The following is a 56778-nucleotide window of genomic DNA, read 5'->3' as shown; positions in this document are numbered from 1 at the left end:
TCTGTGAATTTCCGGATCGCGGCGCTGGCTTCGGTCGCGAACTGCTCGATCAGGCGCGGGTCGGCGTCGAACTCGATGACGTCACCCTTGGCATCGCGCTTCAGGCTCTGGTGAAAAGCGAGGTCCCAGCGGTTGCCGAGACGGACCACGTTGAGCACGCCATTGTCGGAGAGATCGCCGCAGATCTGCTGGGCGAGGCGGGTCCGCACGTGCTCCGCAACCTGCTCGGAGCGCCGCACATGGGGCGCGATCTCAGCGATCGCCTCGAGGATCAGGTGAAGATTGCGAATGGAGACTCGCTCGGCGAGCAGGATCTTCAGGATCGCCAGCAGGCCCGAATAGGAGATCTGCGACGGGCAGAGATCCTCGACCAGGCGCTTGTACTCGGGATCGAGCCGGTCGAGCAGGGCACGCATGTCCTTGTAGGACAGCAGCTGGGCGAGGTTCGCCCTGATCACTTCGCTCAAATGCGTGAGCAGCACCGACAGATTGTCGACCGGCTTACAGCCCTGCCGCTTGACTTCGTCGGTGAAGGCTTCCGTCACCCACAGCGCCTTCATGCCGAACGCAGGCTCGATCACCTCGTCGCCCGGCACGTCGGGCTTGCCGTCCTTGTCGACCAGCACCAGCACCTCGCCGAGCCTGAGCTCGCCATGGGCAACGCGCGTGTCGTGAATCCGGATCTGGTAGCTCTTGGGATCGATCGACAGATTGTCGGTGAGCTTGATCTCGGGAATGACGAAGCCGTACTGCTTGGCGAATTTCTTGCGGATCTTGGCCACGCGGTGGGCAAGCTCGGTGCGCGAGCCCAGGAGATGGACCGAAAGGTGGCCACCGAGCGCGAGTTCGATCTCGGCGGTCCTGAGCTGCTCCTTGACGGATTCCTTGGCCTCGGCCTGGGCGCGCTCATCGGCCCTGCGGGCATCCTCCTTCTGCTTCAGCGCGGCCTGGCGCTTCGGCAGCGAATAGCCGACGAAGGCCATGACGCCCCCGAGCAGCACGAACGGCGCCATCGGCAGCCCCGGCATCAAGGCGAGCACGAACATCATCAGCGCCGCCGCCGACACCGCGCGCGGATAGCCGCCGAGCTGCCGCAGCACCGCCTGCTCGGCCGAGCCCCTGGTGCCGCCCTTGGAGACCAGCAGGCCCGCCGACAGCGACACGATCAGCGCCGGCATCTGCGACACCAGACCATCGCCGACGGAGAGCTTGGTGTAGACGTCGGCGGCGCGGGACAGGGTCAATCCGTGATGGGTGACGCCGATGACGATGCCGCCGAAGATGTTGATCGCGGTAATGATGAGGCCGGCAATGGCGTCGCCGCGGACGAATTTCGAGGCGCCGTCCATGGCGCCGAAGAACGCGCTCTCCTCTTCGAGCTCGCGGCGGCGACGCTGGGCCTCCTTGTCGTCGATCAGGCCAGCGGACAGGTCCGCGTCGATCGCCATCTGCTTGCCGGGAATGGCGTCCAGGGTGAAGCGCGCGCCGACTTCGGCGATACGCGTCGCACCCTTGGTGATCACCACGAAATTCACCGTCACCAGGATCGCGAAGATGATGAGGCCGATGACGAAGTCGCCGCCCATGACGAACTTCGAGAAGCCGGCGACGACGTGGCCCGCCGCATGTTCGCCCTCCCCGCCCCGCGACAGGATCAGGCGCGTCGTCGCGATGTTCAGCGCCAGGCGCAGGATCGTCGCGATCAGCAGCACGGTCGGGAAGGCTGAGAAATCGAGCGGCCGCTGGATCCACAGCGCGACCATCAGGATCAGCGCCGACAGCGCGATCGAGAACGCAAGGCCGAGGTCGATCAGGATCGGAGGAATCGGCAGGAACAGGATCGTGAGCATGGTCACGATGCCGGCGGCGAAAAAGGCATCCGTTCCGAGGCGGCGTGGATTGGGCAGGCTGGCAGCTAACGTATCGGCCATGGGTCACCGGCAGAGGGGTCCGCCCGTAATCTGCCGCGCAAAGCTTACGCGGGGATGGTGCCGGGGCCGTCCGGATCAGAAGCCGCGCTCGATCCTGGAATAGACCATCTCGGTGAATGTCGACAGATGCGCGCCGATGAAGGAGCCGGAGACGGCAACGACCAGGAGAATGACGATGATCTTCGGAACGAAGGTCAGCGTCACCTCCTGGATCTGGGTCAGGGCCTGGATCAGCGCGATGACCGTACCGACCAGCATGGCTGCGCCGACGGCGGGCCCGGAGGCGACGATGATGGTCCAGATCGCCGCCTGGACGATATCGAGGGCGTCCCGCTCGTTCATGACTGGCTGATCGTGAGCCCGGGTCCGACCGCGACCTTCGTGCCGTCCTGAAGGGTCGCGATGGAGCCGTCGCTGTTGATGGAAACCGAGACGACCTTGCCGCTGAAGGTCGCGCCGGTCGAGTCGGTGAAGCTGACCGTCTTCCCGATCAACCCGTTGGCCTGCGACAAGGACTGCGAGGACAGCAGCGCGTCCAGCTTCGCATTCGTCTGCATCGCCTGCTCGACGGTCGAGAGCTGGGCGAACTGGCTCATATATTGCGAAGTATCCATCGGATTGGTCGGATCCTGATTCTTCATCTCGGCGATGAGGAGCTGGAGAAACGTGTTGTAGTCCACGCTGTTGCTCGACGTCGGCACATTGGTCTCGTTCGAGCTGGACGACTTGCCGGTCGTGTCGGTCGCGCTGTTGACGTTCATCTTGTCTCTCCGCTGTCAGGCAGCTTCGACTGGGGAAACGGCGGCGGCGCCGGCCAGGATGGCCTGCTCCACCGGAAACAGCGCTCGAATCCGCTTGAGCGCCTCGAAATAGCGGGTCGCCCCGACCAGTTCGTCGATCGCGCCGAGCCCATCGAGCATCTCCCGGTTCTCGCAAACGGCACACAGGGCCGCGTGATGCTGGGCGTAGAGCGCCGCAGCGTCGCGAACGTCGGTCGGGTTCATCAGCATGAGCTGGACGATGAAATAGAGCTGTCGCAGCGCCGTGGTGGCGTCCGACGCCTGCATGACCTGCCCTTCGAGCAGGAACATCACGTCGTTGACGAGCTCGACGGAGACCTTGCGGTCCACGCGGAGCACCGCGCCGTTGATGTAAATCCGTTCGCCCGCGCGCAAGGAGATCTTCATTAAAGCGCGTCTCGGATCAGGCGGTTGATTTCGATGAGCTGCATCACGTCGCTCGACCGTTGCTCGCGGAGGCGGTCGGCTTCCTTGACCACCCACAGCCCGATCGAGATGATGTCGGCGCGCAGCTTGTCCGGCAGCCCGTTCTCCGGGTGTGCGAGATCCTCGATGAAGATCGTCCACAGCCGCCGCACATAGAGCAGGCTCTCGACCTGATCCTCGAGGCTGAAACGTCCCTTCTGGATCCGCTCGAGCCGGTCGATGCCGAGGCTGAGTGCCTGCCGCTCCCGGCTGCGCGCCTCATAGCCACTTTCGTCAACGACCGCTTCATAGGCTTCAAACGTCATCAGGACCACTCTTCGCAGGAAACCGAACAACTGGACAAGGGTTACGAGCCTGACAGGGCAGCCTTGGCTCAGAGATAATTGATGAGGCTGATCTTCTGGAGCTGCGAGGTGAGCGCCAGCGCGGTCTGGATCTGTGTCTGCAGCGTGTTGACCCGGACCGAGGCTTCGGTCGGGTCGACCTTCTCCATGCCGACGATCTGATTGTTCAGGATGTCCTGCTGCGTCTTGAGCTTGGCGGTCGCGGTGGTGATCCGCTGCTGGACTGTGCCGACGCTGCCGCCCAGCGCAGCGAGGTCGTTGATGGCGTTGCCGACGAGCCCGATGGCCTTGTCCACGACGACCTGGAACGTTTCCTGGCTCAGGTTGACGTTCCCGAGATCGGCCATCATGGTGTAGGCCTCGGCGAGCTTGCGGAAACCGGCCTGGTTGGCGCTCACGGACGTGTCGGCGATCTCGGTGGTGGAGATCCGGCTTTGCATGGTCTGGTCGGTGGCCGAGGACCAGTTGGTGTTCCAGGCCGGGCTGGCAAACTCGGCATCGAAGGTGGTGTCCAGGAAGGTCTGCATCTGAGCCGGCGTGATAGTGGCCACGCTGGCTGAGGATTGCGAGAAGCCGAAGGTCGCGAGAAAATCCGCATCGACCTGGTTCTTGCTGGCCGAGCCCGCGGCGTAAGGGGTGATGGGCGCGTTCTGCGTGTTGATGCCCGAGAACAGATAGGAGCCGTTATAGGAGACGTTCAGCGCGCCGATCAGATCCTGGAGATTGGAGGCTGCAGGCGGCAGGATGACCCGGCCGCCGCCGTCGGTGCTGCGGGCCGCGATCAGGTCCTTGAGGAAGTCCGTCGCGGTCTTGCTGAGCTGGGTGATCCGGTTCTGCGTCACGTCGAGGCGCCCCGAGACCAGCCCGTTGGTATCGACGAGCTGATCGGCGAAGCTGAAGTCGGCCCGCAGCGTGAGGTCGCTTCCCGTCGTGGCACCGAGCTCGAGGCCGACGTCGTAGAAGCGCCCAGTGGTCGCCTCCGTCGAGGCCTTGCTCAGCGCCGCCTGATTGTTCGTGATCGAATGCCTCAACGACGAGGACAACATCAGGGTGGAAATGTAGTTTGCGCTCATCATGGCTTAGTTCCCCACGGCGGCCAGCAGGCTCTGCAGCATTTCATCGACGGTCGAGATGATCTTCGACGAGGCCGAATAGGTGCGCTCGACCTGGAGCATCAAGGCCATCTCGTCGTCCATGTTGACGCCGTTGACGTTTGACAACGCCGTGATGCTGCGGTTGAGCAACGTGCTCTGGTACTCGGAATTGTCGTTGGCGGCTTTGCGCTGGTTTTCGATCCAGCTCGCCGACGACGATGCGAAGTCGATCAGGCTGCCGCTCGGCTTGCCTTGCGTCGTTGCGTCGAACGGCTGCGAGGCATCCATGCCGCCGATGAGCTGCTGCAGCCGGGCCGAATAGCCGCCGTTGCCGGCGGTGTTGTATTGGTAGGCGGGACTACCGCTGATCGCGCCGTCGCGCAGCAGATTCGGGTTGCCGCCGAAGGCCGGATCGACCGATGCGGCGACCGAAATCGTGCCGGCGAGGCCCACTGAGACGGTCGCGCTCGCAGGCATGGCCGGCGCGCCCGGATAGGTGAAGAGACCGGGAACGTCGGGCAGCGCCGCGGCGGTCTGATCGCTTTCCCTGAACGTATTGATCAGGCCGCGTGCGATTTCATCGAGCTGGCTCTGATAGGTGACGGTGTCTTGGTCGCGCAGCTGGGCAAGCCCTGCGAGCTTGCCCGATTTCAGCGGCATCACCGAATTGGCGCCGGTCACCGGGACGCCGTCGATGTAGACGGCGTTGCCCGTGGTCGCGGCCGTGTAGGCATTCGTCGGCGCGAAGCTCACCGTCCGCGCCGTCTTGTCGAACAGCACGACGCCGCTGTCGGCGTAGAGCGCCGCGTCGCCATTGGGCCGGATCGACATGGTGACGCCGACCTCCTGCGACAGCTGCGAGACAATGCTGTCGCGCTGGTCGAGATAGTCGGTGATGTCGTCGCCCGAAATCGTGCCCTTCACGATCGCGGTGTTCACGGTCTCGAACTGGGAGAGCAGCTGGTTGATGTTCTGAACCGACGTCTTCATGTCGGCATCGGCGCTGTCGCGGACCGACTGCACGGTCCGGGTCGCCTGGTTGAGCGCGGTCGCCATATCCTTGGCGGAGGCAACGGCCGCCTGCGCCAGCGTGGTGTTATCAGGCGCGTTGGCATATTTCTGCAGCGCCTGCTTCAGCGCATTGAGCTGCGCCGTCGGCGACTGGTCGAGCTCCGGATCGTCCACCGTCGCGGTGGCGATCTTCTGCAGGCCGTCAAAGATCGCGGTTTGCTTGGCGGACGACGAGGTCGCGATCAGGACGTTGTTGTAGAGGCCCGAGCTGGCGGCGCGTTGGATCGCCGCGACATAGACGCCGGTGCCGGGCAGATTGTCGAGCATCGTGAGCTTGCGCGAATAGCCGGTGGCGCTGGCACCGGCGATGTTGCGCGAGATGACCGACGACTGGATGCTCGACGCCATGAGCGAGGAGCGAGCCGAGTTGAGAGCGGCGGTAAGCGACATGACGTGCTCTTGCCCGAAACGAGCGCCGAAGAATTCAGCGCTTCAGGTTGACGACGACGTCCAGCAGATCCGCGCCGGTCTGGAACGATTTCGAGTTCGCCGTGAAGCCGCGCTGGGCCTCGATCATCGAGGTCAGTTCGTCCGCGAGATCGACGTTGGAATCTTCCAGCGCGCCGGATTTGACGGTGCCGAGACCGCCCTGGCCGGCGAGGCCAACCTGCACGTTTCCGGACTCCAGGTTCGGCGAATAGACGTTGCCGACTTCGGGCGTCAGATGGTCCGGGCTCGGCACCGTGGCGAGTGCGATCTGGAAGCTCGGTAACGTGGTGCCATTCTTGAGGACGGCGGTGACGATGCCCTTGTCGTCGATGTTCACCTTCTCCACGGCGGACGGAGCGTTGCCATCGACCGTCGCCTTGAAGTCGAAGGCGGCAGCGACCTGGGTCATGGCCGACATATCGATATTGAAGGCGGCGGAACCGCCCGGGATCGCGACCGAGAGCGCCGTCGGGCTCGCCGCGGCCAATCTGCCCTTGCCGGTCGCGGTGACGTCGAAGGTGAACGTGGTTGCGGGACCCGGCGTCGTCAACGCAGTGGCGCCGTTGTAGACCTGGATATCCCAGGTATTGGCGCCCGTCTTGGCAGCGTAGACGTCGAGCGTGACGGCGTTGCCGATATTGTCGTAGGTCACCATCGAGGTCTTCGACGTGTAGTTGGCAGGCCCTGCCGGCGCTGCGATCGCGGTTGCGCTCGGATCGAGATTGGCGGCCACGGTCGCCCTGGTCGATGGCGCGGCCTGGAGCGCCATCTGGTTGACGTTGATGACCTGGAGACCGCCGAAACCGTTGGCGGCGACGTTGGGCACGGCGCCGTTCGCGATGTTGTAGCCCATCAGCTGGAAGCCGGCTGTGTTGACGAGGTTGCCGGTTTCGTCGGGCACGAACGCGCCCGCCCGGGTGAGGAAGTTGTTTCCGTTCGCGTCCTGCACGACGAAAAATCCGTTGCCCTGGACCGCAAGATCCGTCGTCGATGTCGTGAAGTGATAGTTGCCGGGATCGGAGATGGCATAACGGACGGTGGTCTCGACCGCGCCGGAATCGTAATTGCCGGAGCCGCTCTTCAGGATCAGCGATGAGAACTCCGTGGAAGCCCGCTTGTAGCCCGTCGTGTTGACGTTGGCGATGTTGTCCGAGACCGTCGACAGCTTGTTGGACTGCGCGTTCATGCCGGAAACGCCGGTGCGCATAACACCATACAGGCTCATGAATTGGGCTCCTTGGTCAGGTTGCAGCTACAATGCGGGGTCTTGCTTGCGCGGGGCTGATGATTGGGCGCGATGCACAACTTCATGTTGTCAGGTCGTTCTGGGCTGGCAGAAGGAGCGAGCCTTGTCGGTCCATGCGCCGAAGCCACTCGATACGAGGTGCGCGACAATGTGGCAGACGTAGCGCTTCTGGGCGGGGTGGTTGTTGGGACCTGCATTGTAGCGGGCGACGGCCATGGTCCAGCTGCCTTCGCGCTGCTTCAACTCCTTCAGGAAGCGCGCGGCGTAGTCGACATTCCCAGCGGGATCGAACATCGCCCGGACCGAAGCGAACTTGTCGCCATGATAATAATGGTTGATCTGCATGCAGCCGAGGTCGATCAGTTTGATTCCCTTGCTGCGCATGGTCTCGAAATTCGCGATTGCATCGTCCATGTCCTTGGCGAACACGGTCTGGCCGTCGGCCCCAAGGGCATAGGGATGGAGCGCGCCGCGCCGACCGGTCTCGGTGAGCCCGACGGCATAGAGAATGCCGAGCGGAATCCCGTGCTGCTGCGCCGCGCGCGCCATCGCGCGCTCGCAGGGGCGCGCAGTTTCGGCGGCGGCCTCGGCGGCGCTCGCACTAGAGATAAACAGGGCCGCGACGGTGATGCGGCGCCACGTCCTGCTCATGACGCGTCTCCTGGTTGAACTGACGCTCCTGGCGGGCCTGCTTCGCGCCGCCGTCGGATTGTCCCGACGACGTGCCGGCACCGCCGAACGCGCCTTGCGACTGCGGCGAGGACTGTTGCTGGCCCGAGAGCTGGGGCTGCGACTGGCCGGAGCCGCTCTGGAATCCGTCGAGCGAGCCGTGCTGGACCGGTGCGACGTCGGCGACGTAGCCCGCCGCCTGCATGAGATCGCGGATCTGGTCGCGCTGCTGGTCGAGCATCTGGCTCGTGTCCTTGCGCTCGGCCGCGAGCTGGACGGACACTTCGGTGCCGACGAGGCGCAGGCGCACGGTGACGTTGCCGAGCGCGGGCGGTTCGAGGTTGACGGTCAGGATCTTGAGCGGCTGATCCGGTGCGTTGGTCTGGGATGCTGCGAGATCTGGGGCCGCGGACGCCGCCGGTGCCGAGGACCCCTTCAGCTCGGCGACGACTGCATTGGCGACCTGCTGCGGGGCGTTGAACTGCGCCGGTGGCAGATGGGTTTCCTGCTGGACCACGGTGACCTTGGTCGTCTCGGGCAGTGCGGCGCGCGCCGAAGCCCTGGCAGCGCGCTCGACATCGGCCGTGACCGCCTCGAAGCCGGGTGATGCCGGCCTTGGGCTCGAGGCCTCCGTACCTTCCGTGAGTGCCGGCTGCGGCGCGACCATCGCTTGCGAAGCCGCAGCCTGCGAGCGTCCGCCGGCCGAGGCAGGACCGGATGGACCGGTATCGGCGGCCGCCGCCTTCACCGCGCCCGGAGCCTCGTGCTTCGCCGAGGGGGACCGCTCGTCGTGCGCGGGCGCGTCCTTGCCCGCCGGCGACAATTGCATCTGCGGCTTCAAGACAGGCGCGGCAACGATCTCCTGCCCGACCACGGCAGCAATGCCGGATGGGTCCTGGCGATCTGTCCCGGCGACATGATCGACCGGACGGTGTTTCTCCGTCGACTTGTCGGACTTCGTGTCGGAGGCCTCGTCCACAGACTTTGGATCTGCAGTGATCGCGACGCGTTCGCGCAGCGTCGCCTGCTTCGGCTTCTCCTGCTCGGCCGGGTGGATCAGGCGCGTGCGCAGCGTTCCACTCTTCGCGACCGTCTCGCTGTCATCTTCGCTCAGTGCTTGCTTGGCGAGGTTCGAGACGGTGTGGAGCAGGTCGTTGAAGGACGAATTGGCCTGCGGTTTGGTCCCGGCACCCTTTGCGGAGCGCGCCCCGCGCATGTTGAGACTCTCGGCGAGACCGTTGAAGAGCTGTCCGGAGGTACCACTGAGCTTGGTCATGGCCGGCGGTCCTTGGTCAGGAGTTCGAGCTCGCCGAGCTGCTTCTGCGCCCGTGCAAGCGTCGCGGTCGATGACGCCAGATCGAGTCGCGCCGGCGTTGCCGGGAGCTTGTCCGCTGCCGCGGCGGATCCGCCCGCGAACGGCTTGCGGACGTCGAGCGCGAGCTGCACGGTGGCATTCAGAAGGGGAACGTCGCGCTCGGGCAGCTTCGACCGGTCGAGCGCCTTCAGTTCGGCGAGACCGCCGTCATATTCGTCGGTGAGCACGCGCGAGGCGCCGCGGAAGAAATGGGCCCGCTCGCGTTCCGCCGATGCATCCGCGCTGAGGGTCAATGCCCGCTCGCCCGCAAGCCGGGTCACGGTCAGCCGTCCGCGCACCATCGCGGCGCGCGCAATCACGAGATATAGCTTGAGACGGCTGGCGCGATCGATCTGCTCCAGCAGGGCTGATATCCGCGCAAAGCGGCGCTCGTCGAGTGCCAGGCTCGATTGCGTCAGCCCCGCGGAGAAGCGCTGCCAGAAATCGCCGGCATAGATCGAGTTGCGGTAATGGCGGATATAGGCCAGCGTCAGGAACTCGAACTTGTCGAAATCCTCCGCCTGCCCCACCAGCAGGATCTCGCGCCGCAGCGCCGCTTCCTCGACCAGCGTGCCGGGCAACAGCAGGCGCGCATCGTCCAGACGCTCGATCGCGAGCGAGGCCTCTGCGCGCGCGAACAGCGCGCCCTGAACCAGCGCAACCTGTCCGCCCAGTCCTGAGGGAATTGTCCGCGGCTTGATCTCCTTGAGCAGCTCCCGCGCTTCCTCCTGACGACCCTCGACATAGGCGAGCGCACCGTTGAACAGGCGTTCGTCGATGTTCATCTTGTCGCGCGGCAGCTTGCGGACGATTTGCGGGGCACCGCCGCTGAGCAGGTAGATAACGACGGCCTGGCCGTTCCGCGGATTGCTCCACACCGCGGGATCGGCAGCGAGAAACTTCTCGCCGATCTGCCGGATCAACGAGATATGACTGCCATGTGCGGCGGTGTCGCCGTTGGCGATGCCGTCCTGCACCGCTTGCAACGCGCGGACGAGCTGATAGGGTTCGCTGCCCTGGGGCGCAGGCTGGGCAAGCGCATTTGCCGCCATGAACGGCAGCAGCCAGACGGCGCGGCGCAGCAGGCTGATCAAGGGCGCTTCTCCCGGATCAGGATTTCGATCCGGCGGTTCTGGGCGGCGGCCGGGTCGTTCGGGAGCTTCGGTCGCCGATCGGCGTAACCTTCGATATGCTCGATCCGCCGTGCATCGACGCCGGAGCGGACCAGCATGTAATAGGCCATCTGCGCACGTGCGGTCGACAGCCGCCAATTGTCGTAAGTTTCCGACCGATACGGCCGATTGTCGGTATGGCCACGGACGATGATCATGCCCTGGCGCTTCATCAGCAGCGGCCCGATCTTGTCGATCACGCGGATCAGCTCAGGCCGCGGCTCCGCCGAGCCGACTGCGAACATGCCGAAGCTCGCATCGTCGGTCAGGCTGACCAGGAGCCCTTCCTCGACCTGACGCACCTCGGCCGCCGGCCCCGCCCCTGCTTTGATGTCCGACAGCGCCTCCGCGACCGCGGACTGAAGTTGCTTGAGCGTGGGCTGCTGCGTTTGCGCCGTGTCGCGCGCTTCGGTTTCCTTCACCGTATCATTGAGACGAGCCTGCGGGGCGGCGCTCACCTGAGCGCCAGCTTGGGCGCTGCCCTCGCGCGCCGAGTGCGTCGGTGTGGCGCCCGGCGGCAGCAGCGGCGACAGGCTCGCGGACGAGCTCTCCGGGCTCGGAGCCACGCTGCCGCCGGCATCATCCGTCCTTGTCCGGCGCGTCAGCGGCTCGCCCGGATTTGTTCCGACTGCGCCGTCTCGCGCAGAGGCGTTCGGCTTCGGCTCGCTCTCGATGAAGCGATCGGCGTCCTTGGACGCCTGCGGCGCAAGCTTCCAGTAGCCGGGATCGAACGGATCGCGATAGGCATCGCCTCCCTTGAGGCCGTCCTCTTCAGCGGAGGTCAGAGCGCCGGCGCGCCGCTGGCCCGTGGACTGGTTCGCGCTGTTAGCGATCTCGGCGAGCGTCGCATAGGGATCGCGGAACAGGACCTTCTCCTCGAAAGAGGCCGGCTTCTCGGCCGTCGGAGAATCGCCGCGCCGTTCCTCGTTCGGCCCGGCCGGCTGACGCTTGCCGTCCTGGCCTTCGAACGACGACTGCTCCTTGTTGGAGAGATCCTTGAGACCCTTTGGAGCAGGTGCGTTCTCGGCGAGCTTGATCGGGTTGAAATAGCTCGCGACGACCTGCTTCTGGTCCTGGTTGAGCGCGTTGAGCAGCCACATGACCAGGAAGAACGCCATCATCGCGGTCATGAAGTCCGCATAGGCGATCTTCCAGACGCCGCCATGATGTGCCTCCTCGGCGAAGGCGCTGCGGCGGCGGACGATCACGATCTCATGCTTGACCTCCTCCATGGCGGACTACCGGCGCGCTTCCTTGAGCCGTTCACTCCAGGCGGAGAGCTGCGTCTCGATCACGGTCTGGTCGGCCACGACGCGCACCTCGAGCGTCTCGGCCGCCTCGTATGCGATGCCCGTTCGCGTGGATGCGTCAAGCTGGGTCTTCACGAGGTCCAGCAGCTCGCTCGGGCCGGTGATCTTGAAGGCCGGCACCGTCGAGCTGCCGGTCAGCGTCGCGATCTGCTCGACCAGCGATCCGATCGCCTTGTCGCGCACCGCATCGGTGAGGAACGGCAGCAGGATCCGCGCCACCGAGCTTGCAATGTTGCTCTCGATCTCGCGGCACGCCGCCTCGAAGCCGCTGACGATCGCGACCGCCTGCTGATCCGACCATTTGGCCCGCTCCTCGCCGAGCCGGATCGCGCTGCGGACGCGCTCCTCCGCCAGCTTGGCGTCGCCTTCCGCGACGCCCGCCGCATGGCCGCGCCGATAGGCATCGTCCAGGAGATTGACCGGCGGCGCTTCCGTCGCGGGCGCCGGAGACGGCGCCTGAAGTTGCGTCTGAGCCTGCGATTGAGGCTGCGGATCCCGCCTCGCCTCCTTTGGCCTGGTCAGCACGTCCTGGATTTTAGGAGGCGGAGGCGGCGGCGACTTGATCCGGCCATTCGCATCGAACTGCGTCAGAAGTTTTCCGATTGCCGCGTTCATGCCGCCTCCTCGCGTCGCATCCAGTCTTTAAGGATCGCCGCCGCCTGCATCTGATCGAGCCGGACGATCTGCTCGAGCCGCTTCTGCGGCGTTCGCTGCATCTTGCCTTCGAGGTCTTCAACAAGGTTGAGCTCGGCCTCCTCGCCGTCGGGCAGCGCAAGAGCCGCCGAGGCCTCGAGCTGGGCGGCCTCGGCCGCCTCCGCCTGCTCCTGCTCCGCGCGATGGGTCAGAATGCCGTTGACCGCCGGCCGCAGCCCGAACCAGACCAGCATCGAAGCCACGGCCAGGATCGTGATCGCGTTGATGACGCTGCCGAGCTGCTTGTTGATCATCTCGACGAAGCTGATCGGCGGCACCGGCGCCAGCTCACGCGAGCCCTCGATGAAATCGACGGCCGTCACCTGGATCTGATCGCCGCGCGCCTTGTCCAGTCCGCCCGCCGTCGCCGCGAGCTGGCTGATCTCGGCGAGCTTGCTGTCGACGATGGCCTGGTTGCTCTTGTCGCCGAGATCGGCGACCAGCCGCGCGCGATTCACCAGGACGGCGATGAACAGCTTCTTGACGGAATAGCCGTCGCTGACCGTCGTCGTGGTCTTGGACGAGACCTCGAAATTGGTGACGTCCTCGCGGCGGGTCTTGTCCTCGCTCGAGTTCTTGCCGCCGCCCGCATTCACCTGCTGGTCGGGGAGATTCTGCTGCACCGTGGTCGGCGACGAACGGTCGGCGTTCTGCGAGGATTCCTTCTCGCGCACCGCCCGTACCGAGCGCTCGGCGCGGTTCTCGGGATCGTAGACCGTCTCGTTGATCTGCCGCTTGTCGGTGGACAGCTGCGGAGCGACACTCACCTCGAAATTGTCGAGGCCGAGATACGGCGTCAGCGCCTTGCGGATGTTCTCCTGCACCATGCCGCTGACCGTCTTCTGCAGGCTCGCCATCTTGGTCGGCGCGGCGCTGGCCTCGTCCTCTTCGGCGAGCAGCATCGAGCCGTCGGCGTCGAGCACCGTCACCTTGTCGCGGCTCATGCCGGGAATGGCGGCGGCGACGAGATGCCGGATCGACTGCGCCGTACGCGCCTCGATCGCGCCGTCGGTGCGCAGCACCACCGATGCCGAAGGCGGCTGCTGGGTCGCGCGGAACGAGCCGCGCACCGGCAGCACGATATGCACACGCGCCGCCTTCACGCCCTTCATCAGCTGGACGGTGCGGGCGATCTCGCCTTCGAGCGCGCGCAGCTTGGTGACCTCCTGCATGAACGAGGTCAGCCCGAGCGAACCGATCTTGTCGAACAGCTCGTAACCGGAATTGGCGCTGGTCGGCAGCCCCTTCTCGGCGAGCAGCATCCGCGCCTGCATGGTCTGGCTCGGACGCACAGAGACCGCATCGCCGGCGGAATTGACGTCGAAGGTGATGTTCTGCTCGCGCAGCGCCGCGCCGATGCGCGTCACGTCTTCGCGGGTGAGGCCGGTGTAGAGCGTTTCGAACTCGGGGCGGCTGAGATAATAGGCGCCGCCGACGACGGTGACGAGAACCGCAAAGCCGATCAGTCCCAAGGCCATCAGGCGTCGCGGCCCAAGCTCCAGCAGATTATTGAGCAGTTGCTGTACCTGCGCACGACTGAGCATATGACCTCGTACCAATGCGAATGGTGACGACACTCAGCTGCCAACCTTGTCTGAGGGTTGCGCGAGGCGCGAATGATCGGGTTCGCTGGCGAGGCGTTGCAATTTTGCAAGACGGAGCGACGTAATTAGTTTGGCAGCCGCGAGCGAGCGCTCGGGCGCATTGCAGCCTGACCGGCTGCGGCATGTCGCAAGACGTGTGACGAAGGTCGATTGCCGGCACATCGCGTGTCGGCGCCCACCATCACGGTGGGGACCGTGCTCCCTGAGGGAGCACGGTCGTTTTCGAACGCGCCGCTTAGCCGCGGAACAGCGACAGGATGCTCTGGCTGTTCTGGTTGGCGATCGAGAGCGCCTGAACGCCGAGCTGTTGCTGGGTCTGCAGAGCCTGCAGGCGGGTCGATTCCGCGTTCATGTCGGCGTCGACGAGCTGACCGACACCGCGATCCACGGAGTCCATCAGGGTCTTGACGAATTCCGAGTTGGTCGAGATGCGGTTCTTGACCGCACCGAGATCGGCAGCTGCCGAGCTCACCGAGTTGATCGCAGCGGTGACCTGAGCGATGTAACCATCGAGCGTGGTCTGGTCGGCGGCCGAGTCGGTCAGCGCCGCGATGTTGATCGTGTCGACGGACGCGCTGCCGGCCACGGTGTCCAGGATACCGGTCTGCGTCGTGGAGTAGAGCGTGTAGTTGGCAGTCGTCACCGTGATCGAACCGATCGTGGGCGTGCCGCCGACACGCGAGTAGGACGACACGAGGTTGAAGCTCGTCGGAGTGGTACCCGTCGTCGTGCTCAGCCAGTTGATGCCGTTGAAGGTGGCCGAATTGGCCTTGAGCTTCATGTCCTGCTGGATCTGGGTGATGTCCGCCTGGATCTTGGTGCGGTCGATACCGGCAGTCTTGGCTTCGACCAGCAGCGCCTGGAGCTTGGTCAGGCCGGATTCCTTGTCGCCGATCACCGAGGTCAGAGCGGTATATTCGGTGTCGACGGTCGCAGCCGACAGGCCGAGCGAGTCGGAGACCGCGGACAGCGCGGCGTTGTCGGAACGCATCGAGGTCGCAATCGACCAATAGGCGGCGTTGTCCGAAGCGGTGGACACGCGCTGGCCGGTGGAGATCCGGTTTTGCGTGGTGGCGAGTTGCGCGCTGACAGACCGCAAGGTCTGGAGCGCGGTCATGGCGGAGGAGTTGGTGAGGAGACTAGAACCCATTTTGATGTCCCTTTGAAGATTGAATCGAGCTTGGGGGACATACCGGGCTTGCACCGGTACGACAGAGCGGCGTCATGCCTTTGGGCTTCCCGCAAACGCGGGTTCAAGGCCCAATCTGTCGTAGCGGCGAGGTTAGCGAGCGAAGCTTGTGCGGGGCTTGTGGCTCTGTGTCCCGGCCGCAACAGGCGGGCCGAACTTGAGCGCGCGTGGTCACGCCAAACGAAAGGGCCGCGCTTTGCGAGAAGCGCGGCCCTTCCCCGATGATCCAGTCTTAGCGGAACAGCGACAGGATGCTCTGGCTGCTGTTGTTGGCGATCGAAAGCGCCTGAACGCCGAGCTGCTGCTGAACCTGAAGCGCGGCAAGGCGGGTGGATTCCGCATTCATGTCCGCGTCGACGAGCTGGCCGACACCGCGGTCCACCGAGTCCATCAGCGACTTCACGAACTCCGTGTTGGTCGAAATGCGGTTCTTGACGGCACCGAGATTGGCGGCGGACGCGGCCACCGAATTGATGGCGGTCGTGACCTGCGCGATGTAGCCATCGAGCGTGGTCTGGTCGGCTGCCGAGTCCGTCAGCGCGGCGATGTTGATCGTGTCGACCGAGGCGCTGCCGCTCACCGTGTCAAGGATACCGGTCTGCGTGCTGGAGTAGAGCGTGTAGTTGGCAGTCGTCACGGTGATGGAGCCGATCGTGGGCGTGCCGCCGACGCGAGAATACGACGACACCAGGCTGAAGCTCGTCGGTGTGGTGCCGGTCGTCGTGCTCAGCCAGTTGATGCCGTTGAAGGTCGCGGCATTGGCCGTGCTCTTCATCTGCTGCTGGATCTGGGTGACGTCCGCCTGGATCTTGGTGCGGTCGATACCCGCGGTCTTGGCCTGGACCAGCAGCGACTGGAGCTTGGTCAGACCGGAGTCCTTGTCACCGATGACCGTGGTCAGAGCGGTATATTCGGTGTCGACGGTCGCAGCCGACAGACCGAGCGAGTCGGAGACGGCGGAGAGCGCGGCGTTGTCGGCGCGCATCGAGGTGGCGATCGACCAATAGGCGGCGTTGTCCGAAGCGGTGGCCACGCGCTGGCCGGTTGAGATCCGGTTCTGCGTGGTGGAGAGTTGCGAACCCACAGACCGCAGTGTCTGGAGTGCGGTCATGGCAGTCGAGTTCGTAAGCAGGCTTGACATTGCGAATGTCCCTTTATGTACGCGTTTACATTTTCACGAGGGGACATACCGGGCTTCCACCGGTACGGAAGGGCGGCATCATGCCTTTGGACCGATCTGTGTGGGTCCAACCCGCCGTACCGTGTTGCTAGCACGCCGAATCTTGCTTCCGGATTAAGACGAGCTTGAATTCAGCAGTAAAATCATATGGTTAACATTACGCGCCGCTAACCATATCCAGCACCTTTCGCTTAACCATAACCGGCCGGCCGGCGCTCGCGGTGCTCACGAGAACGAGCGGACCAGTCCGGAGGCCAGCAGATTCCAGCCGTCGATCAGCACGAAGAACAGCATCTTGAACGGCAGCGCCAGGATCGTCGGCGGCATCATCATCATGCCCATCGACATGGTCAACGTCGCCACGATCATGTCGATCACCAGGAACGGCAGGATGATGAGGAATCCGATCTCGAACGAGCGCCTGAGCTCGGAGATCATGAACGCCGGAATGATGACGCGCAGATCGACCCGCCTGTCGTCGAATTTCCTGCGGAAGCTTTCGGCGGCGAGCGCTTCGAAGGTCTGGAGATCCTTATCGCGGACATGAGCCAGCATGAACTCGCGGAATGGATCGGTGATCTTCAGATAGGCTTCCTCTTCCGAGATCTCGTTCTTCATCAGCGGCTGGACGCCGGTCTCCCAGGCGCGGTCGAAGGTCGGCGCCATCACGTAGAAGGTCATGAACAGCGCGAGACTGATCAGCACCAGGTTGGCAGGCGTGGTCTGGAGGCCGAGACCGGCGCGCAGGAACGACAACGCCACCGCAAATCGCGTGAAGCTCGTCACCATGATCAGCAGCCCCGGCGCCACCGACAGCACCGTGATCAGCGCCATCAGCTGGATGATCCGGCCGCTGGTCGAGCCATTCCCGGGCGGCAGCAGGGAATTCAGGTCCGGAATCTGGGCCAGCGCGGCCTCGGGCAGCACGACCAGAACCAACGCGAGCAGCAGGAGTTTCACTCTCACTGGATCACCAGCGTCTCGATGATCAATTCGCGGACCTTGCCCGACGAGCGGATACTGGCGCGCTCGGTCAGGTCGTCGCGCAGATGCTGGAGCCCGCGCGATCCCTCGAACTGGGCAACGGTCGCCGACCGCAGATAGGTCACGATGTCCTCGCTGATATGGGCGGCCAGAATGCCGGCATCCTCGTCGCTCATGCTGTCGGTCACCATCGAGGCTTCGATGCGCGCCCAATTGTTGGCCGGCGCGCCCAGATTGGTCACGATCGGGGACAATTTCCTGAGCCGCGCGCTGCCGGCATAGCTCGAGGCGATCGGCGCCGGCGTGGCGCTCTTCTTCGCGTCGGCAACGCGCTCGGCGGTCGCGATCAGATGCAGGCCGGCAAGCGCGCCCGCGCCGATCGCGATCAGGGTCAGCACGACGATGGCGGCGATCAGGCGCATGGCGTCCCCTGGCATCGGAACGCGCCCCTGCCGGCGCCGGTCTCAGAACGGTGCCACGGCGTCATAGATCCGGTGTCCCCATCCAGGCTGCTGCACGTCCGACAGATTTCCGCGGCCGCCATAGGACACGCGCGCCTCGGCGATCTTGTCGTAGGAGATCGTGTTAGCCCGCGAGATATCGCGCGGACGCACGATGCCGCCGACCTTGAGCACCCGCATCTCCGTGTTGACGCGGAATTCCTGCGAACCGCTGATCATCATATTGCCGTTCGGCAGCACGTCGGTGACGATAGCCGCGATCGACAGCCTGATGTCCTCGGTGCGGTCGATCTGGCCGTTGCCCTTGATCTGGGTGTTGGTGCTGAGATTGGCGTTGGCCTGGCCCGTGTCGCTCCATCCGGCGACGTCCATCAGCCAGTCGAGCCCGAACTTGATCTGCGAATCGCGCGAGCGGCCGGTCTTGTTGTCGAGCTTGGCCTTGTCCTGCATCGAGATGATCACCGTCACGACGTCGCCGGTGCGGCGGGCGCGGGGATCGCGGTAGAGATCGGTGCCGTCGTCCCAGGTGGAGCGGTAGCTGACGGGCGTGCGCATGCGCGGCGTCACCGGGATCGGATCGACCTGCATCCTCAGGCCGCTGCCGACCGGCGACATCTGTGGACCGGTCAGAACTTCGGCCGGATCATGATAGCACCCGGCGAGAAGCACGGACCCCGCGAGCAGCGAGAGGATGAGGATCGGCTTATTCATCTATTTGCTCTTTCCGTCGTCCACGCGACGCATGCCGCCGAGCAGGTCGGCGAGATGCGCCGCGCGTGCCGTGTCCATCTCGTTGAAGATCGCGCTCGAGCTGCGCGGGCTGAGCTTGGCGAGCACGGCGGCGGCGGTCTCGTCGGCCATGCCGGCGATCTGCGTCGCCGCAGCTTCGGGCTTCATGCGCGAATAGATCTCAACGACGCTGGCTTCGGCCTTCTTCAGAAAGTCGTCGCGCAGCGCCATCCACTTCTCGTATTCGGCGCGCTTGGCTTCGACTTCGGCGATGCGCTCGCGCAGCAGGCTCTCGGCCTTCTCGAGCTCCTTGAGCTGCCAGGCCAGCCTGGCGTCGACGGCGGGATCGGCGACGTTGCTGCAGAACAGGGCGATTTCGTTGTCCGGGACCGGTGCAGCCTGCGGCGGCGCAGGCTTCGGCGGCGCCGTGACGCTGCCTGGCTTGGCCGGACGGACTGGCGCGGGCGCAGGCGTCGGCGCCTCCGGCACCGCACCGGTGACGGCGGGGCCCGAATCTTCGGCCGCCCATACCGTGGCCCGGGTCGAAGCGTTGTCGCCAGGTGTCGCGGTGGCCGGCGGCTGTGGCTTCTGCGGTCCACCCGCGCGGACGCGGGCGAAGGAGAGCAGGTTGAGCGGCTTCGACGGCTTGGCCTCGTCCAAGGCGAGCGAGGGCGGAGCGCTCGCGAGCATTGTTGCCGCGGCCAGCAGGAGGAGTTTGGCTCTATGATCCAACTTCAGCATCGGGCCGCGTGCGATTCTCGCTTCAGACCTGAGCATTGAGCGACCAAGCTTGCACGACGCTTGCGCATCATTGCACGATGACGTCGGCCTGGAGCGCGCCTGCCGTCTTGATCGCCTGGAGGATCGCGATGATCCCCGATGGCTTCAGGCCGATCTGGTTCAGCCCGCGCACCAGGCGCTGGAGATCGACCCCGTTTAGGATCGCCACCTGCGATCCCGCCTCGTTGGCTTCGACCATTGTCTGCGGGACGACCACCGTCTGTCCTCGCGAGAACGGCGCCGGCTGCGACACCACCGGCATCTCCGTGACGCGAACCGTCAGATTGCCATGGGTCACGGCAACGGTCGATATCCGCACGTCGCGCCCGATCACGACCGTGCCGGTGCGCTCGTTGATCACGACCCGCGCCGGCGTATCCGGCTCGACCACCAATTCGCCGATCTCGGCGAGGAAGCGGACAGGGCCGACATGACGCGGCTTCGACAGCACGATGGTGCGGTAGTCGCGCTCGAATGCGATCTGCGCGCGGTAGCGACCGCCGGCGTAGCCGTTGACGGCGTCGAGGATGCGCGTTGCGGTGACGAAGTCGGGGTTCTTCAGCTGGAGCACCAGGAACTCCATCTCGTGGAGGCTTCCCTGCACCTCGCGCTCGACCAGCGCACCGTTCGGAATGCGTCCGGCCGTCGGCGTGCCCTGGCTGACGTTTTGCGCCTGGCCTCCGACGCTGTAACCGGCAACCGTGATCGCGCCCTGCGCCACTGCATAGACGGCGCCGTCCGCTGCGCGCAGCGACGTCATCACCAGCGTGCCGCCGAGCAGCGACGTCGCATCGCCGAGCGAGGATACGGTGACGTCCATGCGCTCGCCGGGCCCGATCGAAGGCGGCAGGTCCGCCGTCACCATCACGGCTGCGACGTTGCGCGTGCGCAGCGTGGTCGGACGCGGGGGGTTGTTGGTGCTCGTGGTCTCGTTCCTGACGTTGATGCCCATGTTCTCGAGCATCGACTGCAGGGATTGTTCCGTGAATGGAGCGTTGCGAAGCGTGTCGCCGGTGCCGTTGAGGCCGATGACGAGGCCGTAGCCGACGATCTGGTTCTCGCGCAGACCCTTGATGTCCGCGATGTCCTTGATGCGGACGGCGGCCTGGGCGCTGGCGGCCGACACCAGCAGGATGAGCGCAAGCAGGAGCCTGGTCATGACCCGTCCATGACCTTGACGGTGCCGTCCGGCTGGACGACGCCCCTGATGATCACGCCGGTGTCCGTATTGCGCACGGGGATCAGCGCGCCGGCTGCACCCGACTGCATCGCCGAGCCGTAAGTGACGATGGACAGGCCGCTGTCCTCGACCACGACCTTGACCATGGCACCGCGCGCGACCGTCCAGGGGTCCTCCACCGCGTTGGTTGGAATGGGCTGGCCCGGCAACAGCGCGCGCCGCGCCATGCGGCCGACCAGGACCTGACGTCCCTCAATGAACATGGCGACGCCGAGCAGGCCCGGCGCGAAGGCGCGCTCGGTGATCATCTCCTCGCGGATCAGCTCGCCGGCGCGGATCGAGACAGCGGGCACGGGAAGCCGCTTCTCCTCGGCCGCGGCGACCCGCGCCGCGACGAGAACCAGCAGCACGGCGGCCAACCCGCGCACTATCAGGCCTACCCTGTTCAACATCGCGACACCGGAACTAGCGCATGCCCTTCGAGACCGTCTGGGCCATTTCATCCGAGGCCTGGATGACCTTGGCATTCATTTCGTAGGCACGCTGTGCCGAGATCAATTCGGTGATTTCCTTGACCGGGTCGACGTTCGAGGCTTCGAGGTATTTCTGGTTGATCTTGCCGTAGCCGGCATCGCCGGGCAGGCCGACGACCGGCGTGCCGGACGCCGTCGTCTCCTTGTAGAGATTGCCGCCCAGCGGCTCCAGGCCCGCTTCGTTGGCGAAATTGGCGAGGTTGAGCTGGCCGATCTGCCTCGGATTCACTTCCGTGTCGAGCTTGGCAAACACCTGGCCGGTGGCATTGACGGTGACCTCCACCGTTCCCTGCGGCACCGTGATCGCGGGGTCGAGCAGATAGCCGTCGATCGTGACGAGCTGGCCGTTGGCGTTGGTGTTGAACGAGCCAGCGCGGGTGTATTGCACCTCGTTGTTCGGGCCGAGCACCTGAAACCAGCCACGTCCGTTGATCGCGAGATCATAGGGATTTCCGGTCTGCGTCAGCGCACCCTGGATGTGCAGCTTGCGGATCGCAGCTGACTTGACGCCGAGGCCGAGATTGGCGCCTTCCGGAATCGGCGAGGAGCCGTTGGTGTTCGCGACGCCCTGCATGCGGTCCATCTGGTAGAACAGATCGGTGAACTCCGCGCGCGCCCGCTTGTAGGAGGTCGAGTTGATGTTGGCGATGTTGTTCGCGATGACTTCGATGTTGGTCTGCTGGGCGTTCATGCCCGTGGCCGCAATGGCGAGCGATTTCACTAATCCCACTCCTTCAGATCAAATCGACATCCGGACGACTTCCTGGTAGGCCTGGACGACCTTGTCGCGAACCGCGACCGCCGTCTGCAGGGCCTGCTCGGCGGACATCAGCGCTTCCACGACGCGGCGTGTCGATTCCTTGCCCTGCATTGCCGAGATCGATGCGGCTTCGCCCGCCTTCAGCGTCCCGATCGCGTCGGACGTCACCTGCTTCATCACCGACTCGAAGCCGACATCGTCACTGGCCTGGACCGAATTTGTCGCGGCAGGCGAGACGGCCTGCGTCTCGCTCGCGCGGCTGGCCGCTTGCCCTGCGGAAATAGCGGTGGATGAAATCGCCTCAAGCATGGTCAGCTCCTCAAGAGATCGATGGTCATGCCGAGCATGGACCTCACCTGCTTCACGACTTGGAGATTGGCCTCATAGGAGCGGTTGACCTCGCGCATGTCGGCCATCTCGATCATCATGTTCACGTTCGGCAGCTTGACGTAGCCGGCCTTGTCGGCGGCGGGATGCCCCGGATCGTACTCCACGCGGTAGGGCGTGGTGTCGACGCCGATCTCCTTGACCTTCGCGAGCTGCGCACCCGAGGCGCGGTCCATAGCGGCATCGAAGGTAATGGTCTTGCGTTGATACGGATCGGCGCCGGCGGTGCGGCCCGTCGAGGTGGCGTTCGCGAGGTTCTCCGAGACGATGCGCATGCGCGTCGACTGCGCTTCGAGCCCGGAGCTTGCGACCGTCAGAGAGGCGCTCAATGAGTCCAGCATGTCAGTTCACCTCAGGCCTTTGCACTCGACAGGACCATGCGGTGGAACGACCGCACGATCGCCGCGTTCATCGAATAGTCGCGATTGACATCGTTGCCCTTGATCATTTCCTGCTCGAGGCTGACGGAATTGCCGGAGTGAACCACTTCCCAGCTGTCCTTCTTCGCGGTCGCTCGCGTATCGGTCTCGGCTGCGGCCAATTGCATGTGCGAGGGCGACGTCGTTGCGAGCCTCACCGGCATGCCGTCGAGCACCTTGTTGAACGGCTCGACGTCACGCGCGCGGAAGCCCGGCGTGTTGGCGTTGGCGACGTTGGTGGCGATGGTCGACTGACGCAGCTCGAGATAGCGCGCCTGCGACGATGCGAGTTCGAAGAGATAAAGCGGTCCCATGACGGCCCCATTCCGATCCATTCGAAACGAGCCTAGGGCGTTAAGCTTTCGTCAAGCTGTTGCGCGAAGCACCATCCCCGGAAATCTATCGAACGTTCTCGGGCCGCGGCGCCTGCTTGGATTGGAGGAAGTAGATGATCTCGGCGACGGGCCGGAAGAATTCCGCCGGAATCACCTGATCGACCTGGACAGCCTCGTAGAGCGCGCGTGCCAGCGCCTTGTTTTCGATGACGGAGATTCGGTTCTGCTCGGCAACCTCGCGGATCTTCAGCGCGATCACGTCCATGCCCTTGGCCACGACCAGCGGCGCGGCGTTTTCCTCGCGCTTGTAGCGCAGCGCGATCGCAAAGTGCGTCGGGTTGGCAATCACCAGCGTCGCACGCGAGGCCGAGGCGATCATGCGTTGACGCGAGCGGTCGCGCGCCAGCGAGCGCAGGCGCGCCTTGATCAGGGGATCGCCTTCCGCCTGCTTGTGCTCGTCCTTGATCTCCTGCTTCGTCATGCGCAGCTCGCGTCGCCAATGGAAGCGCGCCCAGGCGAGATCGATCGCCACCAGGACGATGGTAGCGATGCAGATCGCCGAGACGATGCGCATCGCGATGTTGAGGATCATCTCCGGCAGCGCGACTGGATCGGTGTACATGGCCTCGAACGCCTTCGCTTCGGACGAGCGCAGCACGAAGGCGACGACGGCGGTCACCGCGGCGAGCTTGAACAGCGACTTGGCGAACTCGATCAGGCCCTGCGTTCCGAACAGCCGGCTCCAGCCGCTGATTGGGGAGATTCGCGACAAGTCCGGCTTGATGCGCTCGAGCACCAGGCGCGGGGCGTTTTGCAGCAGCGAGGCGGCGAGTCCGAACACCACAAGGACGACGACCAGCGGCACCAGGAACCGCAGTGCCTGCAGTCCGACCACGGTAAGCAGGTTCTGCGCGTCCGCACCGGTCGAGAGCGGGAAGCCCTCGGGATCGTCGAGCAGGCTCTTCAGCGTCGGCGTCAATTGCTGCACGCCCTGGCCGATCAGGAACGCCTGGATCACCATCAGCGCGGCCATCGAGGCGAAAATGGAGGCCTCCCGAGAGACCGGAATCTTGCCCTGTTCGAGCGCATCGCGGACTTTCTTCTCGGTCGGCTCTTCTGTCTTGCTCTCCTGATCGGATGTTTCTGCCATGCCCGTTCAGCGGTCAGCGGAAGACCAGCTCATCCTCCTGCTCGGGGTTGAGCTCGATTTCGCCCTTCTCCGCCAGTTCAAGCGCGAGGTCGGTGATCACGCGTCGTGCCTCCAGCACGTCGCGCTGGTTGGACGGCTCGCCGATGGCGAGCTCGTGCTCGACGACGCGGCGGACACGCGAGGCGACCGAGGACAGGATCAGCTCGCGGAAATTCTTGTCGGTGCCCTTCAGCGCCACGACGATGCGATCGGTCGGCACCTGGTCGAAGATCATGGTGCGCGCCTTCGGCGTCAGGTTGACCACGTCGTCGAAGGTGAACAGCAGCTCCTTCAGCACTTCCGCCGATTTCGGCCGCTTCTCCGACAGGCTCTTCAACATGTCCTCGATGTGGCCGCGTTCCATCTTGTTGATGATGTCGGCGACCCGCGCGTACGTGTCGGCGCCCAGGTTGCGGGCGAAATTCAGCGTCAGGTCCTCATGCAGGGTCTTCTCGATGATCCGCATGGCGTCGTCGACGATCGGCTTGAGGCTCAGAACGCGCCGCATCAGTTCGTTGCGCAGGCTCGAGGGCAGCTGGCTCATGACCTTGGCGGCGCAGGCCGGCTTGACCTTGGACAGGATCAGCGCCGCGGTCTGCGGATGCTCCTTGGACAGGTAGCTCGCCAGCGAGTTTTCCGACACCGACGAGACGCGGTCCCACACCGACCGGCTCGAATTGCCAAGCAGATCCGACATGATCTGCGAGACCTGGTCGGCCGGCAGCACGTCGCCGAGCACGGCCTCCAGACCGCCGAGCGTGCCGAGAATGTTCGCGCCCATCGAGAACTGCTGGGCGAACTCCTCGACGATTCCCTCGAGCTCCTGCGCGGTGATCGGCCGCAGCTCCGCCGCCGCCTTGGTGACGATGCGGATCTCCTGCGGCTCGAACTGCTGCAGCACGCTCGCCGCCGCCTGCCGGCCCATCGCCAGCAGGAGCGCGGCGACCTTTTCCGTGCCGCCCAGCGTGGTAACGCCTCGCTGCTTGACGGGAGCGATGCCGACCGGTGCCGTCATGGTCAGGTATCACCCTGTCCCAGCGGCCCCACGATCTCCGTGAGCGAAACGCCGAAGCGGGAATTGTCCTCTTCGACGACGACCACCTCGCCGCGGGCGACGATCCGGCCGTTGACGACGACGTCGACGGGCTCACCGACCCGGTGATCGAGCGGAACCACCGCGCCCCGTCCGAGCTTCATCAGGTTCGCCACCGGAATGGTCGCCGATCCCAGCACCACCTGCATGGTGACGGGAATGCGTAAGATGGCGTCGACGTTGGCGAACTTGCCGGTCTCCTCGGCGGTGCGCTGGGCGATCTCGGCCAGGCGTTCCAGCGGGGACGTCTCGGCCTCAGTCGATGCAGATGCAGACTCGTAGTCGAAGGATTGCGCCATTTGGTATCGCCTCTTGGTACTTCCGCTGCCGGAGCGCCGTGGCGTGCCGGCCGTATTGTTCTGCCGGTGCCGGCTGTCAATGCTTGTTCAGGTCCGCGGTCGCCGCGGGTGCGAGCCCGCTCCGCGCATCGAGCGCCGCGATCGCCTCGTGGGCCTGGTCGATCTTCGCGCTCAGCACGTTGGCGAGGCGTCCGAGATTCGCGGTGGAATCGTGCGCGGCGGTGATGACCGTGTCGAAGGCGCCTGCGGTCTCGTGCACGATGGAGGAGAATTCGCCCTGATAGCTGCGCAACCGCGCCAGCTCGCGATGCATCCTGGTCACCCGCATGCTGGTGAAGGCGAGCGCAACCAGCAGCACGATATCAACGAGATAGGATATCATCGACGAACTCCCGCTTCTGATCGACGGGATCTGCCACCTGCATGGCGTAATAGCCATCGAGCTGGCCGATCTGACACCAGAACAACACCTGATTGTTGCTTTCGAGACGGGCCAGCGTGCGCGGCGTGGCCTCGAGCTCGAGCACCTGCCCGACCTCGAACTTCACCACGTCGCCGAGCGTCACCATCTTCTCGTCGAGCACGGCGCTGAGCGTCACCTCGGTCCGCTGCACCTCGCTTTCCATCTGCTCGCGCCAGCGTGGGTCGGCGGCGCGACCGTCGCTGACGACAACGTGAGCGAGCTTCTGGCGCAGCGGATTGAGCGCGGAGTGCGGAATGATGAGGAACATCTGGCCGCCGCGGTAGAGCGCCTGCAGCATGATGTTCGCGCAGATCGACATGTTGCCGCTCCGCCCGATCGCGAGCGAGGCCATCGCCGTCTCGACCCGCTCGACGCGAAAGGTCACGTTCGACGTACCGGCGAAGGCGGATTGCAGCGCCTTGGCGAACCGTTCGAACAGCGCCTGGACCAGGCGGAGCTCGATGTTCGAGAACGCGCGCTCGACGTCGAGCGGCGGCTCGGCGCCGTCGGAGCCGAACATCGCCTCGACCATCGTGAACACGAAGTCGCGGTCGAGCATGATGATGACGCGGGAGTCCCACTGCTCGGCATAGAGCACCGCCGCGACCGCGTTGGCCTCGTAGTCCTTGATGATATCGCCGACCCGGTCGTTGGTGATGCCGTTGACCGAGAAATAGCAGGGCGTTCCAGCCATCGGCTGCAGGCTGTCGGTGCACGATGCCGCCATGCGATCGAAGATCACATTGAGCATCGGCATACGCTCGATCGATATGCCGGCAGCGTCCAGCAGGTAGTTCGGCAGCTGCTTGCGCTGGTCGACTTCGGCGTCTCCCATCATCATGCGCGCGCCGCCTTGGGTTCGGCGTCGGCAACGACGGCCTTGGGACCTGCGATCGTCTCGTTCTCGACGACGTCGATCGAGGGACGTTCGCTGCTCGAGATCATCTTGCGGCCGTGTTCGACGGCGATCTGCGGCATGGCGCCGTTCATGAATGCCAGCAGCGTCTGCTTGACGATGATATAGGGCCGGCACTTCTTCTCGCGCATCATCTTGATCTTGATCGCGAACGGCGAAATGATGCCGTAGGATAGGAAGATGCCGGCGAAGGTGCCGACGAGGGCGGCACCGATGAAGCCGCCCAATAGCTTCGGCGACTGGTCGAGCGCGCCCATCGCCTTGATGACTCCGAGCACCGCAGCAACGATGCCGAGGGCCGGCATCGCCTCCGAGACCGTCACCAGCGCATGATAAGGCGCCAGCTTGCCCTTGACGATGGTGTGGATCTCCTCGTCCATCAGCGCCTCGATCTCGTGCGTGCGCGCATTGCCCATGATGATGAGGCGGACGTAGTCGCAGATGAACTGCAGCAGCGAGGGGTCGCCGAGCACGCTCGGGAATGCCTTGAAGATCTCGGACGACGAGGGATCGTCGATATGCGCCTCCACCTCGTTGCGGCCCTTGCCCCTGAGCTCCCGCATCAAAGCGTGCAGCGCGCCGAGCAGGTCGAGGTAATAGCGCTGGCCGGGCACCGCGTTGGTGATGGCCTGCATGCAGGCGACCCCGCTGTCGACGACCGTCTTCCACGGATTGGCCAGGATGAAGGTGCCGACCGCGGTGCCTATGATGATGACGAATTCCCACGGCTGCATGAGCACGGCCAGATGCCCGCCCATGGCGGCAAAGCCGCCGAGCAGCGCCGCTACCGTGATGAAAATCCCCACGAAACTGCCCAACGCGCCGCTCCATCGCCGATCCCACCGGGAATACCTAGTCGGCGACGCTTGCGCGAAGCTGGCTTCGAGGTCGCCAGCCCCGCGCAAGCAATTGGCGGCAGCTTGAAGCGGGTCGCACCGGCGGCCAGAGGGGCGCGTCATGCTATCCACGATCGCGGACTACACCAGGCTGACCAAGGACATGGGCAAGTCGCTGACGCAGGTCGCGAAGCAGCCGGATGTCAGCCGCGAGACCGACTACTTCCTCAGCCATATCGGCAAGGTGAAGACCATCGACGATTTCCTAAAGGACTATCGTCTCTATTCCTATGCGATGAAGGCTTACGGCCTCAGCGACATGACCTATGCCAAGGCGTTCATGCGCAAGGTGCTGACCGAGGGTGTTGCGAGCAAGGACGCCTTCGCCAACAAGCTGACCGACGCCCGCTACCGGCAATTCGCGACCGCCTTCAACTTCGCCGCACTCGGCGACAAGGCGACCCAGACCGCCGCGGCCACGACCGGCACCGCAACCCAGTACGTCACGCAGACGATGGAGGAGAAGGCCGGCGATCAGAACGAAGGCCTGCGTTTGGCGCTGTATTTCACCCGCAAGGCTTCCACGATCACGACCGCCTACCAAATCCTGGCCGATAAGGCGCTGACGCAGGTGGTGCAGACCGCGCTCGGCCTGCCGTCGACGATCAGCGCGGCCAACATCGACGCCCAAGCCAAGATGATCGCGGACAAGATCAAGCTCACCGACTTCCAGGACCCGGCCAAGGTGACCAAGTTCGTGCAGCGCTTTGCGGCGATGTGGGATGCGACCCAGGCCCGGAATGACAGCTCGACCAATCCTGCGCTGGTCCTGATCGCCGGCGCCGCGACGTCGGTCAGCATGGATACCAACGTGCTCACGACGCTTCAGAACATCAAGTTCAACAGGTAAGTCATGCAATCGGCTCTCTATGTCGGATTGTCGGCGCAGGTCGCTCTCGAGAAGCGCCTCCAGACGATCGCCAACAACGTCGCCAACGTCAACACGGCCGCCTTCCGCACCGACGTGGTGAAGTTCGAGACCGTGCTGTCCAAGGCGGGCCCGACGCCGGTGGCGTTCTCCTCGCCCGGCGACAACATCATCTCGCGCGAGATGGGCAACATCACCGAGACCGGCAATCCGCTCGACGTCGCCGTGGTCGGCCAGGGCTGGATCGCCTTCGCCGGTCCGAACGGCACAGTCTACACGCGCGACGGAAGGCTCCAGATCGCCCCCAACGGCGATCTTCAGACCGTGAGCGGCTTTCCGATCGTCGATTCCGGCGGCGCGCAGATCACGCTCGATCCGAACGGCGGCCCGATCTCGATCGCGCGCAGCGGCGCGATCATCCAGGACAACAACGAGATCGGCACCATCGGCCTGTTCAGCATTCCGGCCGACGCCAATCTCGAACGCTACGGCAATTCCGGCGTGACGCCCGACCGGCCTGCGACCGCCATCGCGGACTTCTCCCGGGACGGCTTCAAGCAAGGCTATGTCGAAGGCTCCGGCGCCAATCCGATGCTCGAACTGACGCGGCTGATCTCGGCCTCGCGCGCTTTCGACGGCACCAATTCGATGATCGAGGGCACCGAGAACTCGCTGCAGAACGCGATCCGGACGCTCGGCGAACCCGGGAAGTAGACTGCGCCTCGCGCGCAGCAGGATTGAGGTTGGACGGTTTCCTTGAACGCTCTTCGGCAACTCGAGTGGGCGCTGCTGGAGCTTCAGCAGAGCACTCCCCTGGCAAGCGTCAGCGGCGCGATCTCGGAGATCGCGCCGACGCATTTCCGCGTCTCCGGCCTGTCGCGCTTTGTCAGGCTCGGCGAGCTCATCGGCGTCGATTGCGGCGGTAAGCGCCAGATCGGCGAGGTGGTCCGGATCGACAGTGACGGCATTATTGCCAAGCCGTTCGACCGGCAGTTTGCAGGCGGGCTTGGCTCGGTCGCCTCCCGCATGCCGCCGTTGTCCTTCGCGCCCGATCCCGGTTGGAAGGGCCGCGTCATCAACGCGCTCGGCGCGCCACTCGACGGACAGGGGCCGCTCCCTCAGGGATCGCAGGCGGTCTCGGCGGAGGCGGAGGCGCCGTCGGCCATGAAGCGTGCGCGCGTGCACAGGCCGCTACGCACCGGCGTGCGCGTCATCGACCTGTTCGCGCCGATCTGCGCCGGCCAGCGCGTCGGCATTTTTGCGGGATCGGGCGTCGGCAAATCGACGCTGCTCGCGATGCTCGCCCGCAGCCAGGGCTTCGACACGGTCGTACTGGCCCTTGTCGGCGAGCGCGGCCGCGAGGTGCGCGAGTTCATCGAGGACGTGCTGGGCAACGACCGTCATCGCGCTGTCACAATCGTGTCGACGGGCGACGAAAGCCCGATGATGCGGCGGCTGGCGCCGAAGACGGCGATGGCGGTCGCCGAATATTTCCGCGACCGCGGCGAATCGGTCCTGCTGATGGTCGATTCCATCACCCGTTTTGCCCACGCCGCTCGCGAGGTCGCGCTCGCCGCCGGCGAGCCCGCGGTGGCGCGCGGCTACGCGCCGACGGTCTTCACCGATCTGCCGCGCCTGCTCGAGCGCGCCGGCCCCGGCGAGGAGGGATCCGGCACCATCACCGGGATCTTCTCCGTGCTGGTCGACGGCGACGATCACAACGAGCCGATTGCTGATACCATCCGCAGCACGCTGGATGGGCACATCGTGCTCTCAAGGCATATCGCCGACCAGGCGCGATATCCGGCCGTCGACGTTCTGGCCTCGGTCTCCCGCCTCGCCCACAACGTCTGGGACCCCGAGGAGCGCGAATTGGTGAGCAAGCTGCGCGCCATGATCGCGAAATACGAGGACACGCGCGACCTTCGCCTGATGGGCGGCTATCAGCCGGGACGTGATTCGGGCCTCGACCAGGCGGTCGAGATGGTTCCGCGAATCTACAACGCGATGCGACAGGGCGCGTCGGCCTCGCCGAGCGCCGATCCGTTCCGCGAGCTCCGCGACATGCTCAAGGGCGAATGACGGTGGAGAGGGTGAGCGCCCGCCGTCCGCCCTGCCCTTGGTTTTCGACAGGAGATTGCGCATGTCGCTACGCTTCCAGTGCATGCGCGTGCACATCGGTCAGCGATTTGTCTCGTGAGCGAATTCACCCGTTCGGGTGAACACAAGTGCGCGAGCGCAGCGCAAGCGATCGGGAGGACCGATTTGGCAAGCACGGCGGGAACAACCGACACGTGTAGTTCCAACAAATTCCCTCGACAATTCCGCGGCAGAACGCACAAGTTGTGGATGACGTGCCGCCAAACGCTCTCGTGATGCACAAGCTTCGATCAGTTTGCATCAACGTAAGACAACAACGCGCGTGCAATCAAACTCTCACACTATCGAGTGCATATTGCTCGCCATGCCATGTATTGCGTTCACCATCGTGTGTCCCGAACAGCGAGATTGTCCTTGAACGACACATTCGCCTGCAACGACATCCAGTCTGCGAGAGGGTCACTACTTGATTTTGTTGACAAGCTCATCCATCGTTTTGGTTGAGTATTAAGAAACGTCTGCTTGTGACTTGAACTTTTTGGGGCTTCGGTTGAGCTACTCCGATCCACCGTTTGCCGGCGACGGCAACCCGAGCTCCCGCGCGACGACGACGCCGTTGGCACGCCATCAGCGATACGGCTTCTCGCTGCGGACGATGCGACGCTCATCGGCCCAGGTCGGGCGCGGCGCGATCCGCGCCATTGTGCGAGAGTTCGACTCGACATGCTCGTCTTACAGTCAGGGCGCAAGGCGGCTTCGGGACGCCGCAGACGAAGTTCCGGGGACGAGGTAGATTCATGCCATTGGCGCGGGAAGCCGTCGAGCTGCTGGTTCAGGCGGCGCGGGCTTGGTATTTCGAGGGCAATCAGCATGGATTGCGCGATCGGGAATGGATGGCGCTGCGCTTTCTCGGGCGCGCCAACAGGTTTTCGCGCACGCCGTCCGCACTGGCCGGCTTCATCGGCGCCACACGCGCGACTGCATCGCAGATTGTGAAGACTCTGGAGAGCAAGTCGTACCTGGTGCGCAAGCCGTCGCACGAGGACAAGCGTTCCGTCGTCCTGCACGTCACGCCGCAGGGCGAGAAATGCCTGAGCCAGCACGATCCGATCAATCACGTGGTGAACGCGGTGACGGCGCTCGGGACCGAGGAGTGCATCAGGCTGCGCGATTCTCTCCGCGAGATCCTCAATCACCTCGATGCAGCCCATCAGCGGCTCGAAGCGAGCATCTGCCGGGATTGCATGTTTCTCGCAGAGCGAGGCCCGGGCACCGGCAAGGGTCGTGGAACGGCCGAATTCATGTGCCGGCTCTATCGTGCTCCGATCTCGCTCGAGGAGACCGAGCTGCTCTGCACCAGCTTCGAGCGCACGCGTGACCGCCCCAAGATCGAGCAGCATCTCGACCGCGAGCGCGTGGCGAGCCAGGGCTGAGGCCGCCAAGAAGCGGCGCTGCATCAACATCGTCATTGCGAGCGAAGCGAAGCAATCCAGAGTCTCTCCGCGGTGGGATTCTGGATTGCTTCGCTTCGCTCGCAATGACGGAATATGAGGTCGCATGGTCATTCACCAACTCTCGGGTCAGCCTGCAGACACGCCTTCCCGATCTCGCGGCTGATTTCGCCCGAGCTTTGCTTCGTTACTCCACCCTGTTGAGCCAAGAGGGCGCAGGGAAGGCCGGGTGCCGGCTGGCACCCGCGGTCTGCTGCGCAAAAGGCACACGCAGAAAACCGCACAGCAGCATACAGGTGGTGCCGTACACACGGCCTTCCCTGCGCGATGGTCGGACGGCTTATGCCGCGCTCTCCCGGGAGCCGAGTTCCTTCTGGCCTCCCTCACCCTGCGAATTGACGATGCCGTCTGCCCGGTTGGGCTCGCGCGCATCTTCGAAGGGCTTGGCCGTAGCAACGACGGCCAGGACCACACGGTTTTGCCGTACGCGCGGCTCGCATGGTCGCAGCAGGGTTCTCCCGCGCTGTCGACGTCACGGGAGAAATGCTGGCGAGACGAGCCTTACAGCGCCGCTCGTCCGCACGCGGTTGCGAGCTCGCAGGGACTACCCGCCCTGCCCGCACCTTTCATGCCGACGCTGCCGCGTCCACCGCAAGCCCAGCTCGCGACACGTGACGACATCAAGATCGCCCCTCAAGATCGAGCCGGGATGGGCGATACATACGATATTTCCGAATTTCGGTAAAGAAGAATATTTTTGCCTGAACGAGTTGACAGGAGGCGAAACACGCCCGCCGGGCAGGTCCTTGAACGACGGCGTCCGTACCCTTGCGGCCCAGAACCAGTGCGGCCTTGTATGCATTATCCCAGTTGCCATCCCCCGCTCTTCGCTTTACATGCCCCCAACTCGCCCCCGCGGATGAAGGCCGGGGCCCAAAATCACACAGATTGCCAAGGGACGGAGCATGGCGCGCAACATATTGATTCTCGGGGCTTCTTACGGCTCGCTGCTGGGCACGAAGCTGCTGATGGCCGGGCATAATGTGACCCTGGTCTGCCGCGCCAAGACCGCGGAGCTGATCAATCGCGACGGTACCGAGGTGCGCATTAAGCTGCGCGACGAGGCAGTGCACCGGGCGATCTTCTCCCGCAACCTCCCCGGCAAGCTCGACGCAGTGACGCCGGCCAATGTCGACCTCTCCCGCTACGATCTGGTCGGCCTCGCGATGCAAGAGCCGCAATACACCAACCACACGGTGCGCGTCCTCATGGTCAAGATCGCCGCCGCGAAGCTGCCGTGCCTGTCGATCATGAACATGCCGCCGCTGCCCTATCTGAAGCGGCTTCCGGCACTCGCCGACATGGACCTCGAGGAGGCCTACACCAATGCGCAGGTCTGGGAGCGGTTCGAGCCGGGGCTGGTGACGCTGTGCTCGCCAGACCCGCAGGCCTTCCGTCCGCCGGAAGAAGCCGCCAACGTGCTGCATGTCGGCCTGCCCACCAACTTCAAGGCGTCGGTCTTCGCCGACGAGAAGCACAACAAGCTGCTGCGCGAGCTGGAGGCCGACATCGACGCGGTGACGCTCGACGGCCACGACGTGCCGGTGAAGCTGAAAGTGTTCGATTCCCTGTTCGTTCCGCTGGCGAAATGGTCGATGCTGCTGACCGGCAATTACCGCTGCATCACGCCGAACGAGCCGCAGTCCATCCGCGACGCCGTGCACGGCGATCTTAAGCGCTCGCAGACGATCTACGACCATGTCGATGCGATCGCCCGCCGCCTCGGCGCCGATCCGCAGGACCAGGTGCCGTTCGCGAAATACGCCAAGGCCGCGGAGAGCCTGCTCAAGCCGTCATCGGCCGCGCGCGCGGTCGCGAGCGGCGCGCCCTTCATCGAGCGCGTCGACCTCCTGGTGAAGCTGATCTCGCATCAGCTCGGCGTTCCCAACGCCGAGATCGATCGCACCGTCGACCAGAAGCTGAACGAGAAGATCGTGCAGGGCGGCTCCGGCGCGCAGTAGTGCGCCGCTTCCGGCAACGTCGGCACTCGGGCGGAAGGAATGGAGCCAGGGCGGAGCCTTCCAGTTTTGGCGTGGGCAACACCGCCTGATTCGCACCGGAGCGCTCGACGCGCCAACGCTGGATTGATAAGCCGCTGTCCGCGAATGACGGGACTTTGAGTCGGGGACATGACGGTTGCGATCGAGATGGGGCAGACCACGGCAGGCGCCGCGGCCGCCATGGACCTCGAGGAACTGCTGGCGACCCGTCTCCTGGTGCAGGGCAATTCGGGCTCCGGCAAGTCGCATCTCTTGCGGCGCCTCCTGGAGCAGAGCGCGCCCTGGGTGCAGCAGGCCATCATCGACCCCGAGGGCGACTTCGTCACGCTCGCCGAGCGCTTTGGCCATCTGGTGATCGAGGCCGAGGATCACACCGAGCGCGGCCTCCAGGTCGCGGGCGAGCGTGCGCGGCTGCATCGCGTCTCCACCGTGCTCAATCTCGAAGGCTTAGATGCCGAGAATCAGATGCGACGCGCAGCTGCCTTCCTCGGCGGGATGTTCGACGTCGACCGCGATCATTGGTACCCGATGCTCGTGGTCGTCGACGAGGCGCAGCTGTTTGCGCCGGCGGTGGCGGGCGAAGTCTCGGACGAGGCGCGCAAACTCTCGCTCGGCGCCATGACCAATTTGATGTGCCGTGGCCGCAAGCGCGGGCTTGCCGGCATCATCGCGACCCAGCGCCTCGCCAAGCTCGCCAAGAACGTCGCGGCGGAAGCCTCGAACTTCCTGATGGGGCGCACCTTCCTCGACATCGACATGGCGCGCGCGGCCGACCTGCTCGGCATGGAGCGGCGGCAGGCGGAAGCCTTCCGCGATCTCGAGCGCGGCCAGTTCATGGCGCTGGGACCTGCGCTGTCGCGCCGGCCGCTGCGCCTCAACATCGGCCCGACCGAGACCAGCCCGCGCAATGCGACGCCGCGGCTGATGCCGCTGCCGGAGGCCACGCTTGAAGACGCTCGCGCGGTTATTCTCGCCGCACCGCCGCCCGATGCCAGCCGGCCGCAGCGACGGCCGGCGCCGGATCTGCTCGAGCAGCTTCGCGCGGCGAAGGCCGCCGCGGTGCCGGAGATCCGACCCGAATTGGTCGAGGCTCCCGTCAGTGCCGAAGAACTCGCCGAGCGGCGCGAGCGCGTGGATCGCACGCTGCGTGCCGTGATGGCCGAGCCCGATGCCGGCTTCCGCGCCATCGGCGTGCTCTATCAGGAGTTCGTGGTCCGCTGCCGCATCGAGGGCCTAGGCGCGGCGGTGCCCGATCTCAACGAATTCCGCCGCATGCTGACGCATGCGCGCGCCGGGCTCGGGACGGATCTCACCGAAGACGACGCCTGGCAGGACGTGGCGCTGCGCGCCTCGATCCTGCCCGACGACATGCAGGGCGTGTTCATGATGATTGCGCGCGCGGCGAAGGAAGGCTGGCCCTGCCCGGGCGATGCCGCGATTGCACGCGCCTACGGCTCGCACTCGCTGCGCCGCGCGCAGCGCCTGCTCGGCTACATGGAGGAGCAGGGCCTGATCGTCGTCCAGCTCGACGGCGGCGGCCGCCGGATCGTGACGCTGGTGGAGCTCGCCTGGGCGACCGCGCCGGGCGATCCGAACGCCGATGATCAGCCGGCGGAGCAGGTCGCGAGCGCGGCGTCGGGTTGATTGTTACGACGCGTGAGATGCGCTCCGTCTCCCGCTTGCGGGAGAGGGTTGGGGAGAGGGTCTCTCCTCAGCGGACAGCCCACAAGAGGACAGAGCCCTCACCCGCGCCTTCGGCGCGACCTCTCCCGCAAGCAAGCGGGAGAGGTTGAGACGCCTACGCCGCCTCGGAGCCGCCGAGATAGGCGTCGCGGATGCGGGGGTCGTCCTTCAGCGCGCGCGCGGGGCCCGACAGCACGATCTTGCCGGTCTGCAGCACATAGGCCTCGTGCGCGATCTCGAGCGCAAGGCTGGCGTTCTGCTCGACCATGAACACCGAGACGCCCGCCTGGTTGATGCTGCGGATCAGCTCCAGCACGCGGTCGACGTAAAGCGGCGACAGGCCCATGGTCGGCTCGTCCATCACGATCATGCGGGGGCGGCTCATCAGCGCGCGCGCCATCGCCACCATCTGCTGCTCGCCGCCGGAGAGCGAGCCGGCGCGCTGCGACAGCCGCTGGCCGAGCTTCGGGAACAGCGTCAGCATCCGGTCGAGATCCTGCGCAACGGCGTCGCGGTCGTTGCGCACGAACGCGCCCATCAGGATGTTCTCGCGCACGCTCATGTCGGCGAACAGCCGCCGCGCCTCCGGCACCGAGGCGATGCCGCGGCGGACGATCTGCGGCGTGGAAAGCCCGATCAGCGAGGCGCCGTCGAACGTCACCTCGCCCGATCGAGGCTTCACCAGGCCCAGGATGATCTTCATCGTCGTCGACTTGCCGCTGGCGTTGCCGCCGAGGAGGCAGACGATGTGGCCGCGTGCGACCGTGATCGACAGGTCGAAATGCACCTGGGCCGGGCCGTAGAAGGTGTTGACGTTCGACAGTGTCAGCAGCGCTTCGGGAGCAGAGTTCGTCATGCCGCGCTCTCCTGCTCCGCCGTCCCTGACAGGCCGTGGCCGAGATAGGCCTCGATCACTTTGGGATCGGTTCGCACCTGCTCGCCCGGCCCTTCCGCGATCTTCTTGCCCTCGTCCATGACGATGACGCGGTCGGACAGGCGCATTACCATCTCCAGCTTGTGCTCGATCAGCAGGATGGTCAGCCCTTCGGCTTTCAATTCGGCGACGAGCCCCTGCATCTCCGCGGTCTCGGTCGGGTTCATGCCGGCGGTCGGCTCGTCGAGCAGCAGCAGCCGCGGCTTCAGCGCCAGCGCACGCGCGATCTCGACCCGGCGGCGGTTGGCGTAGGAGAGGCTATAGGCGGGCTGGTCGATGCGCGGCAGCAGCCGCTCGCCGAAACGGGCGAGGATGGCCTTCACCTCCTCGCGCAGCTGCTCCTCCTCGGCCTTGACACTCGCAGGACGCAGCAGGGCCAGACCTAATTCCAGCAGCGGACCGATCACCGGCACGGCCGGCTTCACCGCGCGCAGCCGCGTGTGCGCGCCGATCAGGACATTGTCCATGACGCTGAGATTGCCGAACACGCGGCCGAGCTGGAAGGTGCGCGCGATGCCTTCGGCCGCGAGCCGCTCCGGGGACAGGCCCGTGATGTCCTGCCCTTCGAAGCTGACGGTGCCAGCATCGGGCCGGTCAAGCCCGGTGACCAGATTGAACAGCGTCGTCTTGCCGGCGCCGTTCGGGCCGATGATGCTGATCAGCTCGCCCTTGGCGAGGTCGAGGTCGATGGTGTCGACCGCGGTGAGGCCGCCGAAACGGCGCGTCAGGCCGCGCAGAGACAGCATGGAGTGAAGCTGCTTCTCCATCAGATCGTCCCCAACAGGCCCTGCGGCCTGAACCGCACCAGCAGCAGCAGCACGATGCCGTAGATTAGGATGCGATACTCCGCCGCGATCCGGAACACCTCGGGCAGGCCGACCAGCGCGACCGACCCGACGATGGCGCCGACGACGTTTCCGAGGCCCCCGAGGATGACGACGGTCAGCGCCAGGATGGATTGCTGCGTGTTGAAGGTCTCGTGGTTGATGTAGGAATAAAGATGCGCGGCGATGCCGCCGCTGACGCCGGCGGCAAAGCCGCCGAAGATGAAGGCGAGCGACTTGTAGCGGTTCAGGCTGAGGCCATAGGCGCGCGCGGCGATGTCGTCGTCGCGGATGGCACGAAAGCTGCGGCCGAGATGCGAGGTGAGCAGCCGCCCCTGCAGCAGCGCCAGCACGACCATCACGGCAAGGCTGAACCAGTAGACCGAGGACGGGCTGATCAGGTCGTAGCCGAACAGCGTCAGCGGCGGGATGCCGGAGATGCCGATCGGGCCGCGCGTCACGCTCTCCCAGTTCAGAATCACCAGCGCCACGATCTCGCCGATCGCAAGCGTCGCGATCGACACGTAGTGCCCGCGCAGGCGGAAGGACGGCGAGATCAAGAGCGTGCCGAGCGCAGCGCTCATCAGGCCGCCACCGATGATGGCGAGACCGACCGGGACGTTGAGGGTCAGCGACAGCAACGCCGACGTATAGGCCCCGATCGCCAGCAACGCGGCATGCCCGAGCGAGACCTGCCCCATCGTGCCCGCAACCAGCGTCAGGCTGAGCGCGAGCATGCCGAGCAGCCAGGCATTGATCAGGGTCTGGAGCACGTAGAAGGACACCGGGAAGAGCGGCAGCACCGCGAAGATCGCCCCTGCGACGGCCAGCGCCCAGCGCGGAATGCGCAACGGGCGGCTCGGCGCGATGAAGGTGCCTGTGAGCGGCTCGGGCGGTGCCTGCCGGGGGCTGATGAACAGGCCGTTCGGCCGCAGCACCAGGACGACGACCAGCAGCAGGAAGGCGAACAGGTTGCGGTAGCTGGTGCCGAACACGGCAACGCCGTAGCTCTCGACGAGGCCCAGCAGCAAGCTGCCGATCACCGCGCCGGGCACGTTGCCGGCGCCGCCGACCACTTCGGCAACGACGCCCTTCAGCGTCGCCTGCAGGCTCATCGCAGTGTCGATCTGGTTGTAGTACATCCCGACCAGCATGCCGGAGACGCCGCCGAGCGCCGCCGCGATGCCGAAGACGGCCTGATTGACGCGATTGACGTCAACGCCCATCTGCATCGCGGCGTCGCGGTCCTGCGACGCCGCGCGCACAGCCCAGCCGAGCTTGCTGTAGCGCAGGAACACGAACAGCAGCAGCGCGCTGGTGATGCCGACGCCGGCGATGAGCAGATCGAGCGGCCCGATCGTGCCGCCGCCGAGCTGGAAGCGCACGTCCGGCAGCTGGCTCGGCAGCGCGCGCGGATTGGGCGAGAAGGTCAGCATCACCAATTGATCGAGCACGAAGCTGATGCCGATGGTCGCGAGCAGCGGCGCGATGCGCACCGAGTTCTGCAGCGGCCGCAGGCCGAACCGCTCGATGACCAGGCCGACCAGTGCGGCGGCCGCCGCCACCACGATGATGGTGAGCGGCAGCGGCGTATGCAGCCGCACCACCGCGACCCAGCCGATATAGGCGCCGACCAGATAGATCGAGCCTTGCGCGAAGTTGATCAGCCGGCTGACGCCGAAGATCAGCGCGAGCCCGACCGCGACCAGGGCGTAGACATTGCCGATGATCAGCCCGTTAATTGTGTAGTCGAACCAGGAAGACACGCCGCGTTCCTAATGAGGGTGAAGCGGCCGGAGCGCGCGCTCCGGCCATCAGGTCAGGTCGGCTTGCCGTCCCACAGCGTGAACTGGCCCTTGCGCACGACGAGCTCGGCGTTCATGGCGCCCTTGACGCGGCGGCTCTCGACGTCGAACGTCGCCTGACCGAAGATGACGCTGGAGACGTCCTTCACCTTGGCGAAAGCATCGCGGATGGCACGGCGGTCGGTGCCGCCGATCTTCACCACGGCAGCAGCCATGTTCATCGCGTCATAGGAATAGGCGTTGAAGGCGTCGGGCTCCTGCCCGTTGTACTTGGCCTTGAAGCCCTCGATGAACTTCCTCACCTCGGGCCGCGGATCTTGCGGGAAATAGCGCGTGCCGAGATGGACGTCCTCGACCGCCTCGCCCCCGAGCTCCAGGAATTTCGGCGAGTACACCGAGCTGGCCGCGCAGATCGTCTGCTTCAGGCCGACCTGGCGCGCCTGGCGCGCGATCAGTGCACCGTCGGAATAATAGGAGATCAGGATCAGCCCGTCCGGGCTGGCGTCGCGCACACGCACCAGGGTGGAGCGGAAGTCGCGCTCTTCCGCGATGTAGCCCTCGGTGACCGCGATCTCGGCGCCGTATTCCTTGGCCGCCTTGACGAAATGGTCGCGGCTGGTGCGGCCCCAATCGGTGTTGAGGTGCAGCACCGCAAGTTTCTTCAGGCCGAGCCGCCTGACGGCGTAAGACGCCAGCAGCGGCTGCTCGTCGGCCTGGCTCACGGACGTGCTCCACATGAAGTCACCGCCCTTGGTGAAGTCGGGGTGCGAATTGGTGAAGCCGAACTGCACCAGGCCGCCGCGCTGATAGATCGGGGAAGCCGCCATCGAGGCGGGACTCGAGAAATCGCCGAGCTCCATGACGATGCGGGGATCGGAGACGAATTTCTGGGCGATCGCCACCGACTGGCGCGGATCGCTCTGGCTGTCCTCGAACTGGTAGGCGAGCTTGCGACCGTTGATGCCGCCGGCGGCGTGAATCTCGTCGAGCGCGAGATCAAAACCCTGCTTCCACTGCGCGCCATATTGCGCGTTCGGTCCCGTGAGCGGGCCGCTGACGCCGAGCAGGATCGGCTCGGCGGATTGCGCCAGCGCGGCGCGGGAAAAGGCCGTGCCCGCCATCATCGCGGCGAGCGAGCCTTTGACCAGGGTGCGACGATCGATGTTGCTCATGCACGGCTCCATCCATTTCAGTTGATTCGAGTCAGTTGATACGAGCAGCAATTCTCGTGCCGGTAAGATTGCCTATTTCGAGGGCTCGCCGAGCGACAGCATCAGCCGGTTCGCCCAGTTGAAGAACGCGGCGCCGTTGATGACGTCGACGATCTCGGCGTCGTCGAGACCAGCCCGGCGCAGCTCGGCGATGTTGTCGGGCCCGAATGCGATCGGCGTGGCGGCCAGCGCCACGGAGGCCTTGACCACCGCATTCCAGCGCTCGCCGAGATCGGCCCCAACGCCCTCGTCGAGCAGGCGCTGCACGTCGTCACGGTGCTTGGAATAGGTGCTGGCGAAGCGCGCATGCACCGAGGCGCAATAGATGCAGCCGTTGTAGCGCGAGGTGGCCGCCGCTGCGAGCTCGCGCTCGGCGCGCGGCAGGCCGTCGGCGACGTTGTAGAAAATGTCCTTGTCGGTCTTGGTGCGGGCCTCCAGCACTTCGGGATCGCGCACTAGCAGGCGGAAATATTCCGACTTGGCGCGGGCGCGATCGACGAGGCCGGCGTAGTGCCGCTCTGTCAGCTCGGCCTCGGGCAGCGGGTCGATCCACGACACCCAGCCGAGCTCGTCCTGGGTGAAGACGACGGGCGGATTGACGGTGCTCATGATTGGGCCTCCTTACGCGTTTGCCGCGGCGAGCGTGCGCAAGCCGCTGACCACGCGCACCTGGAACGACAGGAACGCAACGAGCTGGGACAACGTGACGATGCCGGTGGTCGACCAGCCGGCAGCCAGTAGCGCCTTCATGTCGGCGGCTGCGGCATCGCGCGGGTGGAAGACAAGGAGATGCGCGTGCTCCAATGCTGCGACCAGCTTGGCGCCGAGCACCGGCTTGCGCTCCGCACTGACGCGATAGATCAGCCCGGCCTTGTTCTCGATCGACAACGGACCGGCCGGATAGGCGCCGTATGGGCCCGAGGTCTTGCCGCGCTCGATCTCGGCGTTGATCGCGTCAAGCAGAGGCGCGCCATCCGCAGTCGCGGCAAGCTTATCGCGATAGAAGGCGGCGACGGGGGACTCGCCATGGAGCCCGGTCACGAAGGCCGCGACCGCGGCGCGTTCGGCAAGCGGAAAATCGCCCGCATCGACCGGCTCGAACAGGGCGAGATAGCTCTTCTGCGCATTCTCGCACGCCTGCAGGCGGCGCGCGCGGATGGCGTCGAGCGTGGAGCCGGGCTCAATGCCGGCGAGCGTGTCGATGATATCTTGCGCACCCATCATTCAGCCTCGTGCAACGCGTTTCCATTCATTCCGGCTAGCCCGCAAGAGCAACGTCTTTGGCGGCCGTCCGGGTCCAGCCCAGTACTGGGGCGACCTTGTCGGCGACGAGCTCGATCGAGCGCAGCACGTAAGGATGCGGCGCATCGACCGAATGCACCTGGAAGACGAGGTCAGTCACCCGCTCGAGCGTGGCATCGGCACGGAGCGAGGCGATGACGTGGTCGGCATCGCCGACATGGGTGTCGAACGCGGTGATCATCTCCTCCAGCGTCTCGCCGGGGGGAAGGTGTCCGCCCTTCATGAATTGCGGCAGCGCGCGGCGCAATCCGATGTCGGCAAGCCGCATCGCCTCGCGATGGTCGTCGGCGACAAAGACACTGCGCGAGGCCATGATGCGCGGCTCGCAGCCCGGCGGCAGCGCGGCGAGATAGGCGTCGATGATCGGGTTCTGGATCTCGGCAAGCGTCGCGTTCGGCGCGTCCTTGGCCCGTGGCTGCGTGCGCGAGAGCAGGAGGCCATCGCCCGCCTTGCCGGCGCGGGCACCGCCGGCGACGGAGAATGTCGCCTGCCAGATGCGCTTGTCCAGTTGCGGCCGCTGCGGATAGAGCGTATCGCCGCCATCGAGCGGCTTGCCGGTCAGGGCCTTGCGGACGATGTCCAGATTGTGGCTGAAAATCTCGTTGCGCCGGGCGCTGTCGAGGCCGAAGGCGGCGAAGGCCGACGGATTGCCGCCGGTGCCGACGCCGAGCTCGAAGCGGCCGTTGCAGAGAAGATCGAGCACCGCGGCGTCCTCGGCCACCCGCACCGCGTTCTCCAGCGGCAGCGTGACGATGCCGGTGCCGAGGCGGATGCGCGAGGTCTGCGCGGCCACATAACCCAGGAATGTGAAGGGCGACGGCAGGCCACCCTCGCGCTCATGGAAATGATGCTGCGCGATCCACGCGGAATCGAGCCCGGCCTTCTCGGCGCGCACGATCTGCTCGGCGGCGAAGCGATAGCGGTCCGCCGCCGGCGCCTCGTCGAGCAGCCGCGTGAAGAAGCCCAGGCGTTTCAGGTTGGCAAAGCGTTTCATACGATCCCTGTCGGACGAGGATGGGTCCCGATGATGTCGGTTGCCGCAGCTCCCGACAAGCGGGCATTACGCAGGGCTCATACGCAAGCTCATACGCAAGGCTGCCCGCCGGTTCGCCCTGATGTGGACTCTTGGCGGGCAGATTGCCTACCAGCTCGGCAGCACCGCGCCCTTGAACTTGGTCAGGATGAACTCCTTGACCTCAGGCGTGTGGTAGCTGTCCACGAGGATCTTGACCCAAGGCTTGTCCTTGTAGGCGCTGCGCACCGCGATCAGGTTGACATAGGGCCCCTTCGGATCCTCGCGCAGGATCGGGTCCTTGACCGGATCGAGGCCGGCCTGGGTTGCGTAATTGGTGTTGATCGCGGCAGCGTCGACGTCCTCGAGCGCGCGCGGCGCCTGCGCCGCATCGACCTCGATGAACTTCAGCTTCTTGGGATTGTCGGTGATGTCGAGCACGGTCGGCTTGAAGCCGGTGCCGTCCTTCAGCTTGATCACGCCCTTGTCGCGCAGCAGCAGCAGCACGCGGCCGCCATTGGTCGGGTCGTTCGGGATCGAGACCTTGCCGCCCTCGGGGATATCGCCGAAAGCCTTGTGCTTCTTCGAATAGACGCCGATCGGGAAGTTCACGGTCAGGCCGACGGCTTCGATCTTGTAGCCGCGGTCGGCCTTCTGGTTGTCCAGGTAGGGCTGGTTCTGGAACGAATTGGCCTGGATCTCGCCGGCATCGAGCGCGGCGTTCGGCACCACGTAATCGGAGAACTCGAGCAGCTGGATGTTGAGGCCTTGCTTGGCGGCGATCGGCTTCACGGCTTCGAGGATCTGCGCATGCGGCCCCGGCGTCACGCCGATCTTGATGGTCTCGGCCGCGGCTGCGGCGGACCATGCGGCCAGCACGGCGGAGAGAATCAGGGAAAGGCGAAACGACATCTTGGTCTCCATGGAAGCTGCGGCAACGGAACCGTATTCCCTTTTCTGCGCTGCGAAATCAATGAAATGGAAATCCATATTGGCCGCGGGTTAAGGGCCAGCCTTTCTCCATTCAGGCGCAAACGGGAAAAGAACGCAGAGTGCGACAAATTGCGCGCACGTAGCCGGCATGGCCCGCAGCGCAAGCAGGGCCACTGGCGCTCGTGATTCCCGGATTACACTTTCGTTCCATCCGCCCCGCGCCCACGCCCTTCTCTTTGACTCTACCACGCCCGACGTGCTGAGTTAGCGCACTGAGCCGGTGGGGACGAGGTGGGGATCATCCAATGGACGAGAACGAAATCCGCAATCTGGTCGCGGAGGTGAAGCAAGGCACAGTATCGCGGCGCTCGTTCATCAGGACAATGGCCGCGGTCGGAATCGCGGCGCCGATCGCCAGCCAGATCCTGGTCTGGCACGACGTGGCGATGGCTGACGCCACGCTGCCGTACAAGCCGGCCAAGGCCGGCGGCGGCGGCACGCTCAAGATGCTGCTCTGGCAGGCGCCCACCCTGCTCAATCCGCATTTCGCGCTCGGCACCAAGGACCAGATCGCCTCGCGCATCTTCTTCGAGCCGCTTGCCGGGTGGGACAAGGAGGGCAACCTCATCCCCTGCCTTGCCGCCGAGGCTCCGACCAAGGCGAACGGCGGCCTTGCGGCCGACGGCATGAGCGTAATCTGGAAGCTGAAGCGGGGCGTGACCTGGCATGACGGCAAGCCCTTCACCGCCGACGACGTCGTCTTCACCTGGCAATACGCCGCGGATCTCGCCACCGCGGCCTACACCACGGGCTCCTACAAGGACATCAAGGTCGAGAAGATCGACGACCACACCGTCAAGGTGGTCTTCCGGGCGCCGACGCCGTTCTGGGCCGATCCGTTCGTCGGCTCGGTCGGGATGATCCTGCCAAAGCACCATTTCGGCGAGTACGTCGGGGCCAAGTCGCGCGAAGCGCCGGGCAATCTGAAGCCGGTCGGCACCGGCCCGTACAAATTCGTCGAGTTCAAGCCGGGCGACATGATCCGCGCCGAACGCAATCCCGACTATCACATCAAGAACCAGCCACATTTCGATATGGTCGAGGTCAAGGGCGGCGGCGACGCGGTGTCGGCCGCGCGCGCCGTGCTGCAGACCGGCGAGTACGACTTTGCCTGGAACATGCAGGTGGAGGAGGAGGTCCTCAAGCGCATGGAGGCGGGCGGCAAAGGCAAGCTCGACATCACGCCTTCCGGCAATGTCGAGTTCATCATCCTCAACACGACGGACCCCTGGACCGAGGTCGACGGCGAACGCTCGAGCGTCAAGACCAAGCATCCGACGCTGTCCGACCCCGCCGTTCGACGCGCCATCAATGTTCTGATCGACCGCGATTCGATCCAGAAGTTCATCTACGGACGCGCCGCCATCGCAACCGCGAGCTTCGTCAACGCGCCCAAGCAGTTCAAATCGCCTAAGCTGAAATACGAGTTCGACATCGACAAGGCCAACAAGATCCTCGACGAGGCCGGCTGGACTAGGGGCGCGGACGGCATCCGCGAGAAGGACGGCAAGAAGCTCAAATACGTATTCCAGACCTCGACCAACGCCCCGCGACAGAAGACGCAAGCCATCATCAAGCAGGCGTGCCAGAAGGCCGGCATCGACATCGAGATCAAGGCGGTCACCGCCTCCGTGTTCTTCTCATCCGACGTCGGCAATCCCGATACTTACTCGAAATTCTATGCCGACATGGAGATGTACAACACGACGCAGCCGCAGCCCGATCCGGAGCGCCTCTTGAACCAGTGCGTGTCCTGGGAGATCGCCACCAAGGACAACAAGTGGCTCGGCCGCAACAATTCCCGCTATTCCGATCCCGAAGCCGACAAGGCCTACAAGGCCGCGCAGAACGAGCTCGATCCGGTCAAGCGCGCCGCGCTGCTGATGAAGGTCGACGAGATCTTCTGTGAGGCCAACGTGTTCCTGCCCCTGCTCTCGCGCCACGTCGTCAATGCCGGCGCCAACAATTTGATGATCGACATCTCCGGCTGGGACACCATCACGTGGAACCTGGCGGCGTGGTATCGGACCTGATGGGACTCGTGAGCGCGCTCATGGTTGCAGCGCGGCGCGGGCTTCAGAACATCACATCGAATCCCTTCCACTGTGTGCTCCAGATCACAGCGGAATCGCGCACCATCGCCTACAAGGGTCGGGCATGGCCGCAAACAAGGTAACGGCGGTACGCACGAGGCTGGGGAGACGATCAACAGCTACGGACTTTGCAAAGCCGTCAGGGTGAAGAACCCGGCGGCTTTTTCCTTGGCTGCGCGACCGACACCTGCGACTCCGCGTGCAGAAGGACGCAGATACCGCCTCGCGCTATGAAGCGCCCGAGCCCTTTCGCTCCTCGCGTTCATCTTCGATCTGACGTTCGGCTTCAAGCCAGAAGTCCAGCTCCCGATTGCTCGGCCGGCCGGCCTGCTCCCAGAGCTCATAGGCGCGTGTGCGCACCTTGCCACGGCGCATCATGCGAAGCAGCTTTCGTTTCAGCTCCTCGGCGAAGCTCCTGAAGCGCTGTCCGGTGGTTTCGTCCTTGACGAGCGAAGCCGCTCGCGTTGCGAGTTCGATCTGGTGCTCTAGCTTCTTCTGCTCGTCCACCGCCGAAACTGCCGTGGAAAGGATTGTTGTCGGAGCCGTGCGGACACTCAATTCCTTTCCCGGATGGTCCGTTCCTTGAGGCGCAGCGCTTTCGGAAGTGATCAGCTGCGCAGCATCGCTCGAACCGAAGCAGCCGGCGCCGCTAGTGCCACGTCGTGTCGGCTTCGACGATCACCACCCTGATTTCAGGGTCCTCAGTCGTGTTGCACGTGCAGGGCATGCCCTCGCCGCAGCGGCAGCCGCCGAGCTTCTCGCTCCAGACCCGGAGCGGATGGTTTTCGCAGACCCATCCAAGACCCTGGCAGAATGGGCAGGTCTTGTCGGTCACAGCGTATCCGGCGTCCGCAGCGTGTTCGACCTGTCCTCGTTGCGTAGCTCCTGCTCCGCCGCGTGCCAAAATTCCTCTTCGCGCCCTTCGGGCTTGCCCGCCTGCTCCCACAATTGGTGCGCGCGTTCTCTGATCTCTTGCTCGGTCGGCTCGGACAATTGCACCTCCTGCTTGGAAGCACGGCCCCACCCTGGGGGGTATGGGGGGCTTGGAGGCGGGGCCGTGCAGGCCAGCCATCGGCGGCGACGCTGACCCGCAGAGTCAAGTTTCGACCATGTGCAAGAGTTCCTACGCGTCTGCCCGTGCCGGATGGGCCGGGCTTGTCCCGGGGATGCACGCCTTTCCACCCAGCATTGCGCCGATGTCGGATGCACGTGGGCAGTTACGTCATCCGAACCCAGACGCCATTGCCCGCGGATGACTTCACCGCAGCATCAATCAACTTCACGCCTGCGAGGCCATCCTCGACTGTCGGGAAAACGGCATCGGGATCGGGCTTTTCGCCGGCCGCTGCCGCGCGGATAGCGCGCGCCGCCTCGGCATAGATCGTTGCGAAGCCTTCGAGGTAGCCCTCGGGGTGCCCCGATGGGATGCGGGTGACCCGACCCGCCTCGCCCGATGCGCCGGCCCCGCCGCGGGTCAGGAGCTGTCTGGGCTTGCCATAGGGTGTGAACCAGAGGTGGTTCGGATTCTCCTGCGCCCATTCGAGGCCGCCTTTGCTGCCGTAGACGCGCAGCGTGAGCCCGTTCTCATTGCCGACGGCAACCTGGCTCGCCCACAGCATGCCCCTGGCGCCGCCCTTCCACTTGAGGAGGATCTGCACATCGTCATCGAGCCGCCGCCCTCCGACGAAGGTCGACAATTGGGCGAGCAGTTCGTCCAGCTCGAGCCCGCTGACGAAGCGGGCAAGATTGTAGGCATGGGTGCCGATGTCGCCGATGCACCCGCCCGCGCCGGACCGGGACGGGTCCGTGCGCCACGCCGCCTGCTTCTGGCCGGTGGTTTCCAAGCGCTCGGTCAGCCAATCCTGCAGATACTCGACCTTGACGAGACGGATCTCGCCGAGATCGCCGTTCGCGATCATGGCGCGCGCCTGCCGGACCATGGGATAGCCGGTATAATTGTGCGTGACGACGAAGACCCTGCCGGTCTTCCTGACCAGCGCGACCAGTTCCTCGGCCTCGGCAACGGTGGTGGTCAGCGGCTTGTCGCAGATGACGTGGATGCCGGCTTCAAGGAAAGCTTTCGCGACCGGACTGTGCATATGATTGGGCGTCACGATCGAGACCGCCTCGATACCATCCGCTCTCGCGGCTTCAGCCCGCGCCATCTCCTCGAAAGAGCCGTAGGCACGGCCGTCAGCGATGCCGAGCTCCTTTGCGGAGGCTTTGGCACGAACCGGATCCGACGCGAGCGCGCCGGCCACCAGTTCGAACTGGTCGTCGATGCGAGCGGCAATCCGGTGGACGGCGCCGATGAAGGCACCCTGGCCACCGCCGACCATCCCAAGACGGATGCGACGATGGCCGCCGGTTTCATTGCTTGCTTCGATAGCCATGTTGTCCCCTCTCTTCAGGAGATGCCGAGCATCTTGCGGTTGGCAGTCGCGTCAGTGCCGCTGCCTGCGAAATCGTCGAAGGCTTTCTCTGTCACCTGGATGATATGGTTTCGGATGAACTCGGCGCCTTCGCGCGCGCCTTGCTCGGGGTGTTTCAGGGCACACTCCCACTCGAGCACCGCCCAGCTGTCGTAATCGTATTGCGTGAGCTTGGAGAAGATGGCACCGAAATCGACCTGACCATCGCCGAGTGAGCGGAAGCGGCCGGCTCGGTCGACCCAGCTCTGGAACCCGCCATAGACGCCCTGGCGGCCGGTCGGATTGAACTCGGCGTCCTTGACGTGAAACGCCTTGATGCAGGCCGGCGGGACGCTGCGGCCAGGGATAGACATAGGGCCAGGCAAGCGCGCCGGAGAACGTCGCCTGGGCACTGAGCCCGAGCCGCCTGGACGCCAGGATGGCGCGCTTGACCTGATCGATGGCCCATTCCGTGCGGGCCTTGGCGTTGCCACGCACCTCCGGCGCGGCGAAGCCGTCGAACGCCGCATCATAGGCCGGATGAACGGCGACGAGCTGGCCTTGCAGATGGGTCGAAAGCTCGGTGATGGAAAGGCCGTGGCGAGCCGCAACACCCTTCACCTCGTCGGCGTAGGTCTGAGACTCCGAGGCTTTGTTCAAGTCGAAGAGCCGCCCATCCCAACTCGGAATCTGAATCCCCTTGTAGCCAAGCGAGGCGGCCCATCCGCATATCGCATCGAGCGAATTGAACGGCGCCGCGTCAGCAGCGAACTGAGCGAGGAATATCGCAGGCCCTTTGATCATCTTCATCGCGTGCTTCCTTCCTTGGACGTTTTGTGACGAATGCGTTGCGGACACCCAATGGTCCGGACCATCGTCAGGGTCGCTTCTCCGCGCGATTGGTTCGAGGATGCCGGCCATGAAGGGAGAGAGCAATACCGGTCTACGCAACGAGAAAAGCTTCAAACGGTCACAGGACAGATCCAGGCCGAAGCTTCATCGCTTCTGCAGCACGGAGGAGAGCGTCGGACCGTCGTTCAAGATCGAGAAGATTTCTCGCGAGGATAGATGCTTCTCGGCCTCCTCGAAAGTCTCGCTCGCATCGACCTTGGCACGGCCGACCGCCAGATTGGCGTCGACCGTGTCGGGCCTGGTGGGGCGAGGAGGCGGCAGCTGCGCGAGGTGGAAGGCCAGGAGCGCGGGGTCTTGGCGCAGCTCCACCAAGGCAGGGCTGCCCGCTAGATCCGCCGACGCGCTGAGTTCGTTCGCTCGCCGCAGGACGGGAGGCGGCTCTCGTTCTTCGGGAGTAACAAACAATCCTCCGGAGACGGGCATGGCGGTCAGCGCGCCTATGGGAACGGCGAACAGCAGCCCAACGATGACCGGCGACATCCAGAGCAGAAGGGGCAGCGAAACGACGTAGGCGCTTGCGGCCATCGCAACGCCGCACAGGGTCGGAACGCCGTATTTCCGATAGAGCTCGCGGCGCTCCACCTTGCCGTCGTCGCGCCTTTGCGTCTGCCAGCCGGCATCGCGACCGGCCAGAATCTCGACCACGGCGATCGACTGAAAGATCATCATCACCGGCGCCATCAGCGCGGATACGACGATCTCCGCGAGAACTCCGGCCAAAGCACGCAACGCGCCGCCGAACTGGCGTCTCACCGGGCCTCGCATCCAGACGAGGACGAGGCTGAGCAGCTTCGGCAACAGCAGCACCCCCATCGTGGCGACGAACACCCAGATGGCGAGCACGGGATCCTGGGCCGGCCACGTCGGAAACAACGAGAACCCCTTCGAAAAATACTCCGGACGCACGAAGCGGGCCTGCAACGAGATCAGCATCCCCAGCAGGAGGAACAGCAGCCAGAGGGGGGCCGTCAGATATGCCGCTATCCCCACCATGAAATGCACGCGCGAGATCCAGTGGAGGCCCCGCGCGGGCACTACGGCGAGATGCTGAAGATTGCCCTGACACCAGCGCCGGTCGCGCGCTGCGAAATCGAGCAGCGAAGGCGGCACCTCTTCGTAGCTTCCGCCGAGCGTCGGCAGCATGTAGATGCCCCACCCGGCGCGCCGCATCAGCGCGGCCTCGACGAAATCGTGGCTGAGGATGTGCCCGCCGAACGGCTTCCGTCCCCGAAGCTGCGGCAGCGCCGCCGCTTCAGCAAACGCCCTCACCCGGATGATCGCATTGTGGCCCCAGTAATTGCCTTCGGAGCCGTGCCACCAGGCGACGCCGGCGGCGATCATCGGTCCGTAAAGGCGGCCCGCGAATTGCTGGACCCGGCTGAACAGGCTTCGCGCGTTGACGACCACGGGAAGCGTCTGGACGAGGCCGGCGCTCGGATTGCTCTCCATGGCATGGACCAGTCGGACAATGGTCTGCCCGCTCATGAGACTGTCAGCGTCGAGCACGATCATGAAGTCGTAGGCGCCGCCGAACCGCGTGATCCACTCGGAGATGTTCCCGGCCTTGCGCGCCGTATTCTCGGCTCGGTGGCGATAGTACAGCCGTGGCGTCCCCACCGCCTGTCGCAGCGCGAGGAGCGCTTTTTCCTCGGCGACCCAGATGTCGGGATCGGTGCTGTCGCTCAGAACGTACCAATCGAACAGCTTTCCTTGCGAGGTCGTTTCCAGGGATTCGATGATCGCACGAAGCCGCGCCGTCAATCGGTGCGGATCTTCGTTGTAGGTGGGAAGCAGCATGGCGGTGCGGCTTGCGATCGCAGGCAGCTCCGCGTCTGGCGCGAAGGCGCCCGGACGATGGGCGAGCAGAACAAAGAAGCCAGCCAGCGCGGAGGCGAACGAGAAGGCGACCCAGGCGAGCAGGACCAGGAAGAGCGCCAGCACCATGGCCTCAAGGACGGTGACGCCGCCGACCTGCAGCACGCGATACATCTCATATCCGCCGCCGGCCGTGAGCGCCGCCGTCGAAAGAAGGATGAGGCCGCGCCGCCAGGCCATCGCGGGGGCAACAGGCGCAGGAATACGGTCGGGAACCCGGTCCTTTCCGAGGTCGCCGGGAGCCATCGGAAGGGGGGACTCGCCCGGCAGCAGGCGCTGGGTCGCGATCTCGCCGGCAATCGGCCGCGGTGCCGTGCTCAGGGCGCCCATCGGTAGACCCAAGTTTCCGACAACGGCTTGTCGCCTTCGGCCAGGAACGCCCGCAGCTCGATCGGCTCGCCTTTCACCTGGCACTGGAAGCTGAGCCGCCAGCCACCGGTGTAGGGATTGGGCTGCGTGACGATGTTCTTCATCTCGGACTTCCCCGCCGTCACCACGCCTTTGACACCGGCAGGATCGACGCCCCTAAGGTTGTCGCCGAACAGATCGAGCACGAACAGGCGCGCGTCCTCGCCCCTCGCCCCTATCCCGCTTCGCGTGAATCGGGCGAGCGAATGCGGCTTCGGGCTATCCGGCCCCCAATGAAGCCGATAGGTGTAGTTGTGTTCGCCCTTGGCCTGCAGCGGGTTTTTCGGTCGCCAGAATGCGGCGATGTTGTCGTGGATCTCCTCCTTGGTCGGGATCTCGAACAGCACGACGCCGCCCTCGCCCCAATCCCCGATCGGCTCCATCCAGAGACTTGGGCGTTTTTCGAAGCTGGATTCGATGTCCTGGTAGGCGAAGAAGTTTCTCTCCCGCTGCATCAGCCCGAAGCCGCGCGGATTGAGATCCTGGAAGGTGCTGATCTGGAGATCGCGAGGATTGCTGAGCGGCCGCCACAGGGTCTCGCCCTTCCCGTTGAAGATCGCAAGGCCATTGGAATCGTGGACGGAGGGGCGGAAATCGTCGATGTCGTTGCGGTCGTTCGGACCGTAGAAGAACATGCTGGTCATGGGCGCGAGACCGGCCCGCGGCATCTCGACGCGCGGGTAGACCGACATTTCGACGTCGAACACCGTCGTCTCCCCGGGGCGCACGGTGAATCGATAGCTCGCTGCGCAGCTCTTGCTGTCGAGCAGAGCATGAATGACCAGCGAGGTCGCACCCGGCGCCGGCCGCTCGAGCCAGAACGTCTTGAAGAGCGGAAACTCCTCGCCCTTGGCTTCGCCCGTATCGATCGACAGCCCCCGGGCGGAAAGCCCGTATGTCTGCCCCTTGGCCACGGCGCGGAAATAGCTCGCGCCCAGGAAGACGCAGACCTCGTCGTAATAGTCGGGGCGGTTCATCGGCGCATGGATGCGGAAGCCTGCGAACCCGAGATCGCTATCCTCGAACGCAGGGACTTTCCCGCCGAAGGAGAAGTCCGCCTTGCGGTACTTGAGCTCGGATGCCTTTCCATCCGCGACCTCGAAGATGTTCACCCTGTTCTTGTAGAAGAAGCCGCGGTGGAAGAACTGCGCTTCGAACGGAAGATTCTTGCCGCGCCAGAGCGCCCGCTCGGGCAAGAAGCGGATCGAACGATACTGATCGTAATCCAGGTCCTTCAATCCGCTCGGGAGCTTCTCGTCCGGCGCCTCGTAGGGCTTGCTCGCCAGCATCCGCGCCAGGTCCCGCACGGTGGACGGCCCGAATGCATCCGACGGGGCGGCCAAGCTGCGTCGGGAAGCAAGCAGCAAAGCCGGCAGCAACGCCGACCCTTGAACAAGCTGGCGTCGATTCACGTGCTCTCCTACTCGGTTGCCATTGCCGCGGCCAAGCAACGACCGACGCGCCCACGAGTTCCAGCCCGTTCGGCCTCCAGCTCGGGAAGCGGCCAATAGAGGTGAGGCTAAATGACCCAAAACGGATGAAGTTCGCCGTCCGTGCGTTTCTCTGCGCGACGGCCCGAGCAGCGCTGCCCGCGCTGGTTGCGCCGATGTCGCTGGTGTAGGCACGACTGATCGGCTTCAATGACCCGCGGACAGGACGCTCGCGCCGACGGATCAGGGGGCAAGATGCCTCTGACAGGCGCCACACTGATTGCACGCACGCCTTTGCAATCTCGCGGCTGATATTGCCCGAGCTTTGCTTGGTCACTCCACCCTCTTGATAAGAGGGCGCAGGGAAGGCCGGGTGCCGACAGGCACCCGCGGTCTGCTGCGCGAAATGCACGCGCAGGAAAACCGCACAGCAGCATACAGGTGGTGCCGATCACTCGGCCTTCCCTGCGCGATGGTCGGACGGCTTATGCCGTGCTCTCCCGGGAGCCGAGTTCCTTCTGGCCTCCCTCGTTCTTGCGAAAGTCACCGGCACCTGCGCCGGTTGACGCGAGAGCCGCATCCGCAAGAGCTTGACCGCAGCAACGACGGCCAGGACCACACGGTTTTGCCGCACGCACGGCCCGCCATTTCGCCTGCAGTATTTCCAACCCCGCCGACGAAGCCGGAAACTTGCAGACGAGACGAGCCTAGCAGCGCCGTTCGTCCGCGCGCGGTTTCGAGCTCACCGGGGACTACCCTCCCTGCCCGCACCTCTCGCGCCCGACGCTGCCGCGTCCACCGCAAGCCCGGCTCGCGAACAAGACGACGACGCGATCGCCCCTCAGGATGAGCCGGGATGGGCGGGAGATACGATATTTCCGAAATTCGGCTCAATTACCGTGAAATTTTGCCCGCGCGACAGCCAAAGCCTTGCGTCTCATTTCCCGGCAACGAAGTAAAAATCCTGCCGGCCCGAGACCGATCCGTAGCTGAACGGCTTTTGTGCACGATTGGTCGCCTCCATGACATCGTCACGCACGACGTCGAACAGCCGGCGCACCTCGAGACCGGGCTTGCGCATATTATTGACGAACGCCGTGGCGAACGGGCTATTCCTGCCCTCTCCGTCGAGCGCCATCTCTCCGTCCTTGGCGGCATACACCACCAGCGTGCCCGCCTCGGGCTCGATCGCCGCAAGGCCTCGCGACACCGAACGCGACGCTAGCGTCATGGTGCGCTTCATCTGGTTGGCGAAGGGATTGTCGCGGCAGGCATCGAGGACGATGAGGCGCAGCCGCTTGGCGCGTTCCGCCGCGTTCAACACCTGGTCCAGCGCCACGGCTTCGAAACTGACGTCGCGGTCGGAGGCGATCTTCGCGTCGATCGGGATCAGATAGTTGACGCCGCCGACCTCCATGCCGTGACCGGCGTAATATACCATCGCCCAGTCGGCGATTTCCGCCTGCCTTGCAAAGTCGCGCAGCGCCGCGGTCAACTCATCCTTGCGCAGATCGGTCAGCAGCGTGACGGAATCGAATCCGGTGAGCTTGAGCGTTTCGGCGACGAGCGCCGCATCGCGCGCCGGATTGGCGAGCGCTGCGACATTCTCATAAGCGGAGTTTCCGACCACGAGCGCGATGCGCCTGTCATTTCTACTTGACGATCCCGGCAGCGCGATGACCGACGTGGTGGTGGCGGGAACGGTCTTGATTGACGTATCGTCCAGCGCGGCGAGGCGTTCGCGCGCCTTGTCCATCGACCATTTCGCGCTGTCGTACTTCTGCGGGGCAGCCAGAGCTGCGTTGAAGTCGGCGCGGGCCTTTGCGACCTCGCCCAGCTTCTCGAACACCATTCCGCGGTTTACCAGCGCGCTCTGATGTTGCGGATCATTGCGCAGCGACTCATTGAAATCGGCGAGAGCTTGATCGTACCTGCCCTGAAGGAGATAGATGTCGCCGCGATTGTTGTAGGCCAGCGTCGTCCTCGGCAAAAGCCGGATCGCCTCGCTGAAATCGGCCACGGCACGCTCGGACTGGCCGGTGTGCTGATAGGACAGTCCGCGATTGTTGAACGCATAACCGTAGGTCGGGTCAATGCGAATTACCTCGGAGTATTCGGCAATCGCCCGGGTGTGGTCGCCCTTGCCGGCATAGAGCCGCCCTCGATTGAAGTAGGCGAACTTGAACCTCGGATTGATGCGGATCGCTGCATTGTAATCCGAAAGCGCGCGCTCGGAATCACCTGCAGCGGCATAGGCCATGCCGCGATCGTTCAACGCGTTCAGATTGTTTGCATCGAGCCGGATCGACTCGGTCAGGTCGGCGATGGCCCGATCCACCTCGTTCCGGCGAAGCAGGGCGGCGCCGCGATGCTGCCAGGCAAGCGCGTATTTCGGATCGATGCGGATGGCCTCGCTGAAATCGGAGATTGCGCGATCGTAGTCGCCCTTGTCGCCATATTCGGCACCGCGATTGTCGAACGCCAACGCGTCGCGCCCGCCGCTCTTTGCGATCAGCCGCGAGCACGCGGCGATCCGGCCTTCATGGCCACGCTGCGCGCAGATTGTCCGGTCGTCTGCGGCCGCAAGATCAGCGGCTCCCAGAAAAGTGAAAAAAAAGAAACTGAAAACCAGTGCAATCCGATTCCGCATGGTCGCCACCCTGCTTCCGAACCGGCAGTATAGACAAGGGAAGGCGGCCACGCCTGTGATGGTGATCACAGTACGTAGCAACCATTAAACGGTAGCTGCCTTTGGGGTCGTCTGCGTCTTCCAATGATGACGCCGTGCTCGCGGCGGTCAAGGCGTGGCCTGGCGGCAGATCAGGTGAGGTTAGGGCGAGCGACGGCCATCCTTGACCGCCGCTGCGCGCGACGTCGTGAGCAGCCGCAGGTCGGGACGAAGAAACGCGTGCCGGTCGAACTAAGAAACAGGGAATGATCGCATCGGTGGTTCGCCGCACCACGGCGTGCCGCGAGCCACCACGGCGTTGACGAAGATGAGCATCTTCCTGGCACAGGCAACGAGCGCGCGTTTGTGTTCCTTTCCGGCGGCAGTCAGCCGTTGATAGAGCTTGATGAGCTGCGGATTCCATCGAAACGAAGCCGCCAGTGAAGCCGTATAAAGGGCACGACGCAGCCGCTTTCGTCCGCCCTCGATGTGCCGAACCCCGACCTGGTCACCGCTGTCGTCGTCATACGGTGCAAGGCCGGCGAGAGCGACGGCTTGCTCGCGCGTAACCCGGCCGATCTCGGGCAGACGCACCAGGATGGCAACGGCAGTCGGCAGCCCGATGCCATCGACGCTATTGATCAGCGCAAGCCTCTCGGCAAGATCGGGATACTTGCGGATCGAGGCGACCAGAGCCTTGAGTTCGGCGCTCTCACGTTGCTCCAGGCGAGCGATATCCTCATGCCAGAGCTTGTTGATTGCCACGTTACGGCAGCTCTCGATCCTGTTCTTCAGGCGCGCG

Annotated in this window: 56 protein-coding genes and 1 pseudogene (1 of these 57 only partly in view); 8 read left to right on the top strand and 49 right to left on the bottom strand. The window is 64.8% G+C overall.

The window, feature by feature from the left end:
- The 32 genes from flhA to motA form a co-directional block, all read right to left on the bottom strand.
- Positions 1-1931, bottom strand: partial view of a flagellar biosynthesis protein FlhA gene (gene flhA, locus HZZ16_RS10390; RefSeq protein WP_197948370.1) — the 5' portion only. 151 nt of this gene lie to the left of the window's left edge; 1931 of the gene's 2082 nt are visible here — the first part of the coding sequence; it begins with the start codon at positions 1929-1931; the stop codon falls past the left edge of the window.
- A gap of 75 nt (positions 1932-2006) precedes the next feature.
- Complete coding sequence (fliQ, locus tag HZZ16_RS10385; protein ID WP_025034323.1) at positions 2007-2273, bottom strand: flagellar biosynthesis protein FliQ; 267 nt, start codon at positions 2271-2273, stop codon at positions 2007-2009.
- Positions 2270-2692 (bottom strand): flagellar hook assembly protein FlgD, encoded by a 423-nt coding sequence (gene flgD, locus HZZ16_RS10380; protein ID WP_197948369.1) that lies wholly within the window; start codon positions 2690-2692, stop codon positions 2270-2272. The genes fliQ and flgD overlap by 4 nt, the downstream gene beginning before the upstream one ends.
- 15 nt (positions 2693-2707) lie before the next feature.
- On the bottom strand, positions 2708-3118 hold the full coding sequence (flbT, locus tag HZZ16_RS10375) for a flagellar biosynthesis repressor FlbT (RefSeq protein ID WP_157281885.1): 411 nt from the start codon (positions 3116-3118) through the stop codon (positions 2708-2710).
- Positions 3118-3462: a flagellar biosynthesis regulator FlaF gene (gene flaF, locus HZZ16_RS10370; RefSeq protein ID WP_197948368.1), complete on the bottom strand. Its 345-nt coding sequence runs from the start codon at positions 3460-3462 to the stop codon at positions 3118-3120. Before flaF ends, flbT begins: the two co-directional genes overlap by 1 nt.
- Positions 3463-3530: 68 nt before the next feature.
- Complete coding sequence (locus tag HZZ16_RS10365; RefSeq protein WP_197948367.1) at positions 3531-4577, bottom strand: flagellar hook-associated family protein; 1047 nt, start codon at positions 4575-4577, stop codon at positions 3531-3533.
- 3 nt (positions 4578-4580) lie between these two features.
- Positions 4581-6056: a flagellar hook-associated protein FlgK gene (gene flgK, locus HZZ16_RS10360; RefSeq protein ID WP_197948366.1), complete on the bottom strand. Its 1476-nt coding sequence runs from the start codon at positions 6054-6056 to the stop codon at positions 4581-4583.
- A gap of 34 nt (positions 6057-6090) precedes the next feature.
- Positions 6091-7320 (bottom strand): flagellar hook protein FlgE, encoded by a 1230-nt coding sequence (locus HZZ16_RS10355; protein WP_197948365.1) that lies wholly within the window; start codon positions 7318-7320, stop codon positions 6091-6093.
- Between the two features lie 90 nt (positions 7321-7410).
- Positions 7411-7992 carry a transglycosylase SLT domain-containing protein gene (locus tag HZZ16_RS10350; protein ID WP_197948364.1) on the bottom strand — a complete coding sequence of 194 codons (582 nt, stop codon included), beginning with the start codon at positions 7990-7992 and terminating at the stop codon, positions 7411-7413.
- Positions 7943-9286 carry a flagellar hook-length control protein FliK gene (fliK, locus tag HZZ16_RS10345; RefSeq protein ID WP_197948363.1) on the bottom strand — a complete coding sequence of 448 codons (1344 nt, stop codon included), beginning with the start codon at positions 9284-9286 and terminating at the stop codon, positions 7943-7945. Before fliK ends, HZZ16_RS10350 begins: the two co-directional genes overlap by 50 nt.
- Positions 9283-10458, bottom strand: a complete 1176-nt coding sequence (locus tag HZZ16_RS10340) for a chemotaxis protein (RefSeq protein WP_512699520.1) — start codon at positions 10456-10458, stop codon at positions 9283-9285. The genes fliK and HZZ16_RS10340 overlap by 4 nt, the downstream gene beginning before the upstream one ends.
- Positions 10455-11768, bottom strand: coding sequence for a MotB family protein (locus HZZ16_RS10335; RefSeq protein ID WP_197948362.1), 1314 nt, complete (start codon positions 11766-11768; stop codon positions 10455-10457). Before HZZ16_RS10335 ends, HZZ16_RS10340 begins: the two co-directional genes overlap by 4 nt.
- Positions 11769-11774: 6 nt before the next feature.
- Positions 11775-12461, bottom strand: a complete 687-nt coding sequence (locus HZZ16_RS10330; protein ID WP_197948361.1) for a hypothetical protein — start codon at positions 12459-12461, stop codon at positions 11775-11777.
- Positions 12458-14083, bottom strand: a complete 1626-nt coding sequence (fliF, locus tag HZZ16_RS10325) for a flagellar basal-body MS-ring/collar protein FliF (protein WP_197948360.1) — start codon at positions 14081-14083, stop codon at positions 12458-12460. The genes HZZ16_RS10330 and fliF overlap by 4 nt, the downstream gene beginning before the upstream one ends.
- 295 nt (positions 14084-14378) lie before the next feature.
- The gene (locus tag HZZ16_RS10320) at positions 14379-15293 is read right to left on the bottom strand and encodes a flagellin N-terminal helical domain-containing protein (RefSeq protein ID WP_197948359.1); all 915 of its coding nucleotides are present in this window, start codon (positions 15291-15293) and stop codon (positions 14379-14381) included.
- 271 nt (positions 15294-15564) lie between these two features.
- Complete coding sequence (locus tag HZZ16_RS10315; protein ID WP_197948358.1) at positions 15565-16473, bottom strand: flagellin N-terminal helical domain-containing protein; 909 nt, start codon at positions 16471-16473, stop codon at positions 15565-15567.
- Between the two features lie 264 nt (positions 16474-16737).
- Positions 16738-17478 (bottom strand): flagellar type III secretion system pore protein FliP, encoded by a 741-nt coding sequence (fliP, locus tag HZZ16_RS10310; RefSeq protein WP_197948357.1) that lies wholly within the window; start codon positions 17476-17478, stop codon positions 16738-16740.
- Complete coding sequence (locus HZZ16_RS10305) at positions 17475-17918, bottom strand: flagellar basal body-associated FliL family protein (protein WP_197948356.1); 444 nt, start codon at positions 17916-17918, stop codon at positions 17475-17477. The genes fliP and HZZ16_RS10305 overlap by 4 nt, the downstream gene beginning before the upstream one ends.
- 42 nt (positions 17919-17960) lie before the next feature.
- Complete coding sequence (flgH, locus tag HZZ16_RS10300; RefSeq protein ID WP_197948355.1) at positions 17961-18668, bottom strand: flagellar basal body L-ring protein FlgH; 708 nt, start codon at positions 18666-18668, stop codon at positions 17961-17963.
- On the bottom strand, positions 18669-19427 hold the full coding sequence (locus HZZ16_RS10295; protein WP_197948354.1) for a MotE family protein: 759 nt from the start codon (positions 19425-19427) through the stop codon (positions 18669-18671).
- A gap of 67 nt (positions 19428-19494) precedes the next feature.
- A complete protein-coding gene (gene flgI / locus HZZ16_RS10290) occupies positions 19495-20625 on the bottom strand; it encodes a flagellar basal body P-ring protein FlgI (RefSeq protein ID WP_197948353.1) in 1131 nt (376 codons plus the stop codon).
- Positions 20622-21098, bottom strand: a complete 477-nt coding sequence (gene flgA / locus HZZ16_RS10285) for a flagellar basal body P-ring formation chaperone FlgA (protein WP_197948352.1) — start codon at positions 21096-21098, stop codon at positions 20622-20624. Before flgA ends, flgI begins: the two co-directional genes overlap by 4 nt.
- A 13-nt stretch (positions 21099-21111) precedes the next feature.
- Positions 21112-21900 carry a flagellar basal-body rod protein FlgG gene (gene flgG / locus HZZ16_RS10280; protein WP_172786960.1) on the bottom strand — a complete coding sequence of 263 codons (789 nt, stop codon included), beginning with the start codon at positions 21898-21900 and terminating at the stop codon, positions 21112-21114.
- 18 nt (positions 21901-21918) lie between these two features.
- Positions 21919-22248 (bottom strand): flagellar hook-basal body complex protein FliE, encoded by a 330-nt coding sequence (gene fliE / locus HZZ16_RS10275; RefSeq protein WP_197948351.1) that lies wholly within the window; start codon positions 22246-22248, stop codon positions 21919-21921.
- Positions 22249-22250: 2 nt separating this feature from the next.
- Complete coding sequence (flgC, locus tag HZZ16_RS10270) at positions 22251-22667, bottom strand: flagellar basal body rod protein FlgC (RefSeq protein ID WP_018641261.1); 417 nt, start codon at positions 22665-22667, stop codon at positions 22251-22253.
- A gap of 11 nt (positions 22668-22678) precedes the next feature.
- Positions 22679-23059 (bottom strand): flagellar basal body rod protein FlgB, encoded by a 381-nt coding sequence (gene flgB / locus HZZ16_RS10265; RefSeq protein ID WP_246510064.1) that lies wholly within the window; start codon positions 23057-23059, stop codon positions 22679-22681.
- Positions 23060-23144: 85 nt separating this feature from the next.
- Positions 23145-24230 (bottom strand): flagellar biosynthesis protein FlhB, encoded by a 1086-nt coding sequence (gene flhB, locus HZZ16_RS10260; RefSeq protein ID WP_197948349.1) that lies wholly within the window; start codon positions 24228-24230, stop codon positions 23145-23147.
- Positions 24231-24243: 13 nt separating this feature from the next.
- Positions 24244-25284: a flagellar motor switch protein FliG gene (locus tag HZZ16_RS10255; protein ID WP_197948348.1), complete on the bottom strand. Its 1041-nt coding sequence runs from the start codon at positions 25282-25284 to the stop codon at positions 24244-24246.
- A gap of 2 nt (positions 25285-25286) precedes the next feature.
- Positions 25287-25661: a flagellar motor switch protein FliN gene (gene fliN, locus HZZ16_RS10250; RefSeq protein ID WP_172786966.1), complete on the bottom strand. Its 375-nt coding sequence runs from the start codon at positions 25659-25661 to the stop codon at positions 25287-25289.
- 76 nt (positions 25662-25737) lie between these two features.
- The gene (locus HZZ16_RS10245) at positions 25738-26043 is read right to left on the bottom strand and encodes a hypothetical protein (RefSeq protein WP_197948347.1); all 306 of its coding nucleotides are present in this window, start codon (positions 26041-26043) and stop codon (positions 25738-25740) included.
- Positions 26024-26965, bottom strand: coding sequence for a flagellar motor switch protein FliM (locus HZZ16_RS10240; protein WP_197948346.1), 942 nt, complete (start codon positions 26963-26965; stop codon positions 26024-26026). The genes HZZ16_RS10245 and HZZ16_RS10240 overlap by 20 nt, the downstream gene beginning before the upstream one ends.
- Positions 26962-27858 carry a flagellar motor stator protein MotA gene (gene motA, locus HZZ16_RS10235; RefSeq protein ID WP_197948345.1) on the bottom strand — a complete coding sequence of 299 codons (897 nt, stop codon included), beginning with the start codon at positions 27856-27858 and terminating at the stop codon, positions 26962-26964. Before motA ends, HZZ16_RS10240 begins: the two co-directional genes overlap by 4 nt.
- Positions 27859-27997: 139 nt before the next feature.
- On the opposite strand from motA, the gene HZZ16_RS10230 reads away from it, so the two are divergent.
- The 6 genes from HZZ16_RS10230 to HZZ16_RS10205 all read left to right on the top strand — a co-directional run bounded on the left by HZZ16_RS10230 (position 27998) and on the right by HZZ16_RS10205 (position 36059).
- Entirely contained in the window at positions 27998-28786 is a 789-nt protein-coding gene (locus tag HZZ16_RS10230) for a DUF1217 domain-containing protein (protein WP_197948344.1), read from the top strand.
- Positions 28787-28789: 3 nt separating this feature from the next.
- The gene (gene flgF, locus HZZ16_RS10225; protein WP_197948343.1) at positions 28790-29518 is read left to right on the top strand and encodes a flagellar basal-body rod protein FlgF; all 729 of its coding nucleotides are present in this window, start codon (positions 28790-28792) and stop codon (positions 29516-29518) included.
- Between the two features lie 42 nt (positions 29519-29560).
- Entirely contained in the window at positions 29561-30886 is a 1326-nt protein-coding gene (gene fliI, locus HZZ16_RS10220) for a flagellar protein export ATPase FliI (protein ID WP_197948342.1), read from the top strand.
- A gap of 815 nt (positions 30887-31701) precedes the next feature.
- Entirely contained in the window at positions 31702-32337 is a 636-nt protein-coding gene (locus HZZ16_RS10215; protein ID WP_197948341.1) for a MarR family winged helix-turn-helix transcriptional regulator, read from the top strand.
- A gap of 983 nt (positions 32338-33320) precedes the next feature.
- A complete protein-coding gene (locus HZZ16_RS10210) occupies positions 33321-34376 on the top strand; it encodes a ketopantoate reductase family protein (protein WP_197948340.1) in 1056 nt (351 codons plus the stop codon).
- Positions 34377-34544: 168 nt separating this feature from the next.
- Positions 34545-36059: a helicase HerA domain-containing protein gene (locus HZZ16_RS10205; RefSeq protein ID WP_197948339.1), complete on the top strand. Its 1515-nt coding sequence runs from the start codon at positions 34545-34547 to the stop codon at positions 36057-36059.
- A gap of 154 nt (positions 36060-36213) precedes the next feature.
- On the opposite strand, the gene HZZ16_RS10200 is transcribed toward HZZ16_RS10205, so the two are convergent.
- From HZZ16_RS10200 to HZZ16_RS10165, 8 genes are all read right to left on the bottom strand, one after another.
- Positions 36214-36954, bottom strand: coding sequence for an ABC transporter ATP-binding protein (locus HZZ16_RS10200; RefSeq protein WP_197948338.1), 741 nt, complete (start codon positions 36952-36954; stop codon positions 36214-36216).
- Positions 36951-37799, bottom strand: a complete 849-nt coding sequence (locus HZZ16_RS10195) for an ABC transporter ATP-binding protein (RefSeq protein WP_197948337.1) — start codon at positions 37797-37799, stop codon at positions 36951-36953. The genes HZZ16_RS10200 and HZZ16_RS10195 overlap by 4 nt, the downstream gene beginning before the upstream one ends.
- Entirely contained in the window at positions 37799-39622 is a 1824-nt protein-coding gene (locus HZZ16_RS10190) for an ABC transporter permease (RefSeq protein WP_197948336.1), read from the bottom strand. The genes HZZ16_RS10195 and HZZ16_RS10190 overlap by 1 nt, the downstream gene beginning before the upstream one ends.
- 53 nt (positions 39623-39675) lie before the next feature.
- Positions 39676-40833: an ABC transporter substrate-binding protein gene (locus HZZ16_RS10185; RefSeq protein WP_197948335.1), complete on the bottom strand. Its 1158-nt coding sequence runs from the start codon at positions 40831-40833 to the stop codon at positions 39676-39678.
- Positions 40834-40905: 72 nt separating this feature from the next.
- Positions 40906-41481: an alkylhydroperoxidase domain protein gene (locus tag HZZ16_RS10180; protein WP_197948334.1), complete on the bottom strand. Its 576-nt coding sequence runs from the start codon at positions 41479-41481 to the stop codon at positions 40906-40908.
- A 12-nt stretch (positions 41482-41493) separates the two neighbouring features.
- On the bottom strand, positions 41494-42093 hold the full coding sequence (locus tag HZZ16_RS10175; protein WP_197948572.1) for a CMD domain protein: 600 nt from the start codon (positions 42091-42093) through the stop codon (positions 41494-41496).
- A 37-nt stretch (positions 42094-42130) separates the two neighbouring features.
- The gene (locus HZZ16_RS10170) at positions 42131-43168 is read right to left on the bottom strand and encodes a putative FMN-dependent luciferase-like monooxygenase (RefSeq protein ID WP_197948333.1); all 1038 of its coding nucleotides are present in this window, start codon (positions 43166-43168) and stop codon (positions 42131-42133) included.
- A 147-nt stretch (positions 43169-43315) separates the two neighbouring features.
- Positions 43316-44110 (bottom strand): MetQ/NlpA family ABC transporter substrate-binding protein, encoded by a 795-nt coding sequence (locus tag HZZ16_RS10165; RefSeq protein ID WP_197948332.1) that lies wholly within the window; start codon positions 44108-44110, stop codon positions 43316-43318.
- 314 nt (positions 44111-44424) lie between these two features.
- On the opposite strand from HZZ16_RS10165, the gene HZZ16_RS10160 reads away from it, so the two are divergent.
- Positions 44425-46212, top strand: a complete 1788-nt coding sequence (locus HZZ16_RS10160; protein WP_197948331.1) for a peptide ABC transporter substrate-binding protein — start codon at positions 44425-44427, stop codon at positions 46210-46212.
- Between the two features lie 288 nt (positions 46213-46500).
- Here the strand turns inward: HZZ16_RS10160 and HZZ16_RS10155 are convergent, their stop codons facing one another.
- From HZZ16_RS10155 to HZZ16_RS10120, 8 genes and pseudogenes are all read right to left on the bottom strand, one after another.
- Positions 46501-46779, bottom strand: a complete 279-nt coding sequence (locus HZZ16_RS10155; protein WP_197948330.1) for a DUF2934 domain-containing protein — start codon at positions 46777-46779, stop codon at positions 46501-46503.
- Positions 46780-46921: 142 nt separating this feature from the next.
- A complete protein-coding gene (locus HZZ16_RS10150; RefSeq protein ID WP_036037644.1) occupies positions 46922-47107 on the bottom strand; it encodes a hypothetical protein in 186 nt (61 codons plus the stop codon).
- A complete protein-coding gene (locus tag HZZ16_RS10145) occupies positions 47104-47265 on the bottom strand; it encodes a DUF2934 domain-containing protein (RefSeq protein ID WP_197948329.1) in 162 nt (53 codons plus the stop codon). Before HZZ16_RS10145 ends, HZZ16_RS10150 begins: the two co-directional genes overlap by 4 nt.
- Before the next feature lie 224 nt (positions 47266-47489).
- Positions 47490-48665 (bottom strand): Gfo/Idh/MocA family protein, encoded by a 1176-nt coding sequence (locus HZZ16_RS10140; RefSeq protein WP_197948328.1) that lies wholly within the window; start codon positions 48663-48665, stop codon positions 47490-47492.
- Positions 48666-48679: 14 nt separating this feature from the next.
- Positions 48680-49493, bottom strand: a pseudogene (locus tag HZZ16_RS10135) (sugar phosphate isomerase/epimerase family protein).
- A 186-nt stretch (positions 49494-49679) separates the two neighbouring features.
- Positions 49680-51800, bottom strand: coding sequence for a glucans biosynthesis glucosyltransferase MdoH (gene mdoH / locus HZZ16_RS10130; RefSeq protein WP_197948327.1), 2121 nt, complete (start codon positions 51798-51800; stop codon positions 49680-49682).
- Entirely contained in the window at positions 51788-53290 is a 1503-nt protein-coding gene (locus HZZ16_RS10125) for a glucan biosynthesis protein G (protein WP_197948326.1), read from the bottom strand. The genes mdoH and HZZ16_RS10125 overlap by 13 nt, the downstream gene beginning before the upstream one ends.
- Positions 53291-54245: 955 nt before the next feature.
- Positions 54246-55793 (bottom strand): tetratricopeptide repeat protein, encoded by a 1548-nt coding sequence (locus HZZ16_RS10120; RefSeq protein WP_197948325.1) that lies wholly within the window; start codon positions 55791-55793, stop codon positions 54246-54248.
- Positions 55794-55850: 57 nt separating this feature from the next.
- Between HZZ16_RS10120 and HZZ16_RS10115 the strand changes: the two genes are divergently transcribed.
- Positions 55851-55991 carry a hypothetical protein gene (locus HZZ16_RS10115; RefSeq protein ID WP_197948324.1) on the top strand — a complete coding sequence of 47 codons (141 nt, stop codon included), beginning with the start codon at positions 55851-55853 and terminating at the stop codon, positions 55989-55991.
- A 237-nt stretch (positions 55992-56228) separates the two neighbouring features.
- Here HZZ16_RS10115 and HZZ16_RS10110 read toward each other — a convergent pair.
- A partial coding sequence (locus HZZ16_RS10110; protein ID WP_210342420.1) for a transposase occupies positions 56229-56778 on the bottom strand: 550 nt, incomplete at its 5' end.

This window comes from Bradyrhizobium glycinis, from assembly GCF_016031655.1.
Classification (GTDB): Bacteria; Pseudomonadota; Alphaproteobacteria; order Rhizobiales; family Xanthobacteraceae; genus Bradyrhizobium; species Bradyrhizobium glycinis.
This window is presented reverse-complemented; position numbering and strand designations above follow the sequence as displayed.

Bases quoted from the DNA above. Each gene is read 5' to 3' on its own strand.
- fliQ (WP_025034323.1), bottom strand. From the start codon at position 2,273: ATGAACGAGCGGGACGCCCTCGATATCGTCCAGGCGGCGATCTGGACC.
- flgD (WP_197948369.1), bottom strand. From the start codon at position 2,692: ATGAACGTCAACAGCGCGACCGACACGACCGGCAAGTCGTCCAGCTCG.
- flbT (WP_157281885.1), bottom strand. From the start codon at position 3,118: ATGAAGATCTCCTTGCGCGCGGGCGAACGGATTTACATCAACGGCGCG.
- flaF (WP_197948368.1), bottom strand. From the start codon at position 3,462: ATGACGTTTGAAGCCTATGAAGCGGTCGTTGACGAAAGTGGCTATGAG.
- HZZ16_RS10365 (WP_197948367.1), bottom strand. From the start codon at position 4,577: ATGATGAGCGCAAACTACATTTCCACCCTGATGTTGTCCTCGTCGTTG.
- flgK (WP_197948366.1), bottom strand. From the start codon at position 6,056: ATGTCGCTTACCGCCGCTCTCAACTCGGCTCGCTCCTCGCTCATGGCG.
- HZZ16_RS10355 (WP_197948365.1), bottom strand. From the start codon at position 7,320: ATGAGCCTGTATGGTGTTATGCGCACCGGCGTTTCCGGCATGAACGCG.
- HZZ16_RS10350 (WP_197948364.1), bottom strand. From the start codon at position 7,992: ATGAGCAGGACGTGGCGCCGCATCACCGTCGCGGCCCTGTTTATCTCT.
- fliK (WP_197948363.1), bottom strand. From the start codon at position 9,286: ATGACCAAGCTCAGTGGTACCTCCGGACAGCTCTTCAACGGTCTCGCC.
- HZZ16_RS10335 (WP_197948362.1), bottom strand. From the start codon at position 11,768: ATGGAGGAGGTCAAGCATGAGATCGTGATCGTCCGCCGCCGCAGCGCC.
- HZZ16_RS10330 (WP_197948361.1), bottom strand. From the start codon at position 12,461: ATGAACGCGGCAATCGGAAAACTTCTGACGCAGTTCGATGCGAATGGC.
- fliF (WP_197948360.1), bottom strand. From the start codon at position 14,083: ATGCTCAGTCGTGCGCAGGTACAGCAACTGCTCAATAATCTGCTGGAG.
- HZZ16_RS10320 (WP_197948359.1), bottom strand. From the start codon at position 15,293: ATGGGTTCTAGTCTCCTCACCAACTCCTCCGCCATGACCGCGCTCCAG.
- HZZ16_RS10315 (WP_197948358.1), bottom strand. From the start codon at position 16,473: ATGTCAAGCCTGCTTACGAACTCGACTGCCATGACCGCACTCCAGACA.
- HZZ16_RS10305 (WP_197948356.1), bottom strand. From the start codon at position 17,918: ATGCGCCTGATCGCCGCCATCGTCGTGCTGACCCTGATCGCGATCGGC.
- flgH (WP_197948355.1), bottom strand. From the start codon at position 18,668: ATGAATAAGCCGATCCTCATCCTCTCGCTGCTCGCGGGGTCCGTGCTT.
- HZZ16_RS10295 (WP_197948354.1), bottom strand. From the start codon at position 19,427: ATGCTGAAGTTGGATCATAGAGCCAAACTCCTCCTGCTGGCCGCGGCA.
- flgI (WP_197948353.1), bottom strand. From the start codon at position 20,625: ATGACCAGGCTCCTGCTTGCGCTCATCCTGCTGGTGTCGGCCGCCAGC.
- flgA (WP_197948352.1), bottom strand. From the start codon at position 21,098: ATGTTGAACAGGGTAGGCCTGATAGTGCGCGGGTTGGCCGCCGTGCTG.
- fliE (WP_197948351.1), bottom strand. From the start codon at position 22,248: ATGCTTGAGGCGATTTCATCCACCGCTATTTCCGCAGGGCAAGCGGCC.
- flgC (WP_018641261.1), bottom strand. From the start codon at position 22,667: ATGCTGGACTCATTGAGCGCCTCTCTGACGGTCGCAAGCTCCGGGCTC.
- flgB (WP_246510064.1), bottom strand. From the start codon at position 23,059: ATGGGACCGCTTTATCTCTTCGAACTCGCATCGTCGCAGGCGCGCTAT.
- flhB (WP_197948349.1), bottom strand. From the start codon at position 24,230: ATGGCAGAAACATCCGATCAGGAGAGCAAGACAGAAGAGCCGACCGAG.
- HZZ16_RS10255 (WP_197948348.1), bottom strand. From the start codon at position 25,284: ATGACGGCACCGGTCGGCATCGCTCCCGTCAAGCAGCGAGGCGTTACC.
- fliN (WP_172786966.1), bottom strand. From the start codon at position 25,661: ATGGCGCAATCCTTCGACTACGAGTCTGCATCTGCATCGACTGAGGCC.
- HZZ16_RS10245 (WP_197948347.1), bottom strand. From the start codon at position 26,043: ATGATATCCTATCTCGTTGATATCGTGCTGCTGGTTGCGCTCGCCTTC.
- HZZ16_RS10240 (WP_197948346.1), bottom strand. From the start codon at position 26,965: ATGATGATGGGAGACGCCGAAGTCGACCAGCGCAAGCAGCTGCCGAAC.
- HZZ16_RS10230 (WP_197948344.1), top strand. From the start codon at position 27,998: ATGCTATCCACGATCGCGGACTACACCAGGCTGACCAAGGACATGGGC.
- flgF (WP_197948343.1), top strand. From the start codon at position 28,790: ATGCAATCGGCTCTCTATGTCGGATTGTCGGCGCAGGTCGCTCTCGAG.
- HZZ16_RS10215 (WP_197948341.1), top strand. From the start codon at position 31,702: ATGCCATTGGCGCGGGAAGCCGTCGAGCTGCTGGTTCAGGCGGCGCGG.
- HZZ16_RS10210 (WP_197948340.1), top strand. From the start codon at position 33,321: ATGGCGCGCAACATATTGATTCTCGGGGCTTCTTACGGCTCGCTGCTG.
- HZZ16_RS10205 (WP_197948339.1), top strand. From the start codon at position 34,545: ATGACGGTTGCGATCGAGATGGGGCAGACCACGGCAGGCGCCGCGGCC.
- HZZ16_RS10200 (WP_197948338.1), bottom strand. From the start codon at position 36,954: ATGACGAACTCTGCTCCCGAAGCGCTGCTGACACTGTCGAACGTCAAC.
- HZZ16_RS10195 (WP_197948337.1), bottom strand. From the start codon at position 37,799: ATGGAGAAGCAGCTTCACTCCATGCTGTCTCTGCGCGGCCTGACGCGC.
- HZZ16_RS10185 (WP_197948335.1), bottom strand. From the start codon at position 40,833: ATGAGCAACATCGATCGTCGCACCCTGGTCAAAGGCTCGCTCGCCGCG.
- HZZ16_RS10180 (WP_197948334.1), bottom strand. From the start codon at position 41,481: ATGAGCACCGTCAATCCGCCCGTCGTCTTCACCCAGGACGAGCTCGGC.
- HZZ16_RS10175 (WP_197948572.1), bottom strand. From the start codon at position 42,093: ATGGGTGCGCAAGATATCATCGACACGCTCGCCGGCATTGAGCCCGGC.
- HZZ16_RS10170 (WP_197948333.1), bottom strand. From the start codon at position 43,168: ATGAAACGCTTTGCCAACCTGAAACGCCTGGGCTTCTTCACGCGGCTG.
- HZZ16_RS10165 (WP_197948332.1), bottom strand. From the start codon at position 44,110: ATGGAGACCAAGATGTCGTTTCGCCTTTCCCTGATTCTCTCCGCCGTG.
- HZZ16_RS10160 (WP_197948331.1), top strand. From the start codon at position 44,425: ATGGACGAGAACGAAATCCGCAATCTGGTCGCGGAGGTGAAGCAAGGC.
- HZZ16_RS10140 (WP_197948328.1), bottom strand. From the start codon at position 48,665: ATGGCTATCGAAGCAAGCAATGAAACCGGCGGCCATCGTCGCATCCGT.
- mdoH (WP_197948327.1), bottom strand. From the start codon at position 51,800: ATGGGCGCCCTGAGCACGGCACCGCGGCCGATTGCCGGCGAGATCGCG.
- HZZ16_RS10115 (WP_197948324.1), top strand. From the start codon at position 55,851: ATGGCCACGCTGCGCGCAGATTGTCCGGTCGTCTGCGGCCGCAAGATC.